This is a genomic window from Burkholderia sp. MSMB1835, assembly GCF_001526365.1.
Lineage (GTDB): Bacteria > Pseudomonadota > Gammaproteobacteria > Burkholderiales > Burkholderiaceae > Burkholderia.
In genome coordinates this window covers 113205-168832 of sequence record NZ_LOYP01000049.1, presented here as the reverse complement: position 1 = coordinate 168832, position 55628 = coordinate 113205, and the positions used below count along the sequence as shown (strand labels likewise).

At 67.3% G+C, this 55628-nt stretch carries 52 protein-coding genes and 2 pseudogenes (1 of these 54 only partly in view); 28 read left to right on the top strand and 26 right to left on the bottom strand.

Annotation, left to right across the window (positions count from 1 at the left end):
* On the top strand, window positions 1-1022 hold the 3' portion of the coding sequence (locus WS96_RS22685; protein ID WP_059835557.1) for a ShlB/FhaC/HecB family hemolysin secretion/activation protein. 736 nt of this gene lie to the left of the window's left edge; only the last 1022 of its 1758 coding nucleotides appear in the window; its start codon lies off the left edge, out of view; its stop codon occupies window positions 1020-1022.
* A gap of 155 nt (window positions 1023-1177) precedes the next feature.
* On the opposite strand, the gene WS96_RS22680 is transcribed toward WS96_RS22685, so the two are convergent.
* Genes WS96_RS22680 through WS96_RS22670 form a run of 3 tightly spaced genes read right to left on the bottom strand, consistent with a single transcriptional unit; the run spans window position 1178 to window position 7462 of the window.
* Window positions 1178-2638: an efflux transporter outer membrane subunit gene (locus tag WS96_RS22680; RefSeq protein ID WP_059835555.1), complete on the bottom strand. Its 1461-nt coding sequence runs from the start codon at window positions 2636-2638 to the stop codon at window positions 1178-1180.
* Window positions 2639-2669: 31 nt separating this feature from the next.
* Window positions 2670-4160, bottom strand: a complete 1491-nt coding sequence (locus WS96_RS22675) for an efflux RND transporter periplasmic adaptor subunit (RefSeq protein ID WP_059835554.1) — start codon at window positions 4158-4160, stop codon at window positions 2670-2672.
* 53 nt (window positions 4161-4213) lie between these two features.
* Window positions 4214-7462, bottom strand: a complete 3249-nt coding sequence (locus tag WS96_RS22670; RefSeq protein ID WP_059835552.1) for an efflux RND transporter permease subunit — start codon at window positions 7460-7462, stop codon at window positions 4214-4216.
* 271 nt (window positions 7463-7733) lie between these two features.
* Between WS96_RS22670 and WS96_RS22665 the strand changes: the two genes are divergently transcribed.
* A complete protein-coding gene (locus WS96_RS22665) occupies window positions 7734-8231 on the top strand; it encodes an MEKHLA domain-containing protein (RefSeq protein WP_059835550.1) in 498 nt (165 codons plus the stop codon).
* 126 nt (window positions 8232-8357) lie between these two features.
* A complete protein-coding gene (locus WS96_RS22660) occupies window positions 8358-8663 on the top strand; it encodes a DUF4148 domain-containing protein (protein WP_034209508.1) in 306 nt (101 codons plus the stop codon).
* Between the two features lie 68 nt (window positions 8664-8731).
* Here WS96_RS22660 and ansP read toward each other — a convergent pair whose 3' ends face one another.
* Entirely contained in the window at window positions 8732-10222 is a 1491-nt protein-coding gene (gene ansP, locus WS96_RS22655; RefSeq protein ID WP_059835548.1) for an L-asparagine permease, read from the bottom strand.
* 471 nt (window positions 10223-10693) lie between these two features.
* On the opposite strand from ansP, the gene WS96_RS22650 reads away from it, so the two are divergent.
* From WS96_RS22650 to WS96_RS22630, 5 genes are all read left to right on the top strand, one after another.
* Window positions 10694-11500, top strand: a complete 807-nt coding sequence (locus WS96_RS22650; protein WP_059835546.1) for a transporter substrate-binding domain-containing protein — start codon at window positions 10694-10696, stop codon at window positions 11498-11500.
* Between the two features lie 89 nt (window positions 11501-11589).
* Window positions 11590-12276: an amino acid ABC transporter permease gene (locus WS96_RS22645; protein WP_059835544.1), complete on the top strand. Its 687-nt coding sequence runs from the start codon at window positions 11590-11592 to the stop codon at window positions 12274-12276.
* On the top strand, window positions 12273-12923 hold the full coding sequence (locus tag WS96_RS22640) for an amino acid ABC transporter permease (RefSeq protein WP_059835543.1): 651 nt from the start codon (window positions 12273-12275) through the stop codon (window positions 12921-12923). Before WS96_RS22645 ends, WS96_RS22640 begins: the two co-directional genes overlap by 4 nt.
* The gene (locus WS96_RS22635) at window positions 12910-13662 is read left to right on the top strand and encodes an amino acid ABC transporter ATP-binding protein (RefSeq protein ID WP_059835541.1); all 753 of its coding nucleotides are present in this window, start codon (window positions 12910-12912) and stop codon (window positions 13660-13662) included. The genes WS96_RS22640 and WS96_RS22635 overlap by 14 nt, the downstream gene beginning before the upstream one ends.
* Before the next feature lie 169 nt (window positions 13663-13831).
* Window positions 13832-14110, top strand: a complete 279-nt coding sequence (locus WS96_RS22630; RefSeq protein ID WP_059835539.1) for a DUF4148 domain-containing protein — start codon at window positions 13832-13834, stop codon at window positions 14108-14110.
* Window positions 14111-14288: 178 nt separating this feature from the next.
* On the opposite strand, the pseudogene WS96_RS22625 reads toward WS96_RS22630, so the two are convergent.
* Window positions 14289-14510: pseudogene (locus WS96_RS22625) on the bottom strand (hypothetical protein); the annotation flags it as partial.
* Here WS96_RS22625 and WS96_RS34910 point away from each other — a divergent pair.
* Both WS96_RS34910 and WS96_RS22620 read left to right on the top strand, forming a co-directional pair.
* The gene (locus tag WS96_RS34910) at window positions 14475-14582 is read left to right on the top strand and encodes an AraC family transcriptional regulator (protein WP_373557915.1); all 108 of its coding nucleotides are present in this window, start codon (window positions 14475-14477) and stop codon (window positions 14580-14582) included. The pseudogene WS96_RS22625 and the gene WS96_RS34910 sit on opposite strands and share 36 nt — an antisense overlap.
* Before the next feature lie 103 nt (window positions 14583-14685).
* Window positions 14686-15849: an aldose epimerase family protein gene (locus tag WS96_RS22620; RefSeq protein WP_059835535.1), complete on the top strand. Its 1164-nt coding sequence runs from the start codon at window positions 14686-14688 to the stop codon at window positions 15847-15849.
* 39 nt (window positions 15850-15888) lie between these two features.
* On the opposite strand, the gene WS96_RS22615 is transcribed toward WS96_RS22620, so the two are convergent.
* Window positions 15889-16860 carry an AraC family transcriptional regulator gene (locus WS96_RS22615; protein ID WP_059835533.1) on the bottom strand — a complete coding sequence of 324 codons (972 nt, stop codon included), beginning with the start codon at window positions 16858-16860 and terminating at the stop codon, window positions 15889-15891.
* 94 nt (window positions 16861-16954) lie between these two features.
* On the opposite strand from WS96_RS22615, the gene WS96_RS22610 reads away from it, so the two are divergent.
* The 3 genes from WS96_RS22610 to WS96_RS22600 all read left to right on the top strand — a co-directional run bounded on the left by WS96_RS22610 (window position 16955) and on the right by WS96_RS22600 (window position 19221).
* Window positions 16955-17788 (top strand): oxidoreductase, encoded by an 834-nt coding sequence (locus WS96_RS22610; protein ID WP_059835529.1) that lies wholly within the window; start codon window positions 16955-16957, stop codon window positions 17786-17788.
* A 137-nt stretch (window positions 17789-17925) separates the two neighbouring features.
* On the top strand, window positions 17926-18762 hold the full coding sequence (locus WS96_RS22605; RefSeq protein WP_059782390.1) for an alpha/beta fold hydrolase: 837 nt from the start codon (window positions 17926-17928) through the stop codon (window positions 18760-18762).
* 162 nt (window positions 18763-18924) lie between these two features.
* A complete protein-coding gene (locus WS96_RS22600) occupies window positions 18925-19221 on the top strand; it encodes a LysE family transporter (RefSeq protein ID WP_257128041.1) in 297 nt (98 codons plus the stop codon).
* 48 nt (window positions 19222-19269) lie between these two features.
* On the opposite strand, the gene WS96_RS22595 is transcribed toward WS96_RS22600, so the two are convergent.
* From WS96_RS22595 to WS96_RS33830, 4 genes are all read right to left on the bottom strand, one after another.
* On the bottom strand, window positions 19270-19977 hold the full coding sequence (locus WS96_RS22595) for a DUF3142 domain-containing protein (RefSeq protein ID WP_059835527.1): 708 nt from the start codon (window positions 19975-19977) through the stop codon (window positions 19270-19272).
* Between the two features lie 7 nt (window positions 19978-19984).
* Window positions 19985-22153 (bottom strand): hypothetical protein, encoded by a 2169-nt coding sequence (locus tag WS96_RS22590; RefSeq protein ID WP_059835525.1) that lies wholly within the window; start codon window positions 22151-22153, stop codon window positions 19985-19987.
* A 313-nt stretch (window positions 22154-22466) separates the two neighbouring features.
* A complete protein-coding gene (locus WS96_RS22585; RefSeq protein WP_059835520.1) occupies window positions 22467-23879 on the bottom strand; it encodes a hypothetical protein in 1413 nt (470 codons plus the stop codon).
* A 478-nt stretch (window positions 23880-24357) separates the two neighbouring features.
* Window positions 24358-24576 carry a hypothetical protein gene (locus WS96_RS33830; RefSeq protein ID WP_156443680.1) on the bottom strand — a complete coding sequence of 73 codons (219 nt, stop codon included), beginning with the start codon at window positions 24574-24576 and terminating at the stop codon, window positions 24358-24360.
* Window positions 24577-24637: 61 nt separating this feature from the next.
* Between WS96_RS33830 and WS96_RS22580 the strand changes: the two genes are divergently transcribed.
* Window positions 24638-25156: an endonuclease NucS domain-containing protein gene (locus WS96_RS22580; RefSeq protein WP_257128040.1), complete on the top strand. Its 519-nt coding sequence runs from the start codon at window positions 24638-24640 to the stop codon at window positions 25154-25156.
* A gap of 172 nt (window positions 25157-25328) precedes the next feature.
* On the opposite strand, the gene WS96_RS33825 is transcribed toward WS96_RS22580, so the two are convergent.
* The 3 genes and pseudogenes from WS96_RS33825 to WS96_RS22575 all read right to left on the bottom strand — a co-directional run bounded on the left by WS96_RS33825 (window position 25329) and on the right by WS96_RS22575 (window position 27008).
* Window positions 25329-25820 (bottom strand): hypothetical protein, encoded by a 492-nt coding sequence (locus WS96_RS33825; RefSeq protein ID WP_156443679.1) that lies wholly within the window; start codon window positions 25818-25820, stop codon window positions 25329-25331.
* Window positions 25821-25920: 100 nt separating this feature from the next.
* Window positions 25921-26175, bottom strand: a pseudogene (locus tag WS96_RS34905) (type II toxin-antitoxin system HicB family antitoxin); the annotation flags it as partial.
* Between the two features lie 71 nt (window positions 26176-26246).
* Window positions 26247-27008 carry a 2-keto-4-pentenoate hydratase gene (locus WS96_RS22575; RefSeq protein ID WP_059835518.1) on the bottom strand — a complete coding sequence of 254 codons (762 nt, stop codon included), beginning with the start codon at window positions 27006-27008 and terminating at the stop codon, window positions 26247-26249.
* Between the two features lie 296 nt (window positions 27009-27304).
* Here WS96_RS22575 and WS96_RS22570 point away from each other — a divergent pair, with 296 nt between their 5' ends.
* From WS96_RS22570 to WS96_RS22550, 5 genes are all read left to right on the top strand, one after another.
* Window positions 27305-27784 carry a universal stress protein gene (locus tag WS96_RS22570; protein WP_059835517.1) on the top strand — a complete coding sequence of 160 codons (480 nt, stop codon included), beginning with the start codon at window positions 27305-27307 and terminating at the stop codon, window positions 27782-27784.
* A gap of 13 nt (window positions 27785-27797) precedes the next feature.
* Window positions 27798-27989, top strand: a complete 192-nt coding sequence (locus WS96_RS22565) for a DUF2964 family protein (protein ID WP_059835604.1) — start codon at window positions 27798-27800, stop codon at window positions 27987-27989.
* A gap of 167 nt (window positions 27990-28156) precedes the next feature.
* Entirely contained in the window at window positions 28157-29893 is a 1737-nt protein-coding gene (locus WS96_RS22560; RefSeq protein WP_059835516.1) for a site-specific integrase, read from the top strand.
* A gap of 178 nt (window positions 29894-30071) precedes the next feature.
* Complete coding sequence (locus WS96_RS22555) at window positions 30072-30395, top strand: TfoX/Sxy family protein (RefSeq protein WP_059835515.1); 324 nt, start codon at window positions 30072-30074, stop codon at window positions 30393-30395.
* Between the two features lie 86 nt (window positions 30396-30481).
* Window positions 30482-31402, top strand: a complete 921-nt coding sequence (locus tag WS96_RS22550) for a hypothetical protein (protein WP_059835513.1) — start codon at window positions 30482-30484, stop codon at window positions 31400-31402.
* A gap of 27 nt (window positions 31403-31429) precedes the next feature.
* On the opposite strand, the gene WS96_RS22545 is transcribed toward WS96_RS22550, so the two are convergent.
* Entirely contained in the window at window positions 31430-32581 is a 1152-nt protein-coding gene (locus WS96_RS22545) for a branched-chain amino acid ABC transporter substrate-binding protein (protein WP_059835511.1), read from the bottom strand.
* Window positions 32578-33849 (bottom strand): NAD(P)/FAD-dependent oxidoreductase, encoded by a 1272-nt coding sequence (locus WS96_RS22540; RefSeq protein ID WP_059835510.1) that lies wholly within the window; start codon window positions 33847-33849, stop codon window positions 32578-32580. The genes WS96_RS22545 and WS96_RS22540 overlap by 4 nt, the downstream gene beginning before the upstream one ends.
* Before the next feature lie 231 nt (window positions 33850-34080).
* Between WS96_RS22540 and WS96_RS22535 the strand changes: the two genes are divergently transcribed.
* The gene (locus WS96_RS22535; protein WP_034209325.1) at window positions 34081-35493 is read left to right on the top strand and encodes an aminotransferase-like domain-containing protein; all 1413 of its coding nucleotides are present in this window, start codon (window positions 34081-34083) and stop codon (window positions 35491-35493) included.
* 9 nt (window positions 35494-35502) lie between these two features.
* On the opposite strand, the gene WS96_RS22530 is transcribed toward WS96_RS22535, so the two are convergent.
* Window positions 35503-37677: a DUF4132 domain-containing protein gene (locus WS96_RS22530; RefSeq protein WP_059835509.1), complete on the bottom strand. Its 2175-nt coding sequence runs from the start codon at window positions 37675-37677 to the stop codon at window positions 35503-35505.
* 564 nt (window positions 37678-38241) lie between these two features.
* Between WS96_RS22530 and WS96_RS22525 the strand changes: the two genes are divergently transcribed.
* The gene (locus WS96_RS22525; protein ID WP_059835503.1) at window positions 38242-39666 is read left to right on the top strand and encodes an aminotransferase-like domain-containing protein; all 1425 of its coding nucleotides are present in this window, start codon (window positions 38242-38244) and stop codon (window positions 39664-39666) included.
* A gap of 57 nt (window positions 39667-39723) precedes the next feature.
* On the opposite strand, the gene gcvA is transcribed toward WS96_RS22525, so the two are convergent.
* Entirely contained in the window at window positions 39724-40644 is a 921-nt protein-coding gene (gene gcvA, locus WS96_RS22520) for a transcriptional regulator GcvA (RefSeq protein ID WP_059835501.1), read from the bottom strand.
* Between the two features lie 125 nt (window positions 40645-40769).
* On the opposite strand from gcvA, the gene WS96_RS22515 reads away from it, so the two are divergent.
* Together WS96_RS22515 and WS96_RS34580 are read left to right on the top strand one after the other, a co-directional pair.
* Window positions 40770-42116, top strand: a complete 1347-nt coding sequence (locus WS96_RS22515; protein ID WP_059835499.1) for an aminotransferase class III-fold pyridoxal phosphate-dependent enzyme — start codon at window positions 40770-40772, stop codon at window positions 42114-42116.
* A gap of 30 nt (window positions 42117-42146) precedes the next feature.
* Window positions 42147-42269: a hypothetical protein gene (locus tag WS96_RS34580; RefSeq protein ID WP_257128039.1), complete on the top strand. Its 123-nt coding sequence runs from the start codon at window positions 42147-42149 to the stop codon at window positions 42267-42269.
* Between the two features lie 40 nt (window positions 42270-42309).
* Here WS96_RS34580 and moaD read toward each other — a convergent pair whose 3' ends face one another.
* From moaD to fdhD, 5 genes are all read right to left on the bottom strand, one after another.
* Complete coding sequence (gene moaD, locus WS96_RS22510) at window positions 42310-42567, bottom strand: molybdopterin converting factor subunit 1 (RefSeq protein ID WP_034209321.1); 258 nt, start codon at window positions 42565-42567, stop codon at window positions 42310-42312.
* Window positions 42568-42619: 52 nt separating this feature from the next.
* Entirely contained in the window at window positions 42620-43189 is a 570-nt protein-coding gene (locus WS96_RS22505; RefSeq protein WP_059835497.1) for a molybdenum cofactor biosynthesis protein MoaE, read from the bottom strand.
* Window positions 43190-43236: 47 nt separating this feature from the next.
* On the bottom strand, window positions 43237-44361 hold the full coding sequence (gene moaA, locus WS96_RS22500) for a GTP 3',8-cyclase MoaA (protein ID WP_059835495.1): 1125 nt from the start codon (window positions 44359-44361) through the stop codon (window positions 43237-43239).
* Between the two features lie 229 nt (window positions 44362-44590).
* Window positions 44591-45805: a molybdopterin molybdotransferase MoeA gene (locus tag WS96_RS22495; RefSeq protein ID WP_059835493.1), complete on the bottom strand. Its 1215-nt coding sequence runs from the start codon at window positions 45803-45805 to the stop codon at window positions 44591-44593.
* Complete coding sequence (fdhD, locus tag WS96_RS22490) at window positions 45802-46665, bottom strand: formate dehydrogenase accessory sulfurtransferase FdhD (RefSeq protein WP_059835491.1); 864 nt, start codon at window positions 46663-46665, stop codon at window positions 45802-45804. Before fdhD ends, WS96_RS22495 begins: the two co-directional genes overlap by 4 nt.
* Window positions 46666-47088: 423 nt before the next feature.
* Between fdhD and WS96_RS22485 the strand changes: the two genes are divergently transcribed.
* From WS96_RS22485 to WS96_RS22470, 4 genes are all read left to right on the top strand, one after another.
* On the top strand, window positions 47089-48489 hold the full coding sequence (locus WS96_RS22485; RefSeq protein ID WP_059502953.1) for a cytochrome ubiquinol oxidase subunit I: 1401 nt from the start codon (window positions 47089-47091) through the stop codon (window positions 48487-48489).
* Window positions 48490-48491: 2 nt separating this feature from the next.
* Window positions 48492-49499 carry a cytochrome d ubiquinol oxidase subunit II gene (gene cydB, locus WS96_RS22480; protein ID WP_059502951.1) on the top strand — a complete coding sequence of 336 codons (1008 nt, stop codon included), beginning with the start codon at window positions 48492-48494 and terminating at the stop codon, window positions 49497-49499.
* Window positions 49500-49655: 156 nt separating this feature from the next.
* Window positions 49656-50576, top strand: a complete 921-nt coding sequence (locus WS96_RS22475; protein ID WP_059835489.1) for a bestrophin family protein — start codon at window positions 49656-49658, stop codon at window positions 50574-50576.
* Window positions 50577-50669: 93 nt separating this feature from the next.
* The gene (locus WS96_RS22470) at window positions 50670-51083 is read left to right on the top strand and encodes a VOC family protein (protein WP_059835487.1); all 414 of its coding nucleotides are present in this window, start codon (window positions 50670-50672) and stop codon (window positions 51081-51083) included.
* A gap of 22 nt (window positions 51084-51105) precedes the next feature.
* Here the strand turns inward: WS96_RS22470 and WS96_RS22465 are convergent, their stop codons facing one another.
* The 4 genes from WS96_RS22465 to WS96_RS34120 form a co-directional block, all read right to left on the bottom strand.
* The gene (locus WS96_RS22465; protein ID WP_059835485.1) at window positions 51106-51456 is read right to left on the bottom strand and encodes a DUF1493 family protein; all 351 of its coding nucleotides are present in this window, start codon (window positions 51454-51456) and stop codon (window positions 51106-51108) included.
* Entirely contained in the window at window positions 51456-51884 is a 429-nt protein-coding gene (locus tag WS96_RS22460) for an STM2901 family protein (protein WP_059835483.1), read from the bottom strand. Before WS96_RS22460 ends, WS96_RS22465 begins: the two co-directional genes overlap by 1 nt.
* A gap of 337 nt (window positions 51885-52221) precedes the next feature.
* Window positions 52222-53235, bottom strand: coding sequence for a tryptophan--tRNA ligase (trpS, locus tag WS96_RS22455; RefSeq protein ID WP_059835481.1), 1014 nt, complete (start codon window positions 53233-53235; stop codon window positions 52222-52224).
* Between the two features lie 209 nt (window positions 53236-53444).
* Window positions 53445-53600, bottom strand: coding sequence for a hypothetical protein (locus WS96_RS34120; protein ID WP_179949060.1), 156 nt, complete (start codon window positions 53598-53600; stop codon window positions 53445-53447).
* A 529-nt stretch (window positions 53601-54129) separates the two neighbouring features.
* Between WS96_RS34120 and WS96_RS22450 the strand changes: the two genes are divergently transcribed.
* The gene (locus WS96_RS22450) at window positions 54130-55416 is read left to right on the top strand and encodes an SEL1-like repeat protein (RefSeq protein ID WP_257128044.1); all 1287 of its coding nucleotides are present in this window, start codon (window positions 54130-54132) and stop codon (window positions 55414-55416) included.
* The last annotated feature ends 212 nt before the right edge of the window (window positions 55417-55628 follow it).

Here is a 55628-nt window from a genome sequence, read left to right as displayed (position 1 = left end):
CGGTTGTTGCATCGATCGACAACTCGGGTACCCGCGCGACCGGCAAGCTGCAAGGCAACCTGTCGCTCGGCATCGACAATCCGCTCGGGCTGAACGACATTTTCAACATCGGCGTGAGCCAAGACCTTGAATTCGGCGACAAGCGCCTCGGCTCGCATGGCTGGAATGGCTTCTATTCAATTCCGTGGGGCTACTGGACCGCGACGCTGTCCGCGTACACGAACACGTACTACCAACAGATCGCCGGCGTGAATCAAACATTCGTGGCGAGCGGCAATTCAAAGACGGTCGATTTCAAGCTGGCCCGAGTGCTTGCCCGTAGCCAGAATGATGTGTTCGGTGCGTACGCTCGCCTGTCGCGTCGTTTCGGACAAAGCTTTATCGAAGACACCGAGATTTCGCAGCAGCGCCGCAATAACACGATGATCGAACTCGGCCTGACCGATCGCCACTACTTCGGCGGCGCGCAGTTCGATGGCTCGCTTGCATATCGGCAAGGTATTGGTGGATTGGGGGCTCAGGAAGATACGTTGGCGGCGGGTGGTGGGCCGACCTATCGGTTCAAGATGGCCGTGTTCGATGCGAATCTGTCGGTGCCGTTCGCGATTGCGCAGCAGCCGTTCCGCTACGTCACGACGTTCCACGGCCAGTACACCGGCAACACGCTGTACTACATCGACGACCTGACGATCGGCAGCCGCTACACGGTGCGCGGTTTCGATGGCGAAACGATGCTCGCCGCGGCGCGTGGCTTTTACTGGCGAAACGAACTGCAGGCGCCGATCGGGCAGACCGGACAAGCAGTCTATGCCGGCATTGACTACGGTCGCGTATGGGGCCCGCAGCCGGTGGCATTGGTGGGCACGCAACTGGCAGGTGCGGTGATCGGCGTGAAGGGCAGCGTCGGGACGCGTTTCGGTGGGTACGGCTACGACCTGTTCGCCGGCACGCCGATCTACAAGCCGTCCGGATTCCCCACGGCGCGTGTCACGGTCGGTTTTCAGGTGACGGCCCAGTTCTGAACGTGATGAGTCGAGACACGTCTCCGACCCGTACGCGTCGCAAGCCCGACGCTGCATATGCCCGTCTGGTTAAGGTTGCCGCCGAGCGCGGGTTTACGTTGCTGACGAAGGAATGGGGCGGGTGATTTGACCGTGGGAATCGTGGTGTGTGGCGACTACGACGCATCCGTGCCCGCGCCCACGCTCGCCTGCCAACCGCCGCCCAACGCCTTCAGCAACCCGACTTCGGCCTCGACCCGGCGCGCGTCGATCTGATCGGCCGTGCGCCGATTCGTCAGCGCGATCGTCTGCGCGGTCACCACGTCCAGATAGCTGACGGCGCCCGCGTTGAAGCGATTCGTCGTCAGCCGCAGCGACAGGTCGGCCGCGTCGGTCGCGCGCTGCTGGCTGCCGGCTTCGGACGCGAGTGCGTCGAGCGCCGACAACTGATCCTCGACCTGCTGGAACGCGACGAGCACGGTGTGCCGGTAGTCGGCGACCGCACCGTCGTATTGCGCATGCGCGCCGCGCAGCGACGCGCTGCGGCGGCCGCCGTCGAACAGCGTGCCGGCGAGCTGCGGACCGAGCGACCAGAACAGGCTCGGCGCGGTGAGCCACGGTGCGAAGAACGAACTCTCGAGGCCGACGCTCGCCGACAGCACGAGATCCGGGAAGAACGCGGCGCGCGCCTCGCCGATCCGCGCGTTCGCGGCCGCGACACGGCGCTCGGCCGCCGCGATATCGGGCCGCCGCTCCAGCAGTTGCGACGGCACGCCGGCCGGAATCGCCGGCACGTGGAACGCCTGCACGCGCGGCGGCAGCACGAACGTCGACGCGCTCTCGCCGACGAGCGTCGCGATCGCGTGCTGCAACTGCGCACGCGACGCGTCGATGTCGGTGTCCTGCGTGCGCGTCGATTCGAGCTGCGTCTCGGCTTGTGCGACCGCCGACGCATCGATCGCACCGGCCGCGAGTTGCCGCTTGAGCAGCGTCAGTGCGTCCGCGTACGCGCGCACGGTGTCGTCGAGCAGTTGCTTCTGCGTGTCGAGCGAGCGCAGCGCGAAATAGTCGGTCGCGAGTTCGGCCGTGACCGACAGCTTCACGGCCTGCAGATCGGCCGCGCTCGCGGCGGCGTCCGCCTGCGCGCCCGTCACCGCGTCGCGTACGCGGCCGAACACGTCGGGTTCCCAGCTCGCGGCCACGCCCGCCTGATAGTCGGGCGTCGTCTTGCCCGCGAGCGACGAGCCGAGCCGGTTTTGCGACACGCGCGCGCGGCTTTGCGCGGCGCCCGCGGTGATCGTCGGCAGGAACCCGGCGTGCTGATAGTCGACCGTCGCGCGCGCCTGCTGCAACTCGGCGACGGCTTTCTTCACCGTCTGGTTCGACACGTCGATGCGCGCTTCGAGCGCGTTCAGGTCGGCATCGTCGAAGACGGTCCACCAGGCGCCGCGCGCGGCGGCGTCGGCCGGGTTCGCCGTGCGCCAGCCGGCCTGCGCGGCCGGTGCGCCCGCGTAGTGCGTGGGTACCGCGACGGCGGGCGGCGAATACGGCGGCAGCGTCGAGCAGGCGGTCAGTGCGGCCACGGCGCCGAGCGCGGCGACGCGGCGGACGAACGGGAGCGGGTGAAGGAAGCGCATGGCGGATATCTCGTGAGTCGTCGTCGATGGGTCAGCCGCGTGCGGGCGCCGAGACCGGCGCCGATGCGGCCGTCGCGGCACCATCGGCGCCGGCGGCGCGCATCGGCGGCGCGACGCGCGCGGCGGTGGCGGACGCAGGTTGCGCGCGTCGCACAGCAGAAGCTGCAACCGGCGCCGCGTCGTGCGCGGTCGACACGATCTTCACGGCTTCGCCGGCCGTGATCGCATCGCCCGGATTGTCGATCACGCGATCGGTTGCCGAGAGCCCCGCGACGATCTCGACGCGCGTGCCGAAATCGCGTCCGATCTGCACGGTCTTCAGCGCGGTTCGGCCGTTCGCGCCGACGGTGGCGACCGTCACGCCGTTCGGCCGGAACAGCAGCGCGCTGACCGGCAGATCGAGCGCGGGCGCCGCACTCGGCACGGCGAGATGCGCCTGCGCATACGCGCCGGGCATCAGCGCGCCGTCGCGGTTGTCGACGTCGATCTCGACGCGCAGCGTGCGCGTGACGGGATCGATCGCGCCCGCGCTGCGCGCGACCCGCGCGGCAAGCCGCCGCCCCGGATATTGCGGCGTCGTCAGGTAGACCGGCGTGCCGGTCGATACGCCGGCTGCGCTGTCCTGCGGCACGTCGACGAACACGCGCAGCGTATCCGTCTGTTCGAGATGGAACAGTTCGCCGGACAGGCCCGGGCTGCCCGGCGTGCCGCCCGCGGTGACCAGCGTGCCGACGTCGACGTTGCGTGCGGTGATCACGCCGTCGAACGGCGCGGTGACGGACTCGTACGACACGAGTTCGGCAAGATGCGCGACGTTCGCCTGCGCTGACGCGAGCATCGCGCGCTTCGCGTTCATGTCCGCGACCTTCGTGTCGGTGTCCTGCTGCGACACCGATTGCGTGTTCAGCATGTCCTGCCAGCGCTGCGCGGTCGATTTCGCATAGTCGTAGTTCGCCTGCGCGCTCGCTTCGTCGGCGCGCGCCTGGCGCAATTGCGCGTCGAGATCGGGCGCCGAGATCTGCGCGAGCATCTGGCCGGCCTTCACGTGCGTGCCGAGATCGGCGCTCCAGTGCGCGACGTAGCCGCTCGTGCGCGCATAGATCGACGCGTCCGCATAGGGCGCCACCGAGCCGGGCAACGTCAGCGTCTGGTCGGCCGGCGCCGCGCCGGGCACGACGACCGACACCGGCAGCGCCTGCTGGGCGGCCACCTGCGCACGCTGCGCGGCGCGTGCGTCGATACGCGGCACGATGCCGAGCGCGAGCAGCGCGGCGGCGAGTGCGACGGCCGCGAGCGGCACGGCGAGCTTGCGGGCGCCACGGTTTGGCGGCACGTCGCGTGTCGCGTCACGGGTTGTGTCGTGTGCTGTGGGCGGCACGGTTGCGTTGGCGGTCGGGGTATTCGGAGCGGCCGGTGTGGCCGAAGCAGCCGTAGCAGCCGTAGCAGCCGGCGTGGCCGGAGTCGCAGACGTTACCGCTTCGTCGGCGGGCGGCGGGGCGACGGGTTCGATCGAGTCGTTCATGGTGGGTCCGGGGTCGGGCGAATCGAAGGATGAGAAGGGGCGGCCGTCTGCACTCAACGCAGCGCTGGCGTGTCGGGTGCGTGCTGCACACGCCGGGCGGCCGCGGCGTCGCGACGCCGCGCGAGCCACGCGTGAACGAAGCCGAACAGCACCGGCACGAACAGCAGCGTCGAGCACGTGCCGAACGCGAGCCCGCCGATCACCGCGCGGCCGAGCGGCGCGTTCTGCTCGCCGCCGTCGCCGAGGCCGAGCGCCATCGGCAACATGCCGATCAGCATCGCGAGCGCGGTCATCACGACGGGCCGGAAGCGGCTGAAGCCTGCGTCGAGCGCGGCCTGCCACGGCGGCGCGCCGGCCGCGAGCAGCTCACGTGCCGCGTTCACGACGAGAATGCTGTTCGCGGTCGCGATGCCGATGCACAGGATCGTGCCGGTCAGCGCGGGCACCGACAGCGTGGTGCCCGTGACGAACAGCATCCACGCGATGCCGGCGAGCGACGCCGGCAGCCCGCCGACGATCACGAGCGGATCGAGCCACGACTGGAAGTTCACGACCATCAGCAGGTAGACCAGCGAGATCGCGAGCGCGAGGCCGCCGAGCAGGCCCGAGAACGACTCGTGCATCGCCTGCACCTGGCCGCGCAGCACGATCGACGAGCCGGGCGGCAGTTGCGCGCGCGCGGCGTCGACGAGCTTCGTCACGTCGGCCGTGACGCCGCCGAGATCGCGCCCCTGCACCGCCGCGAAGATGTCGAGCACCGGCTGCACGTTGTAGTGCGACACCACGGCCTGCTGGGTCGAGCGCGAGAACGTGCCGAGCGCGCCGAGCAGGTTCTGCGCGGACGCGCCCGCAGCCGGGCCGCCGGCCGGTGTCTGCCGCGTGCTCGCGGTGCCGGCGGGCAGCGGCACGTTCGCGAGCGACTGCAGCGAATTCACCGTGTATTGCGGCGTCTGCACGAGCACCGGGTAGCTGACGCCGTTGCGCGGATCGAGCCAGAAGTTCGGCGTCGTCTGCGAGCTGCCGGACAGCGCGATCAACAGGTTCTGCGCGACGTCGCGCTGCTGCAGGCCCGCCTGGATCGCCTTCGTGCGGTCCACGTTCACGTCGATCGCCGGTTCGTCGCCGGGCTGCTGGATGCGTGCGTCGACGAGCCCGCGTACGCCGCGCAGCTTCGCGAGCAGTGCATTCGCGACCGCGCGGTTCTGGTCGAGCTTGTTGCCGACGATCTGGATGTCGATCGGCGCGGGCAGCCCGAAATTGAGGATCTGGCTGACGATGTCGGCCGGCAGGAACGCGAACGTCACGCCGGGGAACGACTGCGCGAGCACGTTGCGCAGCGTCGCGACGTAGGCGGCGGTCGACGCGTGATTCGGCTTCAGCGTGACGAGCACGTCGGCGTCCTCGGTGCCGATCGGGTCCGACGAATCGTACGTGAGGTTGATCCCGCTCACCGGCACGCCGATGTTGTCGAGCACGCCGGCGAGTTGGTTCGCCGGAATCACGCCGCGGATCTTCGCTTCGACTTCGTCGGTCAGCCGCGCGGTTTCCTCGATCCGCGTGCCGGTCGGCGCGCGCAGATGCAGGCGGATCTCGCCGGTGTCGACCGACGGGAAGAAGTCCTGACCGGCGAACGCGTAGAGGCCCGTCGATGCGACGCACGCGAGCAGGAACGCGGCCGCGAAGCGGCGGCGACGCGCGATCGCCGCCGACAGCAGCGCGCGATAGCGCAGCCGCACGGCCTCGAAGCGATGCTCGAACGCGGCCTGGAAACGCGCCAAATGCACGAGGGGCGCGAATACGCCGCGCGGCGGCCGGCCGCTCCCTTTGGCGCGCATCAGCGCCATCGCCAGCGTCGGCACCAGGGTGCGCGAGAAGAAGTACGACGCGATCATCGCGAAGATCACGGCCTCGGCCAGCGGCACGAACAGATAGCGCGCGACGCCCGTCAGCAGGAACATCGGCACGAACACGATGCAGATCGACAGCGTCGACACGAAGGTCGGCACCGCGATCTCGCCCGCACCGGTCAGGATCGCGTCCTCGAGCGGCGCACCGCGCTCGAGATGATGCGTGATGTTCTCGATCGCGACGGTCGCGTCGTCGACGAGGATCCCGACCGCGAGCGCGAGCCCGCCGAGCGTCATGATGTTGATGGTCTGGCCGAGCGCGGACAGCGCGAGCAGCGACGTGAGCACCGCGAGCGGGATCGTGACCGCGATGATCAGCGTCGCGCGCCAGCTGCCGAGAAACAGCAGGATCATCAGCGCGGTCAGGCAGGCGGCGATCAGCGCTTCGCGCACGACGCCCTGGATCGCCGCCTTCACGAACACGGACTGATCGTCGAGCGGCGCAATGTGCAGCGCCTTCGGCAGCCCGGCCGCGATCTTCGGCAGCATCGCCTTCACCTGGTCGATGATCGTCAACGTCGACGCGCTGCCGGTTTTCTCGACCGTCAGCAGCGCCGCGCGCTTGCCGTCCGCCCGCACGATGTTGGTCTGCGGCGCGTAGCCGTCGCGAACGTGCGCGACGTCGCGCACGTACACGACATTGCCGCCGATCGTCTTCACCGGCAGGTCGTTCAACGCGGCGACCGTCTGCGTGCTGCCGTTCATCTGCACGTTGTATTCGTGCGTGCCGATCTTCGCGGTGCCGCCCGGCAGGATCAGGTTCTGCGCATTGATCGCGTTGACGACGTCGATCGGCGCGAGTCCTTTCGCCTGCAGTGCGCGCGTATCGAGGTCGACGACGATCTGGCGGATCTTGCCGCCGAACGGCAGCGGCACGGCCGCGCCCTGGACGGTCGCGAGCTGGGTGCGGATGAAGCTGTTGCCGAGGTCGTACAACTGCTGCTCGGCGAGCGTGTCGCTCGACAGCCCGAGCTGCAGGATCGGCACCGTCGACGCGTTGTACGTGATGATGTTCGGCGGCAGCGTGCCGGGCGGCAGGATGCGCAGGATCGACGCGGCGTTGCTCGCGGCTTCCGCGATCGCGCGATTGATGTCGGCGCCCGGGTGGAAAAAGATCTTCACGACCGACACGCCGTTCAGCGACTGCGACTCGATGTGCTCGATGTCGTCGACGTCGGACGTGAGCGCGCGTTCGTAGTTCGACGTGATCCGCTTGGCCATGTCCTCCGCGGAGAAGCCGTTGTACGACCAGACGATGCTGACGACCGGAATGTCGATGCTCGGGAAGATGTCGGTCGGCGTGCGCAGCAGCGCGAGCGGTCCCGCGATGAAGATCAGCAGCGCGAGTACGACGAACGTGTAGGGCCTGCGTAACGCCAGCCGGACGATCCACATGATGGTGCTCCTCGAAGCAGGGCTCGGATGCGCATTCGATGCGACGAGCGTGCAGTCTGCCGGCGCGGCGTTGACCCGACCCTGACTCGAGGATTACGAAGTCGTTATCTGTGCCGGCGACGGCAGCGGCGGCCGTGCGGCGGGGCGCCCAGCGCGATGCGGGCTGGCCGAATCGTCGCCGCCGACGGCGGTGCGCCGCTTCATCCATATAATGTCCGGCGGCAAAACCTTCGCTCATTCGCGTATCTCGCCCATTCCAGGAGCCAGACCGATGTCGTTGCGCACCGATGCAAACTTCTTCCTCCTTCTTGCCGATTCGTATCGCCGGCTCGTGAACCGTCCGCTCGTGCCCGACGGTATGAGCTCATCCGACGGCGCCGCGTGGCTGTACGGTACGGCGCCGTTCGGCGTGCTTGCGCACGACACGTCGGCCGATCCGGTCTTCATGTACAGCAACCGGCGCGCGCAGGCGATTTTCGAATATGACTGGGATGAACTGACGGCATTGCCGTCCCGTCTGTCGGCGGAGCCGATGGAGCGACACGAGCGTCAGGTGTTTCTTGACAAGGTGATGCGCGACGGCTTCGTGTCGGAATACCGCGGCGTGCGGGTGACGAAGTCCGGCAAGCGGTTCTGGATCGAGCGCGCGACCGTGTGGCAGCTCATGGACGCAGACGGAACCGTGCACGGCCAGGCCGCGATGATCCCGGAAGTACGACCGCTCGACGCACCTGTGACAGGCGCGGGCGACCAGATAACAAATCCGTAATCGAAGCCTCACCTTCAGGAAAGCGCGCGAATCGCAGAATGGACCCAACTCCTCATCGCATCGATGCGGAGCGGATGTCCGGCCCGATCTGCGGACGCAAACATGCCATCTTGAGAGGTGAACATCATGAACAACCTGATTCGTGCAGTCCTGCTGTCCTGTGCGCTGAGCGCACCGATCGTCGCATTTGCGCAAACCACCGACCATGCGCTCACGCGTGCCGACGTGCGCGCCGATCTCGTCCGCGTCGAAAAGGCCGGTTACCGGCCGATCGGCAGCGATCCTTACTATCCGGAAGACATCCAGGCGGCCGAGGCGAAGGTCGCCGCGCAGCAAGCGCAATCGGCCGCTGCACGGCCGACCGACGCTGCAAAGCCCGCGACCTCATCGTTCGCGTCGCTCGACACGCAGCAGTTGTACGAGCATCACTGAACGCGGCGATCGACCGCCGCCCGCGGTGCCGGCGGCGGCCTGATCGACGGCATGCATGCCGCCGCGATTCAGTGCTCGCCCTTCTCGAGCACGTTCTGCGTGAGCGTGACCGACGGAATCGTCGGCTTGAGCAACGCACGGCGCGCGCGATGGCTCAGCCATTTCCAGCCGGCCACGAGCAGCAGCGCGACCAGCGGGATCGATGCAATCGTCCATGTCCCGTTCGGGTAGTCGAACGCCATCAGCACCAGCACGCCGAGCAGGAACAGCAGCGTGAGCCACGATGTCACGGGCGCGCCCGGCATCCTGAACGAGACGTCGTCCGCCTCGCCGCGCCGGACCGCGGCGCGGAACCTCATCTGGCACACGACGATGAAGCCCCATGTGCTGATGATGCCGAGCGACGCGATGTTCAGCACGATCTCGAACACGCTCGACGGCACGAGATAGTTGAGCAGCACGCCGACCACATAGATCGCGACCGTCACCAGAATGCCCGCGTACGGAACGGACTGCGCGCTCATTCGCGCGAGGAACGCGGGGGCCGAGCCGCCCATCGACAGCGCGCGCAGCACGCGCCCCGTCGAATACAGGCCGGAGTTCAGGCTCGACAGCGCGGCCGTCAGCACGACCAGGTTCATCACCGAGCCGATGCCCGGCACGCCGAGCGCGCCGAAGAACGTGACGAACGGGCTCTGGCCCGCCTTGTACGCGCTCCATGGCAGCAGGCAGACCAGCAGCACGACCGATGCGACGTAGACGATCGCGATGCGCCAGATCACGTTGTTGATCGCGCGCGGCAGCACCTTGCGCGCGTCCTTGCATTCGCCGGCGGCCGTGCCCACCAGTTCGACGCCTGCGAATGCGAACACCACGCCTTGCACCAGCACCAGCGCCGGCATCAGTCCGTGCGGAAAGAACCCGCCGTTGTCGGTGATCAGATGCATGCCGGTGCCATGGCCGGCCACCGGCATGCCCGTGCCGAGGATCGCCGCGCCGATCACGAGAAACAGCACGATCGCGGCGACCTTGATCAGCGCGAACCAGAACTCCATCTCGGCGAACCACTTCACGCCGATCAGATTCATCGTCGCGACGATGCACAGCGCAACGAGCGCGAAGATCCACTGCGGCACGGCCGCGAACGGCGCCCAGTAATGCATGTAGAGCGCGACGGCGGTGATGTCGACGATGCCGGTCATCGCCCAGTTCAGGAAGTACATCCAGCCCGCGACGAACGATGCCTTCTCGCCGAGGAATTCGCGCGCGTACGACACGAAGCTGCCGCTGCTGGGGCGATGCATCACGAGCTCGCCAAGCGCGCGCAGGATCAGGAACGAAAACGCGCCGCACACGAGATAGACGATCGCGAGCGACGGGCCGGCGGCCTGCAGCCGGCCGCCGGCGCCGAGAAAGAGCCCGGTGCCGATGGCCCCGCCAATCGCGATCATCTGCACCTGTCGATTGCCGAGGGTCTTGTGATAGCCGGCTTCGTGCGATTCGAGCCAGCTGCGTTTGTCGGTTTCGCCGGTTGTCGACGGTTCGGGAATCGATGCCATGACGGTATCCTCGCGCACGGATGGGATTGAATTCATCCCGACCGCGGATCGATCGGGACCACCGGTACCGGCGGACCGGCGCGCGCAAGCAAGCGCACCCGTCCTGTTCGCGATTCGCCGGGCGCGGCGAAAGGCACGGTACGCCGCGAACGTATTCAGCCGTAATTCCCGTCACAAACGGCATGCAAATTTGGACTAAGCCTGTTCGAATCCGTGCATGGGGGCCGCGGCGGCGGATGAACCAATTGGGTAATTTGGTGCGCCGGCGCGCACTGCGAGGGCAGCCGTTGCCGAAGGTGTCGGCTCATGCACCGAAATGAGGAATGCGGTACACCAAAGGTTCGCCGGCATTTCCGTCTCGTGCCGGTGCGGCCGGCGTTTTGCGGCAATGGCCTGGTTTTTGCTGGAGTGATGTCGGCCGCGCAACGGTTGCGCGCTGCCCGACGACATACCAGACAAGGAAGATTCACCGTGAGCCCGACGACCCGACCGTTCCCCCGACGCACCTGGCTGGCTGCGTTGCTCGCCGCCCCCGTGATGGTGCTGTTCGCCTCCGCGCCGGCCCATGCCGATGCGCTCGACACCATCGCGAAAAACGGCACGCTGCGCGTCGCGGTGCCCGAGGACTATCCGCCGTTCGGCTCGGTCGGCACGGACATGCAGCCGCAGGGCTACGACATCGACATGGCAGGACTCCTCGCCAAGGCGCTCGGCGTCAAGCTGAAGCTGGTGCCCGTGAACAGCGCGAACCGGATTCCGTACCTGACGACCAACAAGGTCGACATGGTGATCTCGTCGCTCGGCAAGACCCCGGAGCGCGAGAAGGTCATCGATTTCTCGAGCGCTTACGCACCGTATTTCCAGGGCGTGTTCGGGCCTTCCGACGTGAAGGTGAGCGCACCCGCCGACCTGTCCGGCAAGACGGTCGGCGCGACGCGTGGCGCGCTCGAGGAGATTGCGCTGTCGCAGCTCGCGCCGAACGCGACGATCAAGCGCTTCGAGGACAACAACGCGACGATCCAGGCGTTCCTGTCGGGGCAAGTCCAACTGATCGCGGCCGGCAACATCGTCGCGGCGGCGATTCTCGCGAAGAATCCGCCGCGCCGCCCCGAGGTCAAGTTCGTGATCAAGAATTCGCCGTGCTTCGTCGGCGTCAACAAGAACGAGCCGCGCCTGCTCGCGAAGATCGACGATGCGATCGCCCATGCGAAGCAGGACGGCACGCTGGGCGAGATGTCGCGGAAGTGGCTCGGCCAGCCGTTGCCGGTCGGACTGTGACGAAACGCCGTGTCGCCTGACACGTCGCCGCGGCCGGCATGGCCGGCGCGGTGCGTGTCGTTGTCCGAACTCGAATCGACCCATTTCCCATGAGCTACCAGCTTCAATTCGGCGAACTCGCCGAGTACGCCGGCGTGTTCGCGAGCGGCGCGGCGATCACGCTCGCGCTGACCGCGGTCGCGACCGTGCTCGGCGTGGCGCTCGGCGTGCTCGGTGCAGCCGCATACAGTGCCGACGCGCGCGCGGCCGTGCGATTGCGCCCGCTGATCGGCGCGTACGTCGAGGCGATTCGCAATACGCCGTTCGTCGTCCAGCTGTTCTTCATCTTCTTCGGCTTGCCGGCGCTCGGCGTGCACATCGACGAATACACGGCCGCGATCCTTGCGATGACGCTCAATCTCGGCGCGTACTCGGTCGAGATCGTGCGCGCGGGCGTGGCCGCCGTGCCGAAAGGGCATCTGGAGGCAGCGTCCGCGCTGGCGATGTCGCGCGCGCAAATGTTGCGCCACGTCGTGCTGCCGCAAGCGCTCGCCAAGGTGTTTCCCGCGCTGTCGAGCCAGATCGTGATCACGATGCTCGGTTCGGCGGTCGTGTCGCAGATCTCGGTGGCCGACCTGACCTATGCGGCCGGCTACATCCAGTCGCGCAACTTCCGCGCATTCGAGACGTACTTCGCGATCACGCTCGCGTATCTGGCGATGGCGCTGCTGCTGCGCGCCACGCTCGGCGCGATGGGCCGCCGCGTGTTCTCCCGCCGCGTGCGAGGTGCGCGATGATCGATTTCACGCTTGGGCAAATTCTCGCGAACCTGCTGCTGGCCGCGCGCTGGACGATCGTGCTGTCGATCGTGTCGTTCGTGTCCGGCGGCCTCGTCGGGCTCGGGCTGCTCGTGATGCGCGTGTCGGGCTCGACGGTGCTGCGCGGCGTCGCGAAGCTCTATATCGAAGTGTTTCAGGGCACGCCGTTGCTGATGCAACTGTTCATCGTGTTCTTCGGCCTGCCGCTCGTCGGGCTCGACGTTTCGCCGTGGGTCGCGGCCACGGCCGGGCTCACGTTCTTCACCAGCGCGTATCTGGCCGAAATCTGGCGCGGCTGTGTCGAGGCGGTGCCGAAAGGGCAGTGGGAGGCGTCGGCGAGCCTGGCGATGAGTTACGTCGAGCAGTTGCGTCACGTGATCCTGCCGCAGGCCGCGCGCATCGCGATCGCGCCGACGGTCGGCTTCGGCGTGCAGGCCGTGAAGGATACGGCGTTGGTGTCGATCATCGGCTTCACCGAGCTGACGAAGGTCGGCATCGCGATCTCGAACGCGACGTTCCGGCCGTTCGTCGTGTATGGCCTCGTCGCGCTGATCTATTTCGCGCTCTGCTATCCGCTGACCCGTTATGCGCGCACGTTGCAAAGGAGATGGCATGCCGCTCGTTGAAACCCGGGGTGTCGAGAAGCATTTCGGCACCCATCATGTGCTCAAGGGCATCGATCTGTCCGTCGAGCGCGGGCAGGTCGTATCGATCATCGGCCGCAGCGGCTCGGGCAAGAGCACGCTGCTGCGCACGCTCAACGGGCTCGAGAGTATCGACGCGGGCACGATTTCGGTCGACGGAGAACGCGTCGATGCACGGCACGCGGACCTGCGTGCGCTGCGGCTGAAGGTCGGCATGGTGTTCCAGCAGTACAACCTGTTTCCCCACCTGAGCGCCGGACAGAACGTGATGCTCGCGCAGTCGGTGGTGAAGAAGTCGCACCGCCAGCAGGCGCGCGCGATCGCGGAGCTGATGCTCGAGCGCGTCGGCATCGGCGACAAGTTCGACGCGTTTCCGGAACACCTGTCGGGCGGCCAGCAGCAACGCGTCGCGATCGCGCGTGCGCTCGCGATGAAGCCGAGCGTGCTGCTGTGCGACGAGATCACGTCCGCGCTCGATCCCGAGCTGGTCGGCGAGGTGCTGGGGGTCATCGAGCAGCTCGCGCGCGAGGACATGACGCTGATCATGGTCACGCACGAGATGAACTTCGCGCGTGCGGTGAGCGACAGGATCGTGTTCATGCATCAGGGGCGCGTATGGGAGAGCGGCACGCCCGACGAGATCTTCGAGCGGCCGCAGACCGTGGAGTTGACGCGGTTTCTGGGCACCGTCCGGCACACGGCGCCGTTACGCGTCGATTGACGCTGCCGTGCGGCCGGGCCGCGACCGGATGACAAGACCGTAATCGAAGCCTCACCTTCCGGAAAGCGCGCGAATCGCAGAATGGATATCACTCCTCGTCGCATCGATGCGGAGCGGATGTCCGGCCTGATCTGCGGACGCGAACACGCCATTTTCGGAGGTGAACGTCATGAGCAAGCTGATTCGTGCAGTCCTGCTGTCCTGTGCGCTGAGCGCACCGATCGTCGCATTCGCGCAAACCGCCGACCATGCGCTCACGCGCGCCGACGTGCGCGCCGACCTGATTCGGGCGGAGCGCGACGGTACGCTGCCGACGCCGAAATCGGACTATCCGCCGAGCACGGAGACGATTGCGCGCAATCGCGAACTGTATGCGATCGCACATGGAGACCGGCACACGGCAACGGCCGCGACGTCGGCGTCCGTCCCGACCGCGAGCGCGCAATGAAGCGCCGGGCGAAGGGGCTGGCGATCGCCGCGTGGCTGGCGGCAGCCGCGACCCCGGCTTTCGCGCGCGGGCAGCCGCAACTACCCGCAGACGACGGCGGCCGCGCGAGCGTGCTGCGTGCGCTGAATCCCGAGGGCGATCCGTACCGCGCGGCGGCCGACAGACGGCCGGCGCACCTTCACGCGGTGCCCATCAACCGCGCGCCGAGCGCGATCCCGCGCGCGGACAGCAGCGCACCGGCCGCACGCTGACGGGCGTCCCAGCCTGCCAGCGCGGCATCGAACGCGGCGCCGCGTGCGACGTCGCGCAATGCTTCGGCGAGACCGACCGCGTCGTCCGCCGCTTTCGCGACGCCCGCCGCCGTGTGCGGGCGCACGATGCGCGCGGCTTCGCCGATCAGAGCCATTTCTCGCGAACCTTCACGCGGTTGACCGGTGTCACGCCTCGCCGGTGGCGCGCGGGCCAGACGTGAGCGCCGCGATGCTCCGGAGGCGGGCGCGCGGCATGGCAAACGCGGCGACGTGCAGGCATGCAACTTGCGCGCGAGCACGGGCCGCATCACTTCGGAGGTTTTCATGAAACGACGCTGGCCGCGACGACCGATGCTCGCGATAGGTGTGTTCGCAACGTTCGGCTTTCATGCCGCCATCGCGTCGGCGGCATCCGACGTGTCGATCAGCCGCGCCGATTACGGGACGACCGCGAACGGGCAGGCGGTGAGCCAGTACACGCTCGCGAACCGGCACGGCGTGACGCTGAAAGTCATCACGTATGGCGGCATCGTGACCGCCCTCGACGTGCCGGACCGTACCGGCCGCGTGGCCGACATCGTGCTCGGCTTCGATTCGCTGCGCGACTACGAAGCGCACAACGGCAACATCCATTTCGGCGCGCTGATCGGCCGGTACGCGAATCGCATCGCGGGCGGGCGTTTCACGCTCGACGGCCAAACCTGGAAGCTGCCGGTCAACGACGGGCCGAACACGCTGCACGGCGGCCCCGACGGTTTCGACGCGAAGGTATGGACGGTCACCGGCACGCACGGCGACGCGACGGGCGCGAGCGTCACGCTGCGCTACGTGAGCCCCGACGGCGAGAACGGCTTCCCCGGCACGTTGACGACGGACGTGACCTACACGCTGACCCGCGACGACCAGGTCCGCATCGACTACCGCGCAACGACCGACCGGGACACGGTCGTCAACCTGACCAACCACAGCTACTTCAATCTGGCGGGGCAGGCAGGCGGCAGCGTCGAGCGGCAATTGATCGAGATCGCCGCATCGCGCTTCACGCCGACCGACGCCACGTCGATTCCGACCGGGCAACTGGCGAGCGTCGCGGGCACGCCGATGGATCTGCGCCAGTTGACGCCGATCGGCGCGCATCTGCGCGATGCGTATCCGCAGCTCGTGCTCGCGCATGGCTACGACCAGAACTGGGTGCTGGACCAGGGCGGCCAGTCGGCGCCGGCGTTTGCCGCGCGCGCTTACGACCCGGCGTCGGGGCGTTTTCTCGAGTTGTACACGACGCAGCCGGGGCTGCAGTTCTACACGGCCAACGGGTTGAACGGCAGCGTCGCGGGCAAGGGCGGCACGGTCTACCGGCAAACCGATGCGTTCGCGCTGGAAGCCGAGCATTTTCCCGATTCGCCGAATCGTCCGGCCTTCCCGTCGACGACGCTCAAGCCGGGCGAGACGCTGCACGAAGTGACGGTGTGGCGGGTGGGCGCGCGATGAGCGTGTGGGGCGTGTGGGTCGCGGCCGTGTTCCGGCGCGTCAATGCGACGACACGAACACCGCATCGTCGAACGCTTCGGGAATCGCGAAGCTCGCGCGCATGCGCTGCGTCTCCTTCGCCGGCGTCAAGCCGAACAGGCGCTTGAATTCGCGGCTGAACTGCGACGGGCTCGTGTAGCCGACCGCGTAGCCGGCCGCCTCCGCCGTCAGGTCCTGGCGCACCATCAATAGCCGCGCCTGATGCAGGCGCGTCGACTTCAGGTACTGCATCGGCGACGCCTGCGTGATCGCCTTGAAATGGCTGTGAAAGCTCGGCACGCTCATGCCGGCCGCGTCGGCCAGTTGCGACACGTCGAGCGGCCGCGCGTAGTCGGTGTGGATCACGCGCAATGCGCGCCCGATCCGGCCGAACTGCCCGCGCATCGCCAGGGCGCTGCGCATCGCGTCGCCCTGCGCGCCGGTCAGCACGCGGAAATACAGCTCGCGAAGCAGCGCCGGGCCGAGCACCGCGGCGTCGAGCGGCCGCTGCATCGCCTCGACGAAACGCAGCACCGATGCGTGCATCGCGGCGTCCATCGGCGTCGACATCATGCTCTTCGGCGCTTGCACGGGTCGTGCGAGGCTCGCGCGATCGATCTGCGCGGCGAGTTCGGCGGCCAGCGTGAAATCGAGGTGCAGGTACAGCGCGAGCAGCGGGCGCGCGGGCGTGGCGTCGGTTTCCATGCTGAACGGGACGGGCACGGAAACGGCCAGGTAATGGTGCTCGTCGTACAGATAGCGCTCGCCGCCGAAGTAGCCGCGCTTCGATCCCTGGCACACGATCACGATGCCAGGGTCGTACAGCACCGGCGTGCGCGACAGCGCGCGGTTCGAGCGCAGGATGCGCACGCTCGGCAGCGCCGTCAGGTTGTAGCCTTCGTCGGGCGCGAGCGCGCGCAGCAGCGTCACCAGGCGCTTCCGGTCGCGCGGGGACAGCGCGGGAGATCGGGCGGAGACGGGCGAGGGGCTCATAGTTTTGTGCAAGAAAATCAGCGGAATCGGGCTTATTCGACGCAGTTCGTCAGACTAGTATGCACGCTTCGATCGACATTCGGGAGAAGCTCACATGGCATCCGGCAACATCATGCTCATTACCGGCGTCAGCAGCGGTTTCGGTCGCGCGCTCGCCCGGGAGGCGCTGGCCGCCGGCCACACGGTGGTCGGTACGGTGCGCAGCGCGCAGGCGGCGCGCGATTTCGAGGCGCTGTCCGCGCAGGCGGCCGTCGCACGCGTGCTCGACGTGACCGACTTCGACCGCATCGACGGCGTCGTCGCGGACATCGAGGCGAACGTCGGGCCCATCGACGCGCTGGTGAACAACGCGGGTTACGGGCACGAAGGGATCATGGAGGAGGCGCCGCTCGAGGAGATGCGCCGGCAGTTCGACGTGAACGTGTTCGGCGCGGTCGCGATGATGAAGGCCGTCGTGCCGTTCATGCGCGCGCGCCGGCGCGGCCGCATCCTGAACATCACGTCGATGGGCGGTCACATCACGATGCCGGGCATCGCGTACTACTGCGGCAGCAAGTTCGCGCTGGAAGGCATTTCCGAAACCCTCGGCAAGGAGCTCGAGCCGTTCGGCATCGCGGTGACGGCCGTGGCGCCGGGTTCGTTCCGCACGGACTGGGCCGGCCGCTCGATGGTGCGCACGCCGCGCTCGATTGCCGACTACGATGCGCTGTTCGATCCGATCCGCCGCGCGCGCGAGGAGAAAAGCGGCAAGCAACTGGGCGACCCCGCGAAGGCCGCGCGGGCGATGCTCGCCGTGATGGCGGCGGACCGCCCGCCCGCGCATCTGCTGCTCGGCAGCGACGCGCTGCGGCTCGTGCGGGACAAACTGTCGGCGCTGGACGACGAAATCCGCGCGTGGGAAGCCGTGACGGTGTCGACGGACGGCTGACGCGCGCGGCATCGTTCGTTTCCTGCCGGTGGATGATCGGCCCTCGCTGCGCGCGATGGCATCGAGGTTTCACAATAATGGCCGATAATGTCAACCGGCCCGCTCGCCACGTTCATCCACCTCACCGGAGCATCGCGATGCCATACGTCACCACGAAGGACAACGTCGATATTTTCTACAAGGATTGGGGTCCGAAAGATGCGCAGCCCGTCATGTTCCACCACGGCTGGCCGCTGTCCAGCGACGACTGGGATGCGCAACTGCTGTTCTTCGTCCAGAACGGCTATCGCGTGATCGCGCACGACCGGCGCGGCCATGGCCGCTCGGCGCAGGTCTGGGACGGCCACGACATGGATCATTACGCGGCGGATGCGTTCGCGGTGGTCGAAGCGCTCGACCTGCGCAATGCGGTGCATATCGGGCACTCGACGGGCGGCGGCGAAGTGGCGCGCTACGTCGCGAAGCACGGCGAGCCGGCCGGCCGCGTCGCGAAGGCGGTGCTGGTCAGCGCGGTGCCGCCGCTGATGCTCAAGACCGACTCGAACCCCGAGGGCTTGCCGCTCGAGGTGTTCGACGGCTTCCGGAAAGCGCTCGCCGACAATCGCGCGCAGTTCTTCCTCGACGTGCCGAGCGGGCCGTTCTACGGGTTCAACCGCGAGGGCGCGACCGTGCACCAGGGCGTGATCCGCAACTGGTGGCGGCAGGGGATGGCAGGCAGCGCGAAGGCGCATTACGACGGCATCAAGGCGTTTTCGGAAACGGACCAGACCGACGACCTGAAGTCGATCTCCGTCCCGACGCTCGTGCTGCATGGCGAAGACGACCAGATCGTGCCGATCGCGGATTCCGCGCTGAAGTCGATCAAGCTGCTGAAGAACGGCACGCTGAAGACCTATCCGGGCTATTCGCACGGGATGCTGACCGTCAACGCGGACGTGCTCAACGCCGACCTGCTCGCGTTCGTGCGGGCATGACGGTGTCGGCGCCGGCCCGCTGCGGCGGGCGGCGCCGCGATCGTGGGGAGGCGATCCGGCCGCGCGTGGAAAAGGGCGGATCGTCCGCCGGGTGCGTCACCCCAAATCGACGAAGCGCACGCCCGGATGCGCGAGGCGCGGTAATCGGCTGGCCAGGAACGCATGCAGTTCGCGTACCTGCGCTGCTTCGTCGTCGGCATCGCGAATCCGAAGGATCTGCTGTTCTTCGTTGCGTTCTTTCCGCAGTTCGTCGGCATCACGCCCGATTCGCGCGTGAGCCTCGCGATCCTCGCCGCGCTGTGGATCGCCGTCGATTTCACGATCCTGACCGGCTACATGGCCGCGATCAACCATCCGGCGCTTCATCGGAAGCAGCGATGGATCGTGACATCGTCGGCGCTCGCGATGCTCGCGATCGCGCTCGTCGGGCTCGGCAGCACGCTCGCGCACGCCGCGTAGCGCATCGTCGATCGGCGTCACGCTTCGCTTGCGTCGCGCGGGCGCCCGCTAGCCATTGCGCAGGAACACGACGTAGCCGCGGAACCACGGACTCGATGCGAGATACGGCGGCGCGTCCCACTCGCCGCCCTGGATCACGCCGATGCGAAACGGCAGTTGCAGCCGCGCGACGCGCGGCAGATAGGCTGCGTAATCGGGGATCGTGCTGCGGCCCTGGTAGGTCTGCACGACCACCTCGTCGACGATCCCCTTGAGCCGGTTGACCTGGTCGGTATCGATGCGGCTGCTCCAGTCGAGCAGCCCCGTGATGCTCAGCCGGCAATCGGCGGGCAAGGTCTCGCGCAGCGTGCGCAGGAACGCGAGGTAATCCTGCAGGTGGCGCGTACCGGCATCGAAGTCGATCTGGATGCCGGCGATCGTGCGGCCCGACGCGCGCCAGCGTGCGAGCTGCGCGAGCATGATCTGCGTGACGCGCGGCGTCCAGCGCAGCGTATGCGCGCGATAGACGAGCCACACGCGCGCGTCGGGCGCGGGCGGCAGCGCGACGCCCTGCGCGATCACGCGCACCTGCGACTCGTCCTGCGGCGACGCCTCGATCTGACCTTGCAGCACGTAGACGGCGCGCGCGCCGCGCACGACCGCCTGCGGCTTCACGCCCGCCCACAGCCAGAACGCGTCGTAGCGTGCAGCGTCGACGGTGCCGGCCAGCGCGCCGCGCGCGGCCAGCAGCAGCGCGATGCACGCGATGCGTTTCATGCGGCGCTCACCAGTAGTAGCGAAGCTTCCGCGCCCACGGGCTGTCCGGATAGGCGGTCTTCAGCGTGTCGAACCAGCGCTTGCGCGTGCTCTTCGAGACCTCCTTGCCGCCGCATTCGTTGGAGCCGCCCGGCGCGTAGCACCTGATCGCGCGATAGAACGCGTACGCGCGGTCGTTCGGGTTCGCCTGCGTATCGGCCATCACCGTCACGTAGCTCGACATCCGCTCGTACGGTTTGCCCGCGAACTGCGACGGCGCCGCGCCCAGCGTCGGCGGCACGCGCGTGGCGGCGGTGCTCGACGCGTTGCGGACCCACGACGGCACCGGATCGATCTCGAGGCCGGGCGCCGGCGGATGAAGTCGCACGAAATCGGCGAGGCAGTTCAGCCCCTTCGGATCGGCGGGATTCTGCTGCAGCGTCGCGGCGATGTCGCGCGCCGACGGGCACGTGTAGCCGTCTTCGTTTTTCGTGCCGGCTGCGAGGAACGGCTTCAACGGATCGGCGGGCGTGCCGGACACCAGCGCGGTATCGGCGAGGAAGTCCGCGTAGTGCGAACGCGTGAGTTCCTTGTACAGCAGCGTGTACAGCGCGATGTTGCGCAGCGCGCCGCCGGTTGCCTGATTCTGCGCCTGTGCGCGCAGCAAGTCGGCATTGGCCGCGCGCTGCAGCAGCACCGCGCGGATCGCGGCGTTCTGCACGGGCGAATCGCCGGCGAACGCATCGTTGACGAGCCCGGCCTGCTCCAGGTTGATCGCGAGCGCGAGTTCCAGCATTTCGCGCTGGAAGCGGAACGTCGCGAGCGGGATCAGGTCGCGCCACAGCTGGCGCGCCTGGTCGTTCCGGCCGCTGTCCTCCAGCGCGAACCCGCGCAGCGCCTGCTGGCTCAGACCGAAGTAGTCGAGCGGCACGGCGGGCGTTTGCGGCAGCAGGTCGAGCGCGGCATCCGGCTTGTGCCCGATCTGCACGTACCACGTGGCGAGCAGGTAGTCGTAGAGCGCGGGCGCGTTCGCGAAGCGCGGCTTCTGCGCCTGCAGCTCGTCGAGCGTCATCGGCTTGCGGCTCGGATCGTTGCTGTCCGACGCACGCATGCGCAGCAGGTCGACGGTGGCGAGCACGGTCGGTGACTGGATCTGGCTCGCGTCGAATGCCGAGCCGAACAGCAGCTTGCTGTCGAGTTCGTTCGCCAGTTGCATCAGCGGCACGTTCGACGTCGCCGGCGACCAGTGCGCGAGCGCATGGCCGTACAGGTCTGCCTGCTGCGTGACGTTGCCGTCGAGCCACGCGACACGCCGCAACAGCCCGCTCGCGGACACCGCGTAGCGCCCCTTCGGATACACCTTCAGGTAGGTCCGGAATACCGTGTTCGCCGCGTCGAGCGACACCTTCGTCACGCGCGCGCGCGTCGGCGTCGGGCTGTCGTGGTCGAATGCGTTGGCCTGCGCGGCATTCAACTGCGCGCGCCCGGCCATGTAGAGGCCGGTTTCCTTCAGCCACGGGTCCGCGCTGTGCGATGCGTTCGCGAAGGCGCGGGTCGCGGTGGGGAAGTCGGCGCGGTAGAACGCGTTCGCGCCGTCGAGGTACGCGGCGAACTGCTGGCCGAGCGGCGACTTGACCGGCGGCTTCGTCCACGCGGCGCTCGCGCCGCCCGCGGCACAGTTCTGCTGCGCGATGTCGGCGCGTGCCGCGCGCAGGCGCGCCGCTTCGTCGGCGGGCAGGCCGGCGGCGCCGCCCAGTGCGTCGTTGAATGCGTCCGCGCCCGCATTCATGCTGCGGCAGATGCTGCCTTCGCCGTCCGCGTACCGGTTCGACGACGCATCGGCATCCGCTGCGCCGCCGGTCTGGTCGGGCTCCTTCTGGCCGATATAGATCCAACCGGAGAAATCCATCGGGAACGGCACGACGATCCGCTCGACCCGCTCTTTCGCCGGGATGGTCTTCGGGTCCGGAAACACCTGCGCGACCTTGCCGCTGTCGGCCATCATCAGCATCGCGTTGATGCGCGTGTCGTTGGCGGGCGTCAGCATCGGCACGTTGCCGCATGAGTATGACGTTTGCCGGAGCGTGTTCGGCACGTAGCAGCCGTCGTCTCCGCTCGCATGGGCGGCCGGTATCCACAGCAGGCCGGCCGCCAGCGCGGCGAACAGGGTTCGGTGCAGCATCGGGTTTCTTCGCATTTTTCTTGTGTCGGGTAGGGGGGCCGCGACGGCCGGTTCTCTCAGGGGGGCGCTTTGCCCTGGCGCGTATCGTACCTCACCGGCCGGCGCCGTCATGGCCGGCGTGGCCGGCATGGTGTCGGCCGGCCAGCCAGCGATGCGGAGGGCAGCCCCGTGAAATGGACATCCATTCGGTGTGGACGCAACGCGACCTTGAATCCGGATGGCTTGAACCGAGATGCAGCCGGCAGTAGCGGACGTCCGACGATAGTTCGGGTTACTTACAAACCGGGCGAGCAGCACGCAGGGGTCGCGCGTCCGTCACGATCGCGCATCACGCGCACACGCTGCTGGCGATGCCTCCGTCGTCCATCTCGTCGAGCGCGGCCCGCAAATCGTCGATGGCCACCATCAGTTCGCGGACTTGCCGCAACGACGGGTATTGATGCAGCACGGCGTGCCATTGCGGCAGGGTCAGCAGCGCGTGCCAGATGACGCCGAGGCCGTCCGGATCGGCATCCGGCTGCCGCGCGAGCGCGCTCGCGTATTCGAGGCTGGCCTGGGCCGACAGCAACTGCATCCGGCTCGCGGCGCCCAGCAGGCGCGGCGACGCGTCCGCGGACGCGTCGCAGCAATACAGCACCTCGCGTCGCAGCGCCGCTTCGTCGGTCGTCAACGCGTGCAGCGATGCGCCCTGCACGCGCACCGTGCCCTGGTGCGTCTCGAATGCATAGACCGTGTCGGGCGCCGCCTGCGCGAGCAGGTTCAGGCCGCGCAGCAGTCGCGGCAGGTCGGTCGTCGCGGCATCCGCGGAGGCTTTCGCTTCGACGAGAAAGCGCACGTTCCACGCGAGCGCCGGGTCGCCGCCGCGCGCGCGTTCGAGCAGGATCGCGTCCCATTCGGTTTTCGCGCGGTCGTGTCGGCCCGGGATCGACGAAGGCACACACATCGACGTGACCACGCGGTAGGTGCGGTGCTCGTCCACCGCGTCGAGCCGGCGCGCCAGTGCGTCGAGCGCCTGCGCGGCCAGCGCTTCGACGGCCGCGCCGCGCTGCTGGGACGCCGCGCCTTGCGCGACGGCGGCCGTGCTGCCGACGAGCGGGCCTTGACGGACCCACAGCGCGCGGTAGCGACGGACGTCGTCGTCCGCGGCCAGCGCATCGAGTCGCAGCGTGCGCTCGAGCGCGGGGCTGTCCTTGAGCTTGACGATGTCCTGCTCGAACGCCGCGTCGGTCGCCATCTCGGGCAGTGCGAGCAGTTGCGCGAGCGCGGCATGCAGCTCGGCCCACGCCGCCGACGTCGCGGCTGCATGCAGGCGCGCGAGGCCGTCGCGTTGCCACGCCTGTGCGCTGCGCTCGAGCTTGGCCGGGTGCGCGATCGCATTGACGGCCGCGTGGAGCGCGCGCCGGTCCTGCTCGGCGTGCGCGGACAACGACGCGTATTCGCGCACGTTCGGCGCGTCGTGGCGCAGCACCGATGCCTGAAACGACGGGTCGCCGGATGACGGATCCATCGCGTCGCGGATCATCCGTGCGAGCGCATCGACGAAGCGCTGTCGCAGGTCCGCGCCGGGCGTGTGGCCGTCCGCCTGCATCCTGCGCGCTTCCTCGATCACGACCGCCAGCGCGGTGGCCGGATGCGTCGCGTCGGTCAGCGACGACGCGCGGTCGAGCGGCGGCAGCCGATAACGGCGCGCGACGGTGCGCAGGACGGTGTCGAGCAGGGCGGGCAGCGGTGTCAGCGACATGGCGGATGGGGCGTGAAAGCGGTTCGCGGGGGCGGCCGGCGGGCCGGCGCGCGCGACGATGTGCAACGGTATCACGGCGGGGCGGAATGGATCGACGACGGGTGCCGAGCCGTCCAGCGACGACGCGAATGAAGTCGAGCGCGCGTGGAGCCGCCTGATGCCGTTACACCGGGACATTTCTGCATGAACTACATACTCAGGATGAGTACGCGCGTTGTCTGTCGAAGCTACGTATTTAGCGGCGGCCGGCGAGCACATTTGATATGGCTTTGGCGCACGGGACGCCTGAGGATTCGCAAGGTGCCAGAGAGGATCGTGGAGATCCGTCGAACTCGCCACGCGAGCGCAACAGCTGCAACGATTGCGTGCTGTTCTATATCCGTAGCATGTCGTTCGTTCGGGACGGACGCGGCAACGGAGTGAAACCTCTCCACGGTGGGAGAGGTTTAGTCGCGGGTAACGCGTCGCAACGTTAGCGTTACTCTTTGTTGGTCCGTGCTGCCAAGAGATTGTCTGCTGCAGTGTAAGCCATTTCGCCAAGTCCCGAATAGTTTGCACTGCTTCCACTTGCGATCATACCTTGCAATGCCGCTGCGGCAAAATAGTCGCGCAGAGACATCCCCTGCAAGCTAGAACTATGCTTTTGGTTATCGAGCGTGGTAACTGGTACGGGAAATGCCGGGCCGCCGTTATCCATATTGATCTCCGTAGTTTGTGGAAAAGGGGATTATAAAGCGTTCTAGTGCATATGATGACCAATGCTGCCTAAATTCGTGACCCACTCCGGTGAGAAGAGATGCGTCTCTAGAGAATGTAGACCATTCGAGCACAAAGGCATATCGGTCACATCCGTTTGCTCAAAAGTTTTGAAGGACAACGATGGTCGATTCCACATCTACAATGTAGAGACATTCGGCCCGAACGTCTGGACACCGGCTTACGACGCTGGTGAGCAGGACAGTGAGCAAGGCATTGAACAGCCGGACGCTGTCGAGAAACTGATTGAGGCTTCGGTCAGCTTTGAGCGAGATATCGAGGCGCACGTCATTCAGAATTTGGCCACGCTAGAGCCGGGGCTACGTTACATCGACCGTCATGTTTCGATTGATGTTGGTCGAGTTGACATTCTCGCGAAAGATGCTTCGGCACGCCGCGTCGTCATTGAGCTGAAGGTGGGCGAAGCAAAGGACTCAGCGGTGGGGCAGATTGCCCGCTATCTCGGATGGTATGCGAAGCAGGACGGGACTCCTCCCCGCGGTATCCCTTATAGCCAGTGAGTTTTCCGAGCCGATTCGATATGTGACTCAAGCAATACAGAACTTGCAACTAGTGCGTACAAGGTTCAGTTTGATTTCTCTCGCGCGGGAATCGAGTAAGCGTACCGCAATTACATTTTTTAGGTTGGAAGCTAGAGCCCGCAAGGTGAAAGCTTCGCGGGCTTTTTCGTCATCAGAGGCGCGTACACGACTCCATCCGAGCGAGAAGTTCTCGGCGACCAGTCATCAACTCTTCGCGACGTGGGCTGTCGGCGGACCAGTTGTTCAAATTTAGCTGAGTTTGATAGTAGTCGAATTGCTGGCGAAGGAAGTCGCATTGATTGGATACTTTGACTCGCCCATTCAAGATGGCGATCTGCGATGCTTGGTCAGCGATCGTCCTTTGGGATCCTTCGTAGGCTTCTCTCCAACTGGCCAAGTTTTTAATGGTGACGTCTAAGTTGGCCTGCGTGTCCCCCAACTTCTTTTTTGTTGATTCGAGATCGTCAATCGCGGCTCGGCATTCACTGTGAGCGGAGTCTTTGCCATATTGAACTCCTTGGGTATACGTGACGCCAAGTGCGCTAGCAACAGCAACGAGAAGCGTAATCCCGCCTGTTAATGCTGCACCGACGCTTACAGAAATTCCGTTTTTCGGTTGTGGATGGTTTTGGTGGAGAGACATTTCTTATATCAGTTTTTTTGATTTCACAGGATGATACAACAGTACTAAGCATGAGTTCGCATATCCTGTTCTGCGGCAAGAATGAGAAACGCTGACTGAGTCATCTTGCGCGCATTTGCAGCGACGTCGATCTGGTGCGGAAGCTGTTCAGGCATGTTGACATCGAAGCGGACGGCCTTTTGTTCTTCGGCAGGTCGATATCGAAGAGCATCCAAACGCCGGCTTCGCATTCGGAATTACGCGCGAGCGTTTTCAGTGCAGACGGAGACGGCACTGTGCCTTTTTCACGGTAGAAATGTGCCTCGACCGCTTCCTGTGCAGCAGCGCGAACGTCTTCCCAGACATCGGCGGCAGCGAAGCAGCAGGGCGAAAACCGCCGGTCATTTCAGACCGGCCTGATTCAGGATGCTGTGGTCATCCGCCCCGTCACGCGGTCAACGTCACCGACAGGCTGCCGAGCTCGCCGAAGCGGACCGTCAGCGCATCGCCGAGCGGCACGTCGATCGCCCCCGCGTACGAGCCGGTCGTCACGATCTGGCCGGCGCGCACCGCGTCGCCGCGCGACGCGAGGAAGTTGACGAGCCACACCAGCGGCTTCAGCGGATCGCCGTCCGGATGGCGGCCGTCGATCGTCCGGTTCAGCGCGCCTTCGAACGACAGCGCCAGCGTCGCGAGCGGCGCGTTCAAGCCGTCGGGCACGACCGGGCCGACGCACAGCCCCTGGTTGAATTGCCCGTCGGCCAGCAGCTCGAACTTCGACGCGCGCGCCGGCTCCGCATAGCGGCAGCCCAGTATCTCGAGCACGACGCGCACTTCCCGGATCGCCGCCCGCACGTCGCGTTCGTCGTACGGCTGCTCGCGCGCGGGCAGGTCGCGATCGAGCACGAACGCGATTTCCGGTTCGATCCGCACGATCGGCCCGCCGACGACGCGGTACGGCGCATCGGCTTCGCCGATCGTCGACGCGAAGATCGGCGCGAGGATCACGCGATCGGGCGGCGGCAGCGCGCATTTCCATCCGCCGACGGGTTCGCCGAGCAGGTCGGCCACGCGCTGCTGGATCGCGAGCGCGGTGTCGATGTCGTCGGGGCGCAGTGCATCGGGCAACAGCGGGCCGGGCGAGCCGGCATGGCGGGCGGCGACGAGATGCTGGGCGGCGCCGTCCACGCGTTCGATAGTCGTTGTCATGTCGGTTGAGCGAGTTGAAAGTGGGGCCGGAAAAAAGGGCCGGACGAAAGTCGCACGTTCGATGATAGCGCCTTCGGCGCGATGGCCGCTTGAAAGCGCGTCGGCGCGCGCATGGCCGGCCCGGTTCGCGGCCTGGCCGACAACGCGAGCTTTCCCCTTTCCGTCGCGCCGTTTTGCCGCATGTGCGGCCGCTGCCGCGCTTGACCGCCGTCAATGTTCGGCCCCGCCGTCGGCCGATGATGGAGACATGGCCGGGCGCGACGGCGCGCCCGGCAATTCACCCCAGCGAGGTTCGCATGTACGAGAAGATCATGGTGGCCGTCGACGGCAGCGCTTCGTCGAAACAGGCACTGGCCGAGGCCGTGAAGGTGGCGCTGGCGGGCGATACGCACGTCAGCGTCGTGTACGTGGTCGACAAGTCGGCGCTGTTCACGTATGCCGGCCGTCTCGATCCGCACGCGCTCGTCGAGGAGATTCGCGACGACGGGCGCAAGGTGCTGTGCGAAGCCGAACGGATCGTCGCGCTGGCCGGCGCGAAAGGCGAAGCCGAACTCGTCGAGACCGAGAGCATCGGCGAGGACATCGCGGAACGCCTGCAACGTTACGTGAAGGAGCGCGGGATCGATCTCGCGGTGGTCGGCACGCACGGGCGGCGCGGTATCCGGCGCGTGCTGCTCGGCAGCGTCGCCGAGCGTTTCGTGCGCGGCGCGACGTGCCCGGTGCTGCTGATTCGTGGCGACGACGCCGACGAGCCGGCCGCCGCGGCCGCGGCATGACGCGGCGCGCACGATGATACGCCGCCAGTACCGGATCGTCGTCGCGGCGATCGCCGTGTTCGTGTCGCTCGCCGGCATGATGGCCGTCGTGACCGGCCTGCTGTTCGATGCGGCGTCGGCGCTGCGCGGCGGCGCCGTTGCGTTGATCGTCGGCGTGGCCGGCTTCGTCGTGATGCTGAACCCGGGGCCGAAAGACGACGCGTGACCCGCACGGAAGCGGGGGCGGCGCGCGTCCGGCCTCGGTGTCGCGACGGTCGCCCCGATGCGCTTGCGCGATGCCCGGCGGGTGCGGGGCCGCGCATGTGCATCGTCCCGTTCGGGAGGGCGCGGGCGGCGTATCCGGCCGCGCGCGCTTCTGTCAAACTGGCGCCCATGAAACCGCGCCTCGCCTCACCGCTTTCCTCCGATTCCGCGCCTGCGCCCGCAGGTTTTCCCGACGCCGACGAACTGGCCGCGCTGCGCGCGTGGTACGCGGGCATGACCGTGCGCCAGGCCGTCGAGCGCTATCTGCCCGACCGGCTCGGCGACGGACGGTCGGCGCGCGGCGTGATCGGCGCCATTCGTCGGCGCCTCGTGCGCATCGCGCGGCAGGTGGGCCGCGCCGATCTCGCGGAACGGCTCGGCCATCCGGACGGTGAGCGTTTGCGGGAGGCGAAAGCGGCGACCGACGCGATCGGCCTGCTGCGTCATGCGCGCGCGCCGGTCCCGCAGATCGGCGACGACGTCGGCCTGTGGCTGCCGGCGCGTGCGGTCGCGGCATTGCGTGCGCACGGGATCGCGACGCTCGCCGACCTGACCGTGCGGATTCCGCGCCGGCGCCAGTGGTGGCGGGCGATCGCGGGCCTCGGCATGGCCGGCGCGCGGCGCATCGAGGCGTTCTTCGCCGCGCATCCGGAGCTGACCGAACGCGCGCGTGCGCTGATCGCCGCGACGCCGCGCGGCAGCATCGTGCCGTGGGAGCAACTGAAGCTGCCGCACGAAGTCGACGGCTCGGCCGGCACGTTCCGCGCGCCGCGCGCGACCAGCACGCTCGATGCGGACAACGATTACGCGGCCGTGCACGCGTGGCTGTCGCTGCACGAATCGGCCGCGACGCGGCGTGCGTACCGGAAGGAAGCCGAGCGGCTGATCCTGTGGGCGATCGTCGAGCGCGGCCGCGCGCTGTCGTCGCTGACGACCGAGGATGCGCTCGCGTATCGCGCGTTCATCCGGCGGCCGACGCCGCACGAACGCTGGGTCGGCCCCGTGCGGCCGCGCGGCGCGCCCGACTGGCGGCCGTTCTCGGGCGCGTTGTCCGCGCGGTCCGCGGCGTACACGCTGTCGGTGCTCGGCGCGCTGTTCCGCTGGCTGATCGAGCAGCGCTACCTGCTCGCGAATCCGTTCGCCGGCGTGAAGGTGCGCGACACGCGCGGCGCGACTCCCCTCGATACGTCGCACGCGTTCACCGAAGGCGAGTGGCTGCTGGTTCGCACGATCGCCGACGGGCTCGAGTTCCGCAAGCGCACGGGCGACGCCGCGCCGCAGTCGGGCTGGACGCCGGCCGCCGCGCAACGGCTGCGCTTCATTCTCGATTTCGGCTATGCGACCGGGCTGCGCGCGAGCGAACTGGTCGGCGCGACGCTCGGCGACATCGAGACGGACGCGCACGGCGACGCGTGGCTGAAGGTGATCGGCAAGGGCAGCAAGGCCGCCCGCGTCGCGCTGCCGCCGCTCGCGCGCACGGCGCTCGATCGCTATCTGGTCGCGCGCCGGTTGCCGGTCACGCCGGCGCGCTGGCGGCCCGCTACGCCGCTGATTCCGAGCCTTGCGGAAGACGACGCGGCCGCGATCACGAGCGTGCGGCTGTGGAAGGTGATGCAGCGTTTCTTCGCGCAGACGGCCGATAGCGTCGAGGCCGACCACCCGGCGCTCGCGCACAAGCTGCGCCAGGCGAGCCCGCACTGGATGCGGCATACGCATGCGACGCACGCGCTGGCGCGCGGCGCGGAGCTGACCACGGTGCGCGACAACCTGCGGCATGCGTCGATCTCGACGACGTCCATCTACCTGCATGGCGACGACGTGAAGCGGGCGCGGCAGATGTCGAGTGCGTTCGGCGCGGACAAGTAGGCGAGTCGGACGCTGCCGGCCGGCGCCGCGCACGCGGCGGCAGCGGTCGATGCTTGGGCGCGTTGCGCGTTGCGCGTTGCGCGTTCGCGAATGCATGACGCACCGCAGCGTATCGGCAGACCAGACGGAACGGTCCGGCGCGCACGACGGTCATAAACTTTTTCATCGGGAGCGGCGGATGGCATCGAGCCAGAGCACGGTCGATTTCATCGTCGAGCAGATCGCGGCGGCCGGTACGGTATCGGCGCGCAAGATGTTCGGCGAATACGGCATCTATTGCGACGGCAGGATGGTCGCGCTCGTCTGCGACGACCGGCTGTTCGTCAAGCCGACGCCCGAAGGCCGCGCGTATCTCGGCGCGTGCGACGAAGCCCCGCCGTATCCGGCCGCGAAGCCGCATCTCGTCATCGCCGGCGATCGCTGGGACGAGCGCGAATGGCTGTCGACGCTGATCCGGATCACCGCCGCGCAATTGCCGCTGCCGGTGAAGCGCGGCCGATGACGAGCGAGTCGGATGCCGCGCCGCGTAGCCGGCAGGCGTATTCTGTGACACATGCGCGCGACCATCGTGCGCCAGGGAGTACCAACATGGAGACATCCGCAGCTTCGCGCGGCACGCGGCGTGCGCACCGCGCCTGGCACGCGCTCGTCGCAGCCCTGTGTGTCGGCTGGAGCGCGCTGTCGTTCGGCGCGGAGGGCGCGAACGGCGCGGCCGCGCTGCTCGATCGCTACCGCAGCCTCGGCGCGCAACTGAAGGACAACGCGTTTCGCCGGCCCCTGGTGCTCGAATCGTCGGAAGCGTCGTCGTCGCTGAAGGGCGACATCTATGCGGTCGTCGATTATCCGTTCGCGGTGGTGAACGGCCAGCTCAACGATCCCGCACGAGGCCCCGCGAACTGGTGCGCGGTGCTGATCCTGCACCTGAACACGAAGTACTGTCACGCAGCGAGCGGCGCCAACGGCGCGGTGCTCGACGTGAACCTCGGCCGCAAGATCGAGCAAAAGCTGCCGGACACCTATCGCGTGCAGTTCCGCTACCGCGTGGCGGCCGCGACGCCCGATTATTTCCAGGTCGACCTGACCGCCGACAGCGGCCCGATGGGCACGAAGGATTACCGGATCGCGCTCGAGGCCGTGCCGGTCGGCGCGTCGCGCACGTTCCTGCACCTTACGTATTCGTATGGCTTCGGCACGGTCGGCCGGATGGCGATGAAGACCTATCTCGCGACCGTCGGCAGCGACAAGGTCGGGTTCACGACCGTCGGCGCCGCGTCGGCCGCGCAGCCGCAGTACGTCGGCGGCGTGCGCGGGCTGCTCGAGCGCAACACGATGCGCTACTACCTCGCGATCGACACGTATCTCGCGACGCTCGACAAGCCGCTCGATGCGCGCCTCGCGCGCTGGTTCGACGCGACCGAGCAGTATCCGCAGCAACTGCACGAAGTGGAGCGCGGCGCGTATCTGCAGATGAAAGCGCAGGAAGTGCAGCGGCAGCAGACGGCGCGATGACGGTGCAGCCCGCTCGCGCTCCCGGCATCAGTTCGACGCGCCGCCCACCGTGCGGATGCTGCGCCACTGCCCCTGGTCGACGCGGAACAACGTGTACGGCGGCTTGATCAGGTCGCCGCGCTCGTCGAACGAGATCTTGCCGGTCACGCCGGTCACCGACACGCCCGGCAGGCTCGTGACGATCTTGCCTCGATCGAGCGAATCGGCCTTGTGGACCGCCGCGATCATCGCGAGCGCCGCGTCGTACGCGAACGGCGCGTACAGCTCGACGTCCTGGTTGAAGCGCGCCTTGTAGCGCTGGGCGAATGCGACGGCGGACGGCAGCTTGTCGAGCGCGGGGCCGGGCTCCAGATCCTGCGTGCCTTCGCCCGCGTTGCCGGCGATCTTCAGGAATGCATTGCTTTTCAGTGCGCCGGCGCCGAACAGTTGCGCACGGATGCCGAGCGAGCGCATCTGCTTGACGAGCATCGCGCCCTGTTCGTCGAGCCCGCCGAAGAACAGCAGGTCGATGTTGTTGCTCTTCATCGTGGTCAGGATGCCGCGGAAGTCGACGGCCTTGTCGTTCGTGTATTCGCGGCCGACGATGGTGCCGTGCGCGTCCTTCACGCCTTTCTCGAACGCATCGGCGAGGCCCTGGCCGAACGCGGTGCGATCGTCGATGATCCCGATCCGCTTCGCCTTCAACTGCTCGACCGCGAAGCGGCCGGCCACCACGCCGCCCACGCCGTCGTGCCCCATCGTGCGGAACACGTTTTTGAAGCCTTGCATCGTCAGTTGCGGATTGGTCGAGCCGGGCGTGATCATCGCGACGTTCGCCTGCTTGTAGACGGCCGACGCCGGAATGCTGCAGCCCGAGTTGTAGTGGCCGATCACGCCGACCACACCGTCGTCGACGAGTTTCTGCGCAACCTGGATCGCGATGCGCGGATCGGCCTGGTCGTCCTGCACGTCGAGCACGAAGCGCACCGGCTTGCCGCCGATGGTCGGATGCTTCGCGTTTTCCTCGTCGAGCGCGAGCTGCGCGCCGTATTGCAGATCCTTGCCGACGCGCGCGACGGGCCCCGTCAGCGGACCGGCGAAGCCGATCCTGACGGTTTCCGGGTCAGCGGCGCGCGCGGCCCCCGCGACCGTGCCGATCGAGCAGACGGCCAGCCATGCCAGCCAGTGACGACGATTCATGATGCCTCTCCTTGCGTGGGTGGAAGTCGCGGCGCGCGTCGGAATCGCGCGGCCCGGTACGGTGTGAGGTCGAGCGGCGGTGCGCGCCGGGCGACGAGGTCGGCGACGAGCTGCCCGGTGACGCCGGCGAGCGTCACGCCGAGATGCTGATGACCGAATGCGTGGATCACGCGCGCACTGTCGCGTGCGCGGCCGATGACGGGCACGCCGTCGGGCAGCGTCGGCCGGAAGCCGAGCCAGCTGCGCGTCGGCGTGCCCAGCGACGGCACGGCTTCGCGCGCGGAACGCGTGAGCAGCGCGACGAGCGACGGGTTCATCGGTGCGTCGAAGCCGCCGAGTTCGACGGTGCCGGCCGCGCGCAGCCCTTCGTCGAGCGGCGTCATGTAGAAGCCGCGTTCGGCCCAGCCGACCGGCCGCGTGACGATCGGTTCGTGCGCGCCGAACTGCACGTGATAGCCGCGCTCGGTGTCGAGCGGTACCGCATCGCCGCACGCGGCCGCGAATTCGCGCGAGCGGGCGCCCGCGGCGACGACGACGTGATCGAACCCGCGCACCGTGCCGCCCGCCTGCACGTTCACGCTGTCGCCGGCGGGCACGATCCGCTCGACGCGGGCGCGTTCGAGCGTCGCGCCGGCGGCGGCGAGTTGCGCGAAGAGCTCGCCGAGAAAGCCGTGCGGATCGGAGAAGTGCCAACTGCCGACGAACAGCACGCCGCGCGTGAAGATCGGTGCGAGCGCGGGTTCGAGTGCACGGATCGCACTCGCGTCGAGCGTCTCGAACGGCACGCCGAGCCGGCGCCGCAGCGCGAGCGACGGTTGCGCGGCATCGAACGACGCCTGCCGGGCGTACAGGTACAGGCATTCGCGCGGCCGCACGAATGCCGCGAGCCGCGCCGACGCGAGCAGCGGCGCATAGCCGTCGGCTGCGCGCGACAACAGGGCGGCCAGTGCGCTCGCGCTGCGTGCGTGGCGTGCGGGCGTCGATGCGAGCAGGAACCGCGCGAGCCACGGCGCGCCGTGCAGCAGATAGGGCCAGCGGATGCGCAGCGGGCTGTCGGCGCCGAACAGGAAGTGCGGCAGGTTGCGGAACACGGACGGGCCGTTCACCGGCACGCAGCCGTACGGCGCGAACGTCGCGGCATTGCCGAACGACGCGCCTTCGCCGATGCCGGCCGGATCGAACAGCGTCACGCGATGCCCGTCGCGTTGCAGCCATGCCGCCGCGCCGAGCCCGATGAAGCCTGCACCCACGATGGCGATCTTCGCCATGACGCTTCCCCTTGGGTCCACATGATTCACACAAAGATGCGATCAAGAATCACACAGTAATTTTTTGTGTGCAATCAAAAAGAAATTGTGTGGTGTCGGCGTTTACCCGGTTTCAATGCGTTGATTCTGCAGACTTTTCCGTAAGCGTTTGACGGGGTGGGGATGTCATATACAATCGCTGGGCAAGTCAAAACGGCAGACAAACGTTTTTTGTGTGGTCACGGGCGACAAATGGCATCGGACAAACTTTCCGGCGAGCGCGACGGCGGCCTGCCGACGCAGGCGAAGCGGCCGACTTATGTCGAGGTCTCGAGCTCGATCGAGGCGGAAATCCGCAACGGCACGTATCCGCCGGGCAGCCGCCTGCCGCCGCAGCGCCAGCTCGCGACCGAGCTCGGCATCAACGTGTCGACGGTGTCGCGTGCGTACAAGGAGCTGCAGCTGCGCGGCCTCGTGATCGGCAGCAAGCGGCGCGGCTCGCTCGTCACCGGCGGTGCGATGCCGAGCATCGAGCCGGCCCGCGCGTCGCTCGCGGCCGGCAACGGCGCGATCGACCTGACCGTCAACCGGCCGGCCACCGGCGAATTTCTCGCGAGCCTCGCGCAGACGTTCGGCACGCTGCCGAATGACCCGCGTTTCGCCGCGTTGCAGGAATACCAGCCGCCGCAGGGGCCCGACTGGGCGCGCGCGGCCGGCGCGCAGTGGCTTGCCGCACCCGGTTTCACGCCGTCGCGCGACCAGGTGGTCGTCACGAGCGGCGCGCAGCACGGGTTGTATGCGGTGCTGAACAGCCTGATCGGCACCGATGGCGTGATCGTTGCCGATCGCCTCACGTACTACGGCCTGAAGGCGCTTGCGCCGGTGTTCCAGTTCGAGATCGTCAGCGCGGCGGCGGACGACGACGGCCTGCTGCCCGACGAGATCGAGCGGATCTGCCAGCGCATGCCGGTCAAGGCGATCTTCGTCGTGCCGAACCTGCAGAACCCGACCGTGACGACGATGAGCCTCGCGCGCCGGATGGCGCTCGTGGACATCGCGCGGCGCCATCACGTGACGATTATCGAGGACGACGTGTACGGCCCGCTCGTGCGCGACCGGCTGCCGGCGATCGCGGGGCTGTGCCCGGAGCTGACGTTCCATCTCGGCGCGACGTCGAAGATCCTTGCGCCGGGGCTGCGCCTCGGTTACCTGAGCTGTCCGCGCGACAGCGTCGCCCTGTGCGCGGAAGCCGTGCGCACCACCGCATGGATGCCGGCGCCCGCGTCGATGCTGATCGCGACGCTGTGGATCGAGGACGGCACGGCCGCGCGGATCATGGCCGCGCAACTCGCGGAGATTCGTGCGCGCGTCGATCTGGCGCGGGAACTGCTGCCGGCCGGGCAGTTGAAGTCCGACCCCGCCTGCATGTTCGTGTGGCTGCGGCTGCCGCCCCCGTGGCGCGCGGACGATTTCGCCGCGAATGCGAAGGCGCGCGGCGTGATCGTGATGCCGTCGTCGACCTTCGCGGTCGACCGCGCGGAGATCGAGCACGGCGTGCGCATCAACCTCGCATGCCCGGCCACGCGCGACGAACTCGTCAACGGGCTGCGGATCCTGTCCGGTACGCTGAAGGACCGGCCGCGCGCGCTGTTCGGGTCGATCTGACGGCGCCGCTCAATCGAGCAACCCCGCGACGACGTCGACGATCCGTTGCAGCAGCGCTTCGTCGTAGGGCAGCCACGGCACCGCGCGCAGCGGCGACGGCGGTGGCGCGACCGCCGGTTCGACCGGCTCGCCGTCGCGCGTCACGCGGCCGGTCGCGCAATGCACCGACCATGCGCCGACGCGCACGTGGCGGTCGTCGATCGTCATTCTCCCTTGCGCGATCGCGTCGGCGAACACGAGCGACAGCACGTGCTTGCGATGCCGCGCCATCACGCCGAGCGGCAGATCGGACAACCGGTTCAGGCGCTGCTGGCGTTCGGATTCGAGATCGCGCAGACGGACGGGGTCCGTCGCGAGCGTAGCGGTCGCCGCACGTGTCGCATCGTCGTCGAGCGCGAACGCGGACACGCTGACGAGCAGGTCGACCGCACGCGCCACTTCGGAGAACACCACACGATCGATTTCGCCGATCGGCAGCGGCAGCCAGCGTGCGCCGTGTCGGCGTTCGAAGTGCAGCCGGCGCGACGTGCCGTGGCTTTCCGAGCCGGGATAAAGCCGCGCATCGACGACGAAGGTCGCGCGCACGTCGCCAAATTCGCGGACGAGCGCATCGTCGTACGCGCGGATCGACCAGCCTTCGCGGCGCGCGACGCCGAGCAGCGGCCGGCTCGACAGCACGTGACCTTCGAACATCGCGGAATCGCTGGCCGATGCGTCGCCGTCGCTCGGCGCGTAGTACTCGCGGAACGCCTGCCTGACCGGTTGCCGCAGCGTGCGGCCGACGATCGCGCGCTGCCACGCGAGCCGTTCGTCCGCGTCGACCAGCAGCGGGTGCCATAGCCGGATCTCGCAGTCGTCGGCGATCTCGCACGCTTGGCCGGCCGCATCGCGCAGCACGATCTTGCCCTTGGCGATATCGGGGATGAACGATTGCGTCGAACCGTCGCCGTTTTGTGCCAGCCAGATCATCCGCGCCGAGAACGCGGCGCCGGCCGGCGCGTCGACGAGCCGCTCGCGCCATTCGGCGTGGCCGAGCGTCATCGGCTGCCAGAAGCCGGCCTCCATGCACGTGGCGAGCATCGTGAGCTGCTTCTTGTCGGGCTTCGCGTCGAGCGTCATCCGCAGCGCGGTGCGCGGCCGTTCGCCGAGTGCGCGTTCGGCCGGCTTCAGGTTGCGCGCGAGTTTCTTCTGCACGCCCGCGTGACGGACGACGGCCAGCGCGTCGCGCAGCGCGCGCACGCTCTCGGGCGTCGGGATCGTCTCGATCGCATGGCCGAGCGCGATGGCGAGCGATTGCGACGGCGCGGTCTTCGCGGCCGTCGGCGCGACGCATACGCCCGTCAGCAGCGGCCCGATCAGCGGGCGCAGCCATGCTTCGTCGCGATACGCGGCCACCCGCGCGGCGCGTGACAGAACTTGTGCGTCGTCGGTCGTGAACGCGCGATCGGCTTCGTACGGCACGGTGCCGGCATGCAGCGCGGCGACCTGTCGCGCGGCTTCGGTCAGCGCGTCGCGCGCGAACGCGACGTACGCGGCCTCTTGCGCGAGCGTCACGGCCGGATCGCTGAGGTCGAGCCACAGCCGCTTCGGCGCGAAATAGCCGTCGTTGGTCGCAGCCAGTGCGAGCAGCGCGGCCGCGCCGAGTTCGGGCAACACGTCGAGTTCGCGCACGCGAAACGGCGAATCGGCCAGCGCCTGCGCATAGGCGTCGCGCCGCGCCGAGAAGTCGCGGCGGCCCGCGAACCAGTCGAGCGCATACGCGGCATAGGCGGAGGCCGCGCGCAACCCGCCTTCTTCCGGTTCGCCGGCGATCCGCGCGAGTTCGGCCTGCAGCGCAGCCGACGGCAGCGCGTCGAGACACGGCAGATCCTCGAGCGCGCGTTTCCATCCGCCGGCCGGAATGGCGCCAAACAGTTCGAGCGCCGCGTCGGCGTCGATGAGCGGCACGAGGCCGTGAGCATCGATCTGCCGGTGCAACTGGCGCGCGAATTCGGCGCGCGGGTCGCCGAACGCCTGGTCGCGCACCAGGATTTCATGCTCGACACGCCGCAGCGCCGGCCAGATGGCGCCGAGCGTGGGCGCGTCGAGCGCCGACAGGTCGATGGGCGCGTCGATGGCGCTTGCGTGGGCGGTCGCGTCGGTCAGCCGCGCGATGAGTCGCGCAACGAGGGCACGATCAGCCATGCGTGCGCTCCCGGCTGGCCGCGGCGTTCTGGCGCGATTTCTTCTGTACCGTTCGCGCGACGCGTATCGCGCCGCCGAGGCCGGCTCCGGGTTCGATCGTGTGCTGCATGGTCGCTCTCATCGTGAAAAACCCTGCGGGGCGCACAGTATTGCACCCGCGTTGAGTCGATCGCGCGGAGGCACGTGCGGCGGGCCTCCCGGGCCGATCCAGCGCCGCCGTGCGAACCGACAGGCCGTCCGGCCATTTCATAAGACGTACAGTTTTCCCGCGATGCGCGATTCGCGCCGAACTGTACTCTTGTTCGCGCGCTCGATGTGTGTGCTCGCCGCGAACTGTTCTTCTCTTAAGATCCGGTCATCAAGTGCACAGTGCCGCAGATCCAGTTGGTCCGGACCCCTGCCGGCGCATCTTCAAGAGAGAGCCAGTGCGATGGAAAAGGCAAAACCGGAGGGAAAGATCAGGAATCACGACGGCCCGGTCGGCGGGCGAAACACGTGCGACACGTGCGTATCGGACGCACACGGCGGGGCGGCGCGGCTGCGCATGCCGGCGGGAGACGCACGATGAAACTCTATGAAAAGCTCGCGGACGACATCGAGCGCCTGATCCGCCAGGGCGTGTACCGGCACGGCGACCGGATTCCGTCGGTGCGGCAGGCGAGCCAGCAGCACCGGATCAGCATCACGACCGTGCTGCACGCGTATCTGCTGCTGGAAAGCCGCGGGCTGCTCGAAAGCCGGCCGCAGTCGGGCTACTTCGTGAACCTGCGGCGCGACGACGGTCATGCACCGGTGCGCGAGTTGCGACCGTCGAAGCCGATCGCGATCTCGTCGTCGGTCGACGTGAGTCGGCTCGTGCTGTCGACGCTGCGCTCGATCGGCACGGACGACGCGGTGCCGCTCGGCTCGCCGTATCCGGACCCGAGCCTGTTTCCGTTCGAGAAGCTGAATCGCTACGCGTACGCGGCCGGCCGCGACAAATCGCTGTGGGGCGTGACCGACGGGTTGCCGCCGGGCCACCCGCGGCTGATCCGGCAGATCGCGCGCCGCTACCTGGAAAACGGGATGTCGGTGGATCCGAACGAGATCATCGTGACGGTCGGTGCGACGGAGGCGATCAACCTGTGCCTGCAGGCGGTCGCGAAGCCGGGCGACACGATCGCGGTGGAGTCGCCGACGTTCTACGCGATGCTGCACGCGATCGAGCGGATGGGGATGAAGGCGATCGAGGTGGCCACGCATCCGGAATACGGAATCGACATCGCGGCGCTGGCCGCGATCGCGAAATCGCAGCCGATCGCCGCGTGCATGGTGATGCCGAACTTCCAGAACCCGATGGGCTTCCAGATGCCGGACGCGCGCAAGCGCGAACTGGTTGAGTTCGCAACCAAGGCCGGGATGCCGATCATCGAGAATGGCGTGTACAACGAACTGTATTTCGGCGACACGCATCCGAGTTCGCTGAAGTCGTACGACCGCAGCGGGATCGTGCTGCATTGTTCGTCGTTCTCGAAGAGCCTGACGGCCGCGTACCGGATCGGTTGGGCGTTGCCGGGGCGCTATCGCGATCAGGTCGAGAAGCTGAAGTTCCTGAACACGCTCGCGACGCCGTCGTTGCCGCAGCTCGCGATCGCGGAGTTTCTCGAGCGCGACGGCTACGAGCATCACCTGCGGCGCTTGCGCAAGGCGTATGCGCAGCAGGCGAATCTGATGCGTGCGATGGTGTCGCGGTTCTTTCCGGAAGGCACGCGCATGTCGAGCCCGGCGGGCGGTTACGTGTTGTGGGTCGAGTTGCCCGCGCAGGTCGATGCGATGCGGTTGTATCAGCTCGCGCTGGAGCAAGGGATCACGATCGGGCCGGGCTACATGTTCTCGATCACCGACAACTACCGGAACTTCATCCGCCTGAACTACAGCAGCCCGTGGTCGCCGGAAATCGAGCAGGCGGTGATCGCGGTCGGGAAGCTGGCTGCGGCGTGCATGCGGTGAACGGGCGAGCGACGTGGAGCGCGGGCGGCGGGCTCTGCCGCGTGCGATTCATGTCGTTCAACCCCAACCGGCTGCCGAAAACGACCGTGCGGCCGATCGTAGCCAACTGCAGAAGGCGTCGATTTGCGGCCGTGCGGTGGCCGCGCGTGTCGTCAGCAGGTGGTAGCTGTAAGGCCCCCGCACCGGGTTGCCCGGCGCAATGGCCAACAGCCCCTGCCTGACCGCATCGGCGGCGAGGACGTCCGACGCCACGGCCACGCCCTGGCCCGCGATCGCGGCATCGAGCGTCAGATAGGTATGCGAAAAGCTCGGCCCCTGTCGCAAACGCGCCGTGCTCGCGTGCACGTCCTGCATCCGGCACCAGCGTACCCAGTCCACCTGCTCCGGAATGCGGGCCTCGTATTCGTCGTGCAGCAGGGTTGCACGCAGCACGTCGTCCACAGTGCGCAACGGCTTGCATAGCGACGGTTGGCCGACCGCGAGGAACGTTTCCGACATCAGCGTTTGCGCGACGAGCCCCGGATAGGGGCCCGGACCCAGGCGGATCGCCACGTCCACGCGCTCGCGGCTGAAGTCGACGACGGGTACCGAAGCCAGCAGGCGCACCTCGATATCGGGATGCAGCCGCCGGAACTCGCCCAGGCGCGGCATCAGCCAACGCGTGACGAACGACGGCATCGCGGTGACCGTGACCTCCGGCGAATCCGCGGCTTGCCGGATGCCGAGCGACGCGCGCTCGAGCTCGTCCATCAAGCGCTCGATTTCGACGAAGTACCGCCGTCCGATCTCCGTCAACTGGACGGACCGGGCGCCACGCATGAACAACGGCGTGCCCAGCCACTCCTCCAGCAGTCGCACCTGATGTCCCACTGCACCGGAAGTGACGCATAGCTCATCCCCCGCACGGGCGAAGCCGCCATGGCGCGCAGCGGCCTCGAATGCGCGCACGGAGAGCAGGGGCGGAAGTTGTCGTGGCATGACTCAATTAAATTGCGGCTCAGTGTGGAAACGTTTGATTTGTTGCGCGGGAAATGCGTGCTTAATCTGGAAGCCTTCTGTCACGAGGCTCAGAAATAGTGGGCCATGCCATTTCCGGAGTCAACATGGATCTCAGCATTCACGGCGAGCCGAATCCCGCGCTCGCACCGTCGTTTCGAAAGGTGCTCGTGCCCTGGGCGGTCCAGGGCGGGCTCAATCCGCCGGTCATTACGCATGCGCACGGATGCTATTTCTACGATACGAACGGCAAGCGTTACCTGGACCTCACCAGCGGCTATGTCGCGGTGTCGTTGGGTCATGGCCATCCGAAGGTGGTGCAGGCGATCCAGGCGCAGGCCGCGCGCATGTGCTCGGTCGCGCCCAGCTATTTCAACGACGTGCGCGCCGAATACGCGGAGCTGCTGAACAGCGTTTCGCCGTGGCCGGAGGGGCTGCGCGTGCACTTCACCAGCGGCGGTGCCGAAGCGAACGACGACGCGGTGAAGATCGCGCGGCTGGTGACGCGCCGGCCCAAGGTACTGACCGCCTATCGGTCGTATCACGGCGGCACCCTCGGCGCGAGCGCGCTGACGGGTGTGGACCGCTGGCGCGATCCGTTTCCGGCGCTGCCGGGCATGGTGAAGTTCTTCGCGCCGTACCCGTACCGCAGCCCGTTCCATACGTCGGAGCCGGCCGAGGAGACCCGCCGCGCGCTCGATCACCTGGCGCGCATCCTTTCGCATGAAGGCGCACAAAACGTGGCCGCGATCCTGATGGAGCCGATGACCGGATCCAGCGGTGTCGTCGTCTACCCGCCGGGCTATCTCGAAGGCGTTCGCGACCTGTGCGACCGGCACGGCATCCTGCTGATCTTCGACGAGATCATGACGGGCTTCGGGCGCACGGGGGCATCGTTCTGCGCCGAGCGCGTCGGCGTATTGCCGGACCTGATTTCGTTCGCCAAGGGGGCCAGCGCCTCGTACACGCCGCTCGGCGGTGTCCTGGTGCGCGAGCGCGTGGCCCGCCACTTCGATACGGAGCACTTCGACGTGGGCCACACGCATGCGGGCCACGTGCTGGCGGTCGCCGGCGGCCTCGCGGCGCTGAAGGTCTATCTGGAAGAGGGCTTGTTCGAGCGGGGGCGCGAGATCGAGGGCTGGCTGCGCGACGGTCTCGGCGAGCTGGCGGAGCGTCATCCGTCGATCGGCGACGTGCGGGGCATGGGCGCCCAGTTCGGCATCGAGCTGGTGCGCGATCGCGACACCCGCGAGCCGCTCGTCGAGTGGCACCACCCGGCGGGAGCGGCGCCGATGCGCGCGTTCTATGGCGATCTGCTGACGCGCGGCGTCCACGCGTACGGGCGCTACAACGTGGCGATCGTGACGCCGCCGCTCGTCATCTCGCGCACGGAGCTCGACGAGGGACTCGACGCGCTCGATGCGGCGCTGACGGTGTTGGAGGCTGGGCGATGACCTGCGAGCACGTTTCGTATCGCGAAGCAGGTGGCGTGGCGACGCGTGGTGCGCAACGTGCTGCGCGGTTTGCCGTCGGGCGACGTGAGCGCGCTCGAGAATCCGGCGGCGCTGATCGCATTGCAGGCGCTGGCCGATCGGGGCGCGGCATGACGGATCGACATCGAAACGGGCGTGTCGCGCGGGGGTGACGTCATCCACCCGTCACCGGCGGAAAGAACGCGACCTCGCTATCCTCCCGCACGACGAATTCCCCGGTCACCATTTCGAGGTTCACGGCCGCGCGCACGGGGCGGTCCATCCGCAGCGCGTCCGCGCTGCGCGCGTCGCGGGCGGCCAGCGTGCCGCGCAGTGCGTCGACGGTGAGTTCGTGCGCATCGATCTCGACGGTTTCCTCGTCGAGCGCCAGTTGTTCGCGAATGCTCGCGAAGTATTTGATCGTCAGTTTCATCGAGTTGTCTCGGGCAGGAGCGGCGGAATCGGAAAACGCGAAGCGAACGCGATCAGCCCCAGCGCCGCATTGCCTGGTCGTCGTGCGCCTTCGCCTCGACCCAGCCGGATTCGCCGTCGTGCCGGATCTCCTTCTTCCAGAACGGCGCATGGGTCTTCAGGAAATCCATCAGGAATTCGCACGCATCGAACGCGGATGCACGATGCGCGGCGGCGACCACGACGAGCACGACGGGCTGGCCGAGCGGAATGCGGCCGACGCGGTGCACGATCCTGACCGCTTCGAGTCGCCAGCGCGCAGTCGCTTCCTCGACGATGCTCCACAGTGCCTGTTCGGTCATCGTCGGGTAATGCTCGACTTCCAGTGCGACGACGTCGTCGACGTCGCCTTCCTTGCGCACGACTCCCAGAAAATTCACGACCGCACCGACATTCGGATTGCGAACGATCGGCGCGAGCTCCGCGCCCGCATCGATCGGCGCATGCTGCACGCGCACTTCGAAGCCGGCGGCAATGGCGGGCGCCGATTCGGGATGCGGGGCGGGTGCATCGACGGGCGGCGTGCTGCCGGCACGCAGCGGATCGTCCGGCAGCCCGGTGCGGGATTCGGTGAAGGTCGTCATGACAGGTTCTCCAGTGGGCGGCGCATCCTGTGTCGCGCGGCGGCCCGTCAGCCGCCGACGAGCGACATGCGCACGGTCGGATAGGTCTTGCCCGGCGCGCGGGCCGGCCGTGCGGCCCGGCGCTCGGAATAGCGGTCGTCGCGCTGCGTCCAGCATGCGCGCACGGCGGCGGCGAGATCGCCGGTCGAGGCCGCATCGCCGAGCCACGGCCGCAGGTCGGTGCCTTGCATCGCGAACAGGCACGTATACAACTGGCCGTCGGCCGACACGCGGGCGCGCGAGCAGGTACCGCAAAACGGATGCGACACGCTCGCGATGAAGCCGACTTCGCCCGCGCCGTCGATGTGTGCGCAACGGATCGCGGTGGCGTCGTGCCCCGGTTCGCCGACCAGCACGAGCGGGTAGTGTGCGTCGATCAGCTCGCGCATCTGCGCGGCCGGCACGACTTTGTCGCCGGACCAGAAGCTTGCGCCGCCGACATCCATGTATTCGATGAAACGCACGGCCACGCCCGTGTGCCGGAAGTGCCGCACGAGCGGCAGGATCTGGTCGTCGTTGACGCCGCGCTCGATCACCGCGTTGACCTTCACCGGCGCGAGCCCGGCCGCATGCGCGGCCTCGATGCCGGCCAGCACGCGCGACACCGGCACGTCGGCGTCGCTCATCCGGCGGAACACCGCGTCGTCGAGCGCATCGAGGCTCACGGTCACGCGCGACAGGCCCGCATCGCGCAACGCGCGCGCCTTCGCGGCGAGCAGCGAGCCGTTGGTCGTCAGCGCGATTTCGACGGGCTTGCCGTCGACGGTCGTCAGCGCGGCAAGCCGTTCGATCAGCGCTTCGAGATGGCGGCGCAGCAGCGGCTCGCCGCCCGTGATGCGGATCTTCTCGACGCCGAGCGACGTGAAGGCGTGCGCGATCTTTTCCAGTTGCGCGAACGACAAACGTTCGGACGACGGCATGAACGCGTAGTCCGCGCCGAAACTTTCGCGCGGCATGCAGTAGCCGCAGCGGAAATTGCACTGGTCGATGACCGACAGGCGCAGGTCGCGCAACGGACGGCCGAGCGTGTCGGACGGCCGGGAGAAAGCGCCGGGCGATGCGTCGCCGGACGAAGCGGCGGCGGCCGGCGCGGCGGAAACGATGGCATTCACGATCGGGTCGTCGGCCTGCATGAAGTAAGCGGAGGGGCATCGCCGCTCGGCCGTGCGGGTGCCGACGTGTCGGCGCACAGGTCGTGACGAGCCTCATCGTGAGCATAGTCCGGCGGGTTTTCCCGGCAGAGACACAATCGTGCCCGAATTGCAGGAATACAGTTCGCCGCGCGGGACGCGCGACCGGCGCGACGAACGGCGCGACGAACGGCGCGAAGGCGTCGCGCCGGGCGGGTAGTCGGCGTCGCGCTCATGCGAGCCAGTGCGCGAATTCGTAGTACGGAACCGCGTCGCCGCGCGCGAGGGTGCGCCCGGCCGGCAGCCGCGCGAGCCCGCTGGCCAGCACGAGCGACGCCAGCGTGCCGGCGCCTTGCTGGCGCAACGTATCGAGCACGGGCGCGCCGTCGGCACCCACCGTACGGCGCACGCGCACGAAGCGCTCGCGCTGCGCATCCGGCTCGAAACCGGTGTCGATCGGCAGCGACGGCACGATCGGCACGCACGCGTCGCGCCCCTGCAGGCGGCGGATCAGCGGCGCGACGAACAGCGCGAACGTCGTCATCGCGGCGCCCGGATTGCCGGGCAGCAGCACCACCGGCCGCGTATCGAGCCGCGCGAGCGCGACCGGCTTGCCGGGCTTCATGCGCACGCCGGCGACGATGAACGACGCGCCGAGCGCGGCCAGCGCGGGGCGCAGCAGGTCCTTGTCGCCGACCGACGCGCCGCCGACGCAGATCACGAGGTCGCAGTGCGCGTGCAGGTCGCGCAATGCCCGATCGACGGCGGCCGCCGTATCGGCGGCGTGCATGCACATCGCGACGTCGGCGCCGGTGCCGGCGACCAGCGCGGCGAGCATGGGCGCGTTGCTGTTGTAGATCTGCTGTGGCGCACGCGGCTCGCCGCATGCGACCAGTTCATCGCCGGTCGTCAGGATGCCGACGCGCAGCGTCGCGCGTACGTCGATCCGCGCCATCCCTTGCGCGGCGGCCACGCCGACGTGCATCGCACCCAGCCGCACGCCGGCCGGCACGAGCCGGTCGCCGGCGCGCACTTCCTCGCCGCGGCGGCGGATGTGCGACCCGCAGCGTTGGGGCGCGCCGAACGTGACGCCGCCGTCCCGTTCGTGCGCATGCTCCTGCATCACGACGGTGTCGGCGCCGGGTGGAATCAGGCTGCCGGTGAAGATGCGTGCGGCCGTGCGCGGCGCGAGCGGCGCCGGCATGTCGCCGGCATAGCAGCGCTGCGCGACCCGCAGCGGCTCGCCGTGCGCGAGGTCGGCGTATCGCACGGCGTAGCCGTCCATCGCGCTCTGGTCGGCCGGCGGCTGGTCGAGCAACGCGGTCAGCGGCGCGGCCAGCACGTGGCCGGCCGCTTGCGCGACGGGCACGGACGCGGCGGCCTCGAGCGGCGCGAATGCGCCGGTGAATTGCTGCTGCGCGGCATCGAAATCGAACAGGTGTTTCATGACGAGTGGGCCGGGTGCGCCGGGGCAGGCGCCGGTGGGTCGAGGTGAACGGCGGCGGGCGACACGTATTCGACGAAGCCGTCGTTGCGGCAGAAACCGAGCAGCCGCACGCCGGCTTCGCGGGCGACGTCGATCGCGAGCGACGTCGGCGCCGAGATCGTCGCGAGCATCGGGATGCCGACCCGCGCGGCCTTGCGCACCAGTTCGTAGCTCGCGCGGCTCGACAGGAACACGAAACCCGCGCGCAGGTCGGCGCGGCGGCGTGCGAGCCGCCCGATCAGCTTGTCGAGCGCGTTGTGGCGGCCCACGTCCTCGAACACGTCGAGCACCGTGCCGTCGCGGTCGCACCACGCGGCCGCGTGGATGCCGCCCGTCTCGCGCATCAGCGTCTGCCGGGCCGGCAACGCACGCGCGGCGCGCGCGATCGCGTCGGCGCCGATGCCCGCGGCCGTGCCGGCGGCCGCGATCCGCGGCGGGTGCAGGTCGAGCTGCGCGATGCTTTCGATGCCGCACACGCCGCAGCCCGTGCGGCCGGCCAGCGCGCGGCGGTGCGCCTTCAGCGCCATGAACGCCTGCTGCGACACGGTGAGCCGCACTTCGGCGCTGCCGGGCCGGCATTCGCTTTCGACGTCGAAGACGTCCGACGCGCGCTCGACGATGCCTTCGCTCAGCGCGAAGCCGAGGCCGAACGCGTCGAGATCGATCGGCGTCGCCATCATCACCGTGTGCGCGATGCCGTTGAACACGAGTGCAACCGGGGTTTCGTCGACGACGCGATCGACGGTGTCGCACGCGTCGCCGGCACGATGGCGCGTCACCTGACACGCGGTGCTGCCGGTCGGATCGTCGCGGTGGGTCATGCGGGTTTCTCCAGGCGGGGCGGCCGGCGGGCCGGCCGGGTACGGCGCATGCGCCGAACGACGGGAATCGATGCCGCCGGGGCGGGTGCCGAAGGGCGCACGACCGCCGCGGGCAGGCGTTGCATGACATGTTAAGCGGGGTGAACAGTGCGCCGCAGGCACAGCGCCGCCACGCGGAAAGCAGTACAGCTGACCGTCCCGCGGGCACGGAACATGTTTTCCGTGCACACATCTTCGGCGGCGCCAGCAGCACAGTTTCAGCGCACGTTCGAGTGATTGCGAGTATCGTTGCAAACGCGATATCGTCATTCACGCTTCGATGCCATGCGGGTGACTGCTTGTGTTCGCATGTGTTGTCGCCAAGTCGTCGCGCGATTTCCTGCTTCGGGCGTACGTCCTCACAACCACGAGCAAATTACGGTCATGGAAATCTTCGATGCGTTCCATCTCGCCCGATTGCAATTCGCATTCACGGTGTCGTTCCACATCGTGTTCCCCGCGATCAGCATCGGCATGGCGAGCTTCCTGGCGGTGCTGGAATGGCGCTATCTCGTCACCGGCGACGCCGCCTACAAATCCATGTTCCAGTTCTGGTCGAAGATCTTCGCGATCGGCTTCGGCATGGGCGTGGTCTCCGGCGTCGTGATGGCGTACGAGTTCGGCACCAACTGGGCCGGCTTCTCGCGCGTCGCGGGCAACATCACGGGGCCGCTGCTCACGTACGAAGTCCTGACGGCGTTCTTCCTCGAAGCCGGCTTCCTCGGTGTGATGCTGTTCGGCTGGCAGCGCGTCAGCCCCCGCGCGCACTTCTTCGCGACGCTGATGGTCGCGGTCGGCACGCTGATCTCGACGTTCTGGATTCTCGCGTCGAACAGCTTCATGCAGACGCCGCAGGGCTACAAGATCGAGAACGGCCTCGTCGTGCCGGTCGACTGGTTCAAGATCATCTTCAACCCGTCGTTCCCTTACCGTCTCGTGCACATGACGATCGCGGCGTTCATCGTCGCGGGCTTCATCGTCGCCGCGTGCGGCGCGTGGCACCTGCTGAAGGGGCGCCGCGACGAGCCGGTGAAGCGCAGCTTCTCGATGGCGCTGTGGATGCTGCTGGTGCTCGCGCCGATCCAGATCGTCGTCGGCGACGCGCACGGGCTGAACACGCGCGAATACCAGCCGGCGAAGATCGCGGCGATCGAGGGGCTGTGGGAAACCGAGAAGGGCGGCACCGCGCTGAACCTCGTCGGGCTGCCCGACATGCAGGCTGAAACCACGCGCTATGCGATCCAGGTGCCGCACCTCGGCAGCCTGATCCTCACGCACAGCTGGGACGGCGAGATTCGCGGGCTGAAGGAATTCCCGCCGCAGGACCGCCCGTATTCGCCGATCGTCTTCTGGACGTTCCGGATCATGGCCGGCCTCGGGATGCTGATGCTGCTCACCGCGCTGCTCGGGCTGCTGCTGAGAAAGGGCGGGCGCCTGTACGAGACGCGCTGGTTCCAGTGGTTCGTGGTGGCGATGGGGCCGTCGGGCATCGTTGCGTTGCTCGCCGGCTGGATCACGACCGAGGTCGGGCGCCAGCCGTGGACCGTCTACGGCGTGTTGCGCACCGTCGATTCGGTCGCGCCGCTCAGCGCGCAACAGGTCGGCGTGTCGCTGCTGATCTTCGTGGTCGTGTATTTCCTGGTATTCGGAACGGGGATCTACTACATGATGAAACTGATGAAGCGCGGGCCGGCTGCCCAGGCCGGCTACATCGAGCTGCACCGGCATCCGGGGCTGCGCAAGAGCGCGCTGTCCACGCCGCTGAACGTCACCGAGGCGGAGTAACCATGCACATCGATCTCCCTGTCGTCTGGGCCGCGATCATCGGCCTCGGCGTATTCATCTACGTGATGCTGGACGGCTTCGATCTCGGCATCGGGCTCATGTTTCCGTTCTTCGACGCGAAGGCCGAGCGCCAGGTGATGCTCGACACCGTCGCGCCGGTGTGGGACGGCAACGAGACGTTCCTCGTGCTCGGCGGCGCGGGCCTCTACGGCGCGTTCCCGGTCGTGTATTCGACGCTGCTGCCGGCGAACTATCTGCCGCTGGTGCTGATGCTGGTCGGGCTGATCTTCCGGGGCGCCGCGTTCGAGCTGCGCGCGAAGGCCACCCGCACGCAGCACATGTGGGACCTCGCGTTCATCGGCGGCTCGGCGCTTGCGGCGTTCTGCCAGGGGATCGTGCTCGGTTCGCTGCTGCAGGGCATCAGGATCGAGAACAACCGGTTCGCGGGCGGGCCGTTCGACTGGCTGTCGCCGTTCAGCATGCTGTGCGGGATCGGCGTGCTCGTCACCTATGCGACGCTCGGCTGCGGCTGGCTGATCCTGAAGGTCGACGGCGAACTGCAGCGCAAGATGCGGTTGCTGATGAAGCCGCTCACGGGCGTGCTGCTCGCGGTGATGGGCGTGGTCAGCCTGTGGACCGTGATCGGGCTGCCGGCCGTCGCGCACCGCTGGTTCGGCAGCGGCAACCTCGGCTGGTTCCTGCCGGTGCCGATCCTCGTCGTCGCATGCGTGTGGGGCATCTTCCACTCGGTGAAGCGTGCGCACGAGGCCACGCCGTTCCTGCTGACGCTCGCGCTCGTGTTCCTCGGCTACACGGGGCTCGTGATCAGCATCTGGCCGAACATCGTGCCGCCGTCGCTGACGATCTGGGACGCGTCGTCGAGCCATTCGAGCCAGTTGTTCGCGCTCGTCGGCACCGTGATCGTGCTGCCGATCATCCTCGTGTACAACGCGATGCAGTACCGCGTGTTCCGCGGCAAGGTGCGCGAGGGCGACATCGGCTATCACTGAGCGACAAGCAGCGTGACGCGGCGCGCGCGTATCATCACGCGCAGCGCGGCGCCCGCCCCGGCATCCGACCGAACAGCGGCCCGCCACGCGCGGGCCGTTGCGCATCGGGTGCGGGCGCAACGGGTTGCGTATTCCTTTGGCAGTCGAGAAAACATCATGATCGTCAGACCACGACAGAACTGGCTCCGGATGCTGTTCGTATGGAACGGCTCCGTGCTGCAATCGATCATTCCGCAGCTCGTGTTCATGGCGATCGTCAGCACGCTGGCGGTCTTCACGAACGGGCGCATCTTCGGCGAGAAGATTCCGCTCAACACCGCGCCGTTCACGCTGTTCGGGCTCGCGCTCGCGATCTTCCTCGGGTTTCGCAACAACGCGAGCTTCGAGCGCTTCAAGGAGGCGCGGCATCTGTGGGGCAACCTGCTGATCGCCGCACGCGCGGTGACGTCGCAACTGCATCGCTACCTGCCCGACAGCGTGAGCGACGCCGAGCGCAACCGGCTTGCCGATCTGCTGATCGCGCTCGCGTATGCGTTGAAACATCAACTGCGTCATACCGATCCGACCGAAGACCTGACGCGCATTCTCGGAGCGGCGCGCACGGCCGCGCTCGGCGGCAAATGCTACAAGCCCGTCGCGATCCTCGACGAACTGCGCGGCGGCATCGTCCGTGCGCTGGGGCGCGCGCCCGGCAGCGACGCGACCTGCTGGATGTTCGAGACGCAACTCGACGAGCTCGGCAAGTCGGTCGGTGGTTGCGAGCGCATCCTGTCGACGCCGATCCCGTTTTCGTACAGCGTGCTGCTCCATCGCACCGTGTATGCGTATTGCGTGCTGCTGCCGTTCGGGCTCGTCGATTCGACGGAGTTCTTCACGCCCCTGATCTGCGTGTTCATTTCCTACACGCTGATCGCGCTCGAGGCGATCGCGAACGAAGTGGCCGAGCCGTTCGGCCTCGCGCCGAACGCGCTCGCGCTCGATGCGATGACGCGCACGATCGAGCGGTCGGTGCTCGAACTCGGCGATCGGCCGATGCCCGAGGAGTTCGTGCCGGCGTCGACGTATCAGATCACGTAGGCGGCGTGGTCGGTAGTGTAGTCGTCGGTAAGGTTGCTCGGCCGGATCGACGACGGGTGTGTAGACTCGTGCTCGTTCAATGGAGCCAACACCATGCAACTGCTTGATCACGTGTCGATCGGTGTGCCGGATATCGATCGGGCACGCCCCTTCTACGATGCCGTCATGGCTGCGCTGGGCGCGACCAAGGTCTATGACCGGCCCAATGCGCTCGGCTATGGCGAACGTTGCAGCGCGAACGACCCTGCATCGACTTTTCTGGCGGTGTATCTGGATCCCGCCGAAGTCGGCGCGAGCAAGCGGCACTGGTGTTTCAAGGCCGTATCCCGCGAGCAGGTGCATGCGTTTTTCGAGGCTGGGCTGGCGACGGGCGGCCAGTCCGACGGCGACCCCGGCTTGCGGCCGCAGTACCACGGCGATTACTACGCGGCGTTTCTGATCGATCCGGCCGGCAACCGGATCGAGGCCGTGTGTCACGCGGCGGAGGCGGTGCGCGAGGGGGCATGATGGTGGTGACGCCCCGCGGTCGTCAGTTTTCGATCGCTTCGGAGTCCCACGTCCCGAGCGATATCGCTTTGTTCAGCATGCCGACGGTCAATGCATGCCGCTGGAACGTATGGGGCTTTCCGAGCAGGTATTTTCGCAACACGTGATATAGCAGCCCCTCGCCCTCCATCAGGAAGTAACGCCCGAAATCGTAGTCTCCGCGATCGACGTCGAATCGGTCGAAAAAGCGTTCCATGAAAATGTCGGCGTCGTCTCCGGTCTGCCCCAGGTCGTCCGAGATGGAGGTTTGCTCTGTAATACGGCGCTTGTCCGAGACAGCGGCTTCCTTGCGAACGAACGCTTCCAGCGCTTCCCAGTTGTGTCGGTCGCCCATCAGAAAATCCTGTCCTCTGGTTTCACAATCCGGTTGTACCGGTAAATGGTGCTCCGGACAATATGGAAGACATCCGTTCCAAGCATCACCCAGCCGACACCCGGTATGGTTCGTCCGACAAACACGGCCAGCCGATGCGTCAGGATTATCCGCAATCTCTTGATGCTTTTCAGCGTGACGGTCGGAAGCACCTTGCGCTTGAATTCATACCGGAATATCGACCGCGACATGACCGATGCGACGGACGTGCCTCGGGTCGTGCCGGACGGCTTGGCTCGGGTTGGAAGAATGGGTAGACCCGACAGTATCAGAACGACCGCCTCGACATCGTCGATGCCGACCTGCTTGCAGGTTTCGTCCGCGGCAATCAGGAAGAACAACTCGATCGGAGTCAGGTTTGGTTCGTTCCGGTAGCAATAGGTATTCACGCGGTGCCCTCGGGATTCAGGCGAGGCAGGCCGCAAGCGTTGTACGTCCCCGTTCGCCGTCGTTGTTGTTGGCGGGCTACGTTAGCGAAGTCGTCTTTGCGGGGCAATGTCGAGGACGGGCCAGCTGCTGCGGTGGCGTCGACGAGCGACTCACGCGAAAGCCACACGACGGCTGTCTCTGGCCGCGTGGTGGCGGAAGGGCCGCACGGAACGCTCGCGCAGCCACTCTTTTTTTTATGTGGTGCCTGGGAGGGAAGGCTTTCGAATTGTTGCCGGTTGCATTCCATGTCGAGCGTCCATTGCGTAGTGAGCGCAATGGACGCCGCCATTGCGCCGCTCAATCGAAATACGTCAGCCCCATCGCCCCCTTCACCTCCGCGAGCGTTGCGCCCGCCACGTCCCGCGCATGCAGCGTGCCGCGTTTCAGGATCGCCATCACTTCGGCCTTGTCGGCCTCGAACTCGCGACGGCGCGCACGGATCGGCTCGATCAGCGCCTGCAGCCGCTCGTTCAGCACGCGCTTGACGACGCTGTCGCCGAGGCCGCCGCGGCGATAGTGGGCCTTCAGCTCGTCGACCTTCGCCACGTCCGGCTCGAACGCATCGAGGAACGTGAACACGACGTTGCCTTCGACCTGGCCCGGGTCGCTCACGCGCAGGTGGTTCGGATCCGTGTACATGTCCTTCACGGCTTGTGCGATCTCGTCCGGTGTCGAACCGAGCGTGATCGCGTTGCCGAGCGATTTGCTCATCTTCGCCTTGCCGTCGATGCCCGGCAGCCGCGTGACCGCCGACAGCACGGCCTCGCATTCGACCAGCACCGGCTGCTCGACGGTCGCGTTGAAGCGGCGCACGAGTTCGTTGGTCTGCTCGATCATCGGCAACTGATCGTCGCCGACCGGCACGTGCGTCGCCTTGAACGCGGTGATGTCGGCGGCCTGGCTCACCGGATAGGTCAGGAAGCCGGCCGGGATGTCGCGCTCGAAACCACGCAGGCGGATCTCTTCCTTGATGGTCGGATTGCGCTCGAGGCGCGCGACCGTGACGAGGTTGAGCAGGTATTGCGACAGCTCGGCGAGTTCGGGCACCTGCGACTGCACGACGATCGTCGAGATCGCCGGATCGATACCGACGGCGAGGTAGTCGAGCGCGACCTCGATCACGTTGTCGGTCACGCGCTGGCGGCGGCCCATGTTGTCGGTCAGCGCCTGCGTATCGGCGAGCAGCAGGAATTGCGTCGCCTCGTGCTGCATCTGCACGCGTGCGCGCAGCGAGCCGATGTAGTGGCCGAGATGCAGCGGGCCGGTCGTGCGGTCGCCGGTGAGGATGGTCGGGCGGGTGGGTTGCGTCATGGTCGTCGTGGGCTCCGGGGTGTCGAAGCCGCCGGCGATGACGTCAGCGCAGAAACGCAAATGCCGCCATCGCTGGCGGCATCACGTTTGGGACATGCAAAAGGAAACGGGCCGCCTGGGTCAGGCGCGCCACCAGCAATGTGCGATCGGCGGGGTGGGTCGGGTTTCCATCGCGCAAGTATAGCGCAGTGCGTGGGCGGACGCGTACGTCAGCGGATCACCGATTCCATCGCGAGGTAGGCGGTTTCGGCGGACGGCCACAGCAGGTACAGCAGGCCGGCCATCAGCAGCAATGCGCCGGCGCGGACGAACGGCGTGCGGTCTTTGTCGCGTGGGGGATGGGTAGGCTGCTTCGATTTCTTCATGCTTGCAGGCGCGGGGCGCGCCACTCCAACGGTTACTGCAACGGGTCGCGCGGAGGCGAGCCGGGGTGTTGCGGGTTCTACGGGGATAAACACGTGGTGCGCCGTTCGATCACGCAATCGGGACGTGCGTCGGTTCGGCGCGCGACGATCCAGGGGGATCGGTCATGGTGTGCGACACGCATGCTATCAGCTTGGCTGTCCGCAGACCGTAAAGAATTGTCGGGAGATGGCAGGGGCGGTATGTGTCGGGACATGGCGATGTTTGCCGTCGACCACTCCGAAAGAGGAAAATCCAATAAAATCAATGAATTATGTTTAATCGTTGACGGGGGGCGGGTTGACCGACGAGACATCGGGCATTCATTGCAGCTTCCGTCGAGTGATTGCGCGCTATTTAGCACGGTGCGATTGTCCTTGTGTGAACGTTGCATTTAGAATCGGTGACCAAACAATTAAGCAAGCGCGCAGGTGACTTGGCGAACTGAGAGCGCCGTTGCCGAACGCCCATCGACAAGTGAACGTGACCGAAATGCTGCGAGCCTTCGTTGGCGCGCTCGATCAGAACAAACGTGCGATCCGGTTTCATTGGGGCCGTCACCAGAATGCGCTGGCGCATGTCCTGGTTCCACAGGTTTCTGCTTTCCTGTTCCTTGCATGTGCTGCCTGCTCAATGAACGATTCTCTTCCTCGCAACATGTCGTTGACCGCCTTTGATCCGCATCGCACAGCGTTCGAGTGCAAGCACGAGGCTGATGTGGTTCCCCCGCTCGATCCAGAGGCCGATCGCTGGAATCAGCGGGCAATGGCGCTGACCAGTTCGCTGTTGTGGCCGAACCAGCGCAATTACAAGGGCGCTGTCGATTTGTGGACGAAAGCGGCCGAGCGCAAGCACTGGAAAGCCATGCTGAACCTCGCAAATGCCTATGCTCAGGGGCAGGGTGTGGAGCGTGATTCAGAACATGCCCTTCAGATCACTGAACAGGCGATGAAGCTCGGTATTCCGGCAGCCTACGATCTGATGGGCACGTACCACATGAACGGGACGGGCGTTAAGCAGGATGCCAGCCGCGCCTATGCATTCTGGCAACTGGCCGCCGATATGGGTAGTCCAAGTGCGATGGCGTATCTGGGTGGCAAGATGGACGCGCTCTATGACGACCCGAAGGCGGGCTTCTGGGGTAACCGCAAGATCGCACTCCAGATGCTCGAATGTGCGGTCGCGCAGGGCAACGGACTTGCTGCATATGAGTTGGGAACGACGATTGCAGGTGATCGGGCCGAGTTGAACGAGAACAACGAACGCGCACTCAAGACGCTGCATGATGGCGTTAAATTTGGCAGTGCAGAGAGTGCGGGTTGGTTAAGTGCGTCGTTTGGCAAGGGGGATGCCCTCGTCGGCCATGTCAAGGATGAAGCCCGTGCCGAGCGCTACAGTGTCCTTGCCGATCGCCTCGAGCGCGACCCCGACCTGCGTCTGCCGAATCTGGACAAGGTCGTGCCGCTACCGCCCGCCAAGCTGCCAAAATGGGATGGCAACAAGGAGACGTTGATCGATGCGGCGAAGGCGGTGACGTCCGTGCCCGCGTCGCCGGTGAAATCTGCGGCGCACTCCACGTCGCTGCGTACGGGCCGCGCCCATGTGCCCGACGGCCATATGCTGCCGGCGAAGCCGCAGGTCGGCAATCTATCGGACCAGCATGGACGCAGCTCGGTAACATGCTCGGCGGCGGCAGCGGTGTGCGCGTGGGCTGGAGAAACAAGCCTCGAACGGACGAAGATCGAATACGGCAGGCACTTGCGGAGAAGTACCGCGTGACGATGCGGAACATCGCGACGCAGCCACTTCCGCTGTGCCCGAATCCGGATCACACCCGACACAGGCGCAAATGTCTCCGCCAAATCGTGCGATGCGTGGCGGGCCGGCACCATCACCGACCGCCTCGGTTTCTGCTCGTCGATACCGGCAAAAAATATCATTTCGCGTGAAGCGGCATGCCGACGAGCGGGTGCAGCGGGGCCGATCGTCAG

Excerpts from the sequence above, each read along its gene's own strand:
- WS96_RS22680 (WP_059835555.1), bottom strand. The coding sequence starts at position 2,638 with ATGCGCTTCCTTCACCCGCTCCCGTTCGTCCGCCGCGTCGCCGCGCTC.
- WS96_RS22675 (WP_059835554.1), bottom strand. The coding sequence starts at position 4,160 with ATGAACGACTCGATCGAACCCGTCGCCCCGCCGCCCGCCGACGAAGCG.
- WS96_RS22670 (WP_059835552.1), bottom strand. The coding sequence starts at position 7,462 with ATGTGGATCGTCCGGCTGGCGTTACGCAGGCCCTACACGTTCGTCGTA.
- WS96_RS22665 (WP_059835550.1), top strand. The coding sequence starts at position 7,734 with ATGTCGTTGCGCACCGATGCAAACTTCTTCCTCCTTCTTGCCGATTCG.
- WS96_RS22660 (WP_034209508.1), top strand. The coding sequence starts at position 8,358 with ATGAACAACCTGATTCGTGCAGTCCTGCTGTCCTGTGCGCTGAGCGCA.
- ansP (WP_059835548.1), bottom strand. The coding sequence starts at position 10,222 with ATGGCATCGATTCCCGAACCGTCGACAACCGGCGAAACCGACAAACGC.
- WS96_RS22645 (WP_059835544.1), top strand. The coding sequence starts at position 11,590 with ATGAGCTACCAGCTTCAATTCGGCGAACTCGCCGAGTACGCCGGCGTG.
- WS96_RS22640 (WP_059835543.1), top strand. The coding sequence starts at position 12,273 with ATGATCGATTTCACGCTTGGGCAAATTCTCGCGAACCTGCTGCTGGCC.
- WS96_RS22635 (WP_059835541.1), top strand. The coding sequence starts at position 12,910 with ATGCCGCTCGTTGAAACCCGGGGTGTCGAGAAGCATTTCGGCACCCAT.
- WS96_RS22630 (WP_059835539.1), top strand. The coding sequence starts at position 13,832 with ATGAGCAAGCTGATTCGTGCAGTCCTGCTGTCCTGTGCGCTGAGCGCA.
- WS96_RS22620 (WP_059835535.1), top strand. The coding sequence starts at position 14,686 with ATGAAACGACGCTGGCCGCGACGACCGATGCTCGCGATAGGTGTGTTC.
- WS96_RS22615 (WP_059835533.1), bottom strand. The coding sequence starts at position 16,860 with ATGAGCCCCTCGCCCGTCTCCGCCCGATCTCCCGCGCTGTCCCCGCGC.
- WS96_RS22610 (WP_059835529.1), top strand. The coding sequence starts at position 16,955 with ATGGCATCCGGCAACATCATGCTCATTACCGGCGTCAGCAGCGGTTTC.
- WS96_RS22605 (WP_059782390.1), top strand. The coding sequence starts at position 17,926 with ATGCCATACGTCACCACGAAGGACAACGTCGATATTTTCTACAAGGAT.
- WS96_RS22600 (WP_257128041.1), top strand. The coding sequence starts at position 18,925 with ATGCAGTTCGCGTACCTGCGCTGCTTCGTCGTCGGCATCGCGAATCCG.
- WS96_RS22595 (WP_059835527.1), bottom strand. The coding sequence starts at position 19,977 with ATGAAACGCATCGCGTGCATCGCGCTGCTGCTGGCCGCGCGCGGCGCG.
- WS96_RS22590 (WP_059835525.1), bottom strand. The coding sequence starts at position 22,153 with ATGCGAAGAAACCCGATGCTGCACCGAACCCTGTTCGCCGCGCTGGCG.
- WS96_RS22585 (WP_059835520.1), bottom strand. The coding sequence starts at position 23,879 with ATGTCGCTGACACCGCTGCCCGCCCTGCTCGACACCGTCCTGCGCACC.
- WS96_RS33830 (WP_156443680.1), bottom strand. The coding sequence starts at position 24,576 with ATGGATAACGGCGGCCCGGCATTTCCCGTACCAGTTACCACGCTCGAT.
- WS96_RS22580 (WP_257128040.1), top strand. The coding sequence starts at position 24,638 with ATGCTGCCTAAATTCGTGACCCACTCCGGTGAGAAGAGATGCGTCTCT.
- WS96_RS33825 (WP_156443679.1), bottom strand. The coding sequence starts at position 25,820 with ATGTCTCTCCACCAAAACCATCCACAACCGAAAAACGGAATTTCTGTA.
- WS96_RS22575 (WP_059835518.1), bottom strand. The coding sequence starts at position 27,008 with ATGACAACGACTATCGAACGCGTGGACGGCGCCGCCCAGCATCTCGTC.
- WS96_RS22570 (WP_059835517.1), top strand. The coding sequence starts at position 27,305 with ATGTACGAGAAGATCATGGTGGCCGTCGACGGCAGCGCTTCGTCGAAA.
- WS96_RS22565 (WP_059835604.1), top strand. The coding sequence starts at position 27,798 with ATGATACGCCGCCAGTACCGGATCGTCGTCGCGGCGATCGCCGTGTTC.
- WS96_RS22560 (WP_059835516.1), top strand. The coding sequence starts at position 28,157 with ATGAAACCGCGCCTCGCCTCACCGCTTTCCTCCGATTCCGCGCCTGCG.
- WS96_RS22555 (WP_059835515.1), top strand. The coding sequence starts at position 30,072 with ATGGCATCGAGCCAGAGCACGGTCGATTTCATCGTCGAGCAGATCGCG.
- WS96_RS22550 (WP_059835513.1), top strand. The coding sequence starts at position 30,482 with ATGGAGACATCCGCAGCTTCGCGCGGCACGCGGCGTGCGCACCGCGCC.
- WS96_RS22545 (WP_059835511.1), bottom strand. The coding sequence starts at position 32,581 with ATGAATCGTCGTCACTGGCTGGCATGGCTGGCCGTCTGCTCGATCGGC.
- WS96_RS22540 (WP_059835510.1), bottom strand. The coding sequence starts at position 33,849 with ATGGCGAAGATCGCCATCGTGGGTGCAGGCTTCATCGGGCTCGGCGCG.
- WS96_RS22535 (WP_034209325.1), top strand. The coding sequence starts at position 34,081 with ATGGCATCGGACAAACTTTCCGGCGAGCGCGACGGCGGCCTGCCGACG.
- WS96_RS22530 (WP_059835509.1), bottom strand. The coding sequence starts at position 37,677 with ATGGCTGATCGTGCCCTCGTTGCGCGACTCATCGCGCGGCTGACCGAC.
- WS96_RS22525 (WP_059835503.1), top strand. The coding sequence starts at position 38,242 with ATGAAACTCTATGAAAAGCTCGCGGACGACATCGAGCGCCTGATCCGC.
- gcvA (WP_059835501.1), bottom strand. The coding sequence starts at position 40,644 with ATGCCACGACAACTTCCGCCCCTGCTCTCCGTGCGCGCATTCGAGGCC.
- WS96_RS22515 (WP_059835499.1), top strand. The coding sequence starts at position 40,770 with ATGGATCTCAGCATTCACGGCGAGCCGAATCCCGCGCTCGCACCGTCG.
- moaD (WP_034209321.1), bottom strand. The coding sequence starts at position 42,567 with ATGAAACTGACGATCAAATACTTCGCGAGCATTCGCGAACAACTGGCG.
- WS96_RS22505 (WP_059835497.1), bottom strand. The coding sequence starts at position 43,189 with ATGACGACCTTCACCGAATCCCGCACCGGGCTGCCGGACGATCCGCTG.
- moaA (WP_059835495.1), bottom strand. The coding sequence starts at position 44,361 with ATGCAGGCCGACGACCCGATCGTGAATGCCATCGTTTCCGCCGCGCCG.
- WS96_RS22495 (WP_059835493.1), bottom strand. The coding sequence starts at position 45,805 with ATGAAACACCTGTTCGATTTCGATGCCGCGCAGCAGCAATTCACCGGC.
- fdhD (WP_059835491.1), bottom strand. The coding sequence starts at position 46,665 with ATGACCCACCGCGACGATCCGACCGGCAGCACCGCGTGTCAGGTGACG.
- WS96_RS22485 (WP_059502953.1), top strand. The coding sequence starts at position 47,089 with ATGGAAATCTTCGATGCGTTCCATCTCGCCCGATTGCAATTCGCATTC.
- cydB (WP_059502951.1), top strand. The coding sequence starts at position 48,492 with ATGCACATCGATCTCCCTGTCGTCTGGGCCGCGATCATCGGCCTCGGC.
- WS96_RS22475 (WP_059835489.1), top strand. The coding sequence starts at position 49,656 with ATGATCGTCAGACCACGACAGAACTGGCTCCGGATGCTGTTCGTATGG.
- WS96_RS22470 (WP_059835487.1), top strand. The coding sequence starts at position 50,670 with ATGCAACTGCTTGATCACGTGTCGATCGGTGTGCCGGATATCGATCGG.
- WS96_RS22465 (WP_059835485.1), bottom strand. The coding sequence starts at position 51,456 with ATGGGCGACCGACACAACTGGGAAGCGCTGGAAGCGTTCGTTCGCAAG.
- trpS (WP_059835481.1), bottom strand. The coding sequence starts at position 53,235 with ATGACGCAACCCACCCGCCCGACCATCCTCACCGGCGACCGCACGACC.
- WS96_RS34120 (WP_179949060.1), bottom strand. The coding sequence starts at position 53,600 with ATGAAGAAATCGAAGCAGCCTACCCATCCCCCACGCGACAAAGACCGC.
- WS96_RS22450 (WP_257128044.1), top strand. The coding sequence starts at position 54,130 with ATGCTGCGAGCCTTCGTTGGCGCGCTCGATCAGAACAAACGTGCGATC.